This window comes from Micromonospora musae (assembly GCF_003626545.1).
Classification (GTDB): Bacteria; Actinomycetota; Actinomycetes; order Mycobacteriales; family Micromonosporaceae; genus Micromonospora; species Micromonospora musae.
Map to the genome: position 1 here is coordinate 1 of NZ_RAZS01000009.1, position 57,671 is coordinate 57,671.

Annotated in this window: 45 protein-coding genes and 1 pseudogene; 19 read left to right on the forward strand and 27 right to left on the reverse strand. The window is 71.8% G+C overall.

Annotation, left to right across the window (positions count from 1 at the left end):
• Positions 1-327 precede the first annotated feature (327 nt).
• Positions 328-2,484 carry a 1,4-alpha-glucan branching protein GlgB gene (glgB, locus tag D7147_RS23220; RefSeq protein WP_120681161.1) on the reverse strand — a complete coding sequence of 719 codons (2,157 nt, stop codon included), beginning with the start codon at positions 2,482-2,484 and terminating at the stop codon, positions 328-330.
• On the reverse strand, positions 2,472-4,568 hold the full coding sequence (locus D7147_RS23225) for an alpha-1,4-glucan--maltose-1-phosphate maltosyltransferase (protein WP_120681163.1): 2,097 nt from the start codon (positions 4,566-4,568) through the stop codon (positions 2,472-2,474). Before D7147_RS23225 ends, glgB begins: the two co-directional genes overlap by 13 nt.
• Positions 4,569-4,672: 104 nt before the next feature.
• On the opposite strand from D7147_RS23225, the gene D7147_RS23230 reads away from it, so the two are divergent.
• A complete protein-coding gene (locus D7147_RS23230) occupies positions 4,673-5,617 on the forward strand; it encodes an inositol-3-phosphate synthase (RefSeq protein ID WP_120681165.1) in 945 nt (314 codons plus the stop codon).
• Between the two features lie 5 nt (positions 5,618-5,622).
• On the opposite strand, the gene glgA is transcribed toward D7147_RS23230, so the two are convergent.
• Positions 5,623-6,843, reverse strand: a complete 1,221-nt coding sequence (glgA, locus tag D7147_RS23235) for a glycogen synthase (RefSeq protein ID WP_120681167.1) — start codon at positions 6,841-6,843, stop codon at positions 5,623-5,625.
• 70 nt (positions 6,844-6,913) lie between these two features.
• On the opposite strand from glgA, the gene glgC reads away from it, so the two are divergent.
• Both glgC and pgm read left to right on the forward strand, forming a co-directional pair.
• A complete protein-coding gene (gene glgC / locus D7147_RS23240) occupies positions 6,914-8,146 on the forward strand; it encodes a glucose-1-phosphate adenylyltransferase (RefSeq protein ID WP_120681169.1) in 1,233 nt (410 codons plus the stop codon).
• A 77-nt stretch (positions 8,147-8,223) separates the two neighbouring features.
• On the forward strand, positions 8,224-9,867 hold the full coding sequence (gene pgm, locus D7147_RS23245) for a phosphoglucomutase (alpha-D-glucose-1,6-bisphosphate-dependent) (protein ID WP_120681171.1): 1,644 nt from the start codon (positions 8,224-8,226) through the stop codon (positions 9,865-9,867).
• A 43-nt stretch (positions 9,868-9,910) separates the two neighbouring features.
• Here the strand turns inward: pgm and D7147_RS23250 are convergent, their stop codons facing one another.
• A complete protein-coding gene (locus tag D7147_RS23250) occupies positions 9,911-10,834 on the reverse strand; it encodes an NAD(+)/NADH kinase (RefSeq protein ID WP_120681174.1) in 924 nt (307 codons plus the stop codon).
• A gap of 145 nt (positions 10,835-10,979) precedes the next feature.
• On the opposite strand from D7147_RS23250, the gene D7147_RS23255 reads away from it, so the two are divergent.
• Complete coding sequence (locus tag D7147_RS23255; protein ID WP_120681176.1) at positions 10,980-12,290, forward strand: phenylacetate--CoA ligase family protein; 1,311 nt, start codon at positions 10,980-10,982, stop codon at positions 12,288-12,290.
• 148 nt (positions 12,291-12,438) lie between these two features.
• Here D7147_RS23255 and D7147_RS23260 read toward each other — a convergent pair whose 3' ends face one another.
• Together D7147_RS23260 and D7147_RS23265 are read right to left on the reverse strand one after the other, a co-directional pair.
• Positions 12,439-13,773, reverse strand: a complete 1,335-nt coding sequence (locus tag D7147_RS23260) for a hypothetical protein (RefSeq protein WP_147437435.1) — start codon at positions 13,771-13,773, stop codon at positions 12,439-12,441.
• A gap of 58 nt (positions 13,774-13,831) precedes the next feature.
• Complete coding sequence (locus D7147_RS23265) at positions 13,832-15,109, reverse strand: glycosyltransferase family 4 protein (RefSeq protein WP_147434574.1); 1,278 nt, start codon at positions 15,107-15,109, stop codon at positions 13,832-13,834.
• 261 nt (positions 15,110-15,370) lie between these two features.
• Between D7147_RS23265 and D7147_RS23270 the strand changes: the two genes are divergently transcribed.
• Positions 15,371-16,714 carry a hypothetical protein gene (locus D7147_RS23270; protein ID WP_147434573.1) on the forward strand — a complete coding sequence of 448 codons (1,344 nt, stop codon included), beginning with the start codon at positions 15,371-15,373 and terminating at the stop codon, positions 16,712-16,714.
• Here the strand turns inward: D7147_RS23270 and D7147_RS23275 are convergent.
• The gene (locus D7147_RS23275; protein ID WP_120681184.1) at positions 16,614-18,185 is read right to left on the reverse strand and encodes an O-antigen ligase family protein; all 1,572 of its coding nucleotides are present in this window, start codon (positions 18,183-18,185) and stop codon (positions 16,614-16,616) included. The two genes, D7147_RS23270 and D7147_RS23275, sit on opposite strands and share 101 nt — an antisense overlap.
• A 326-nt stretch (positions 18,186-18,511) precedes the next feature.
• On the opposite strand from D7147_RS23275, the gene D7147_RS23280 reads away from it, so the two are divergent.
• Genes D7147_RS23280 through wecB form a run of 4 tightly spaced genes read left to right on the forward strand, consistent with a single transcriptional unit; the run spans position 18,512 to position 23,029 of the window.
• Positions 18,512-19,552, forward strand: a complete 1,041-nt coding sequence (locus D7147_RS23280; RefSeq protein WP_120681186.1) for a polysaccharide biosynthesis protein — start codon at positions 18,512-18,514, stop codon at positions 19,550-19,552.
• Complete coding sequence (locus tag D7147_RS23285) at positions 19,546-20,673, forward strand: polysaccharide biosynthesis C-terminal domain-containing protein (RefSeq protein WP_120681188.1); 1,128 nt, start codon at positions 19,546-19,548, stop codon at positions 20,671-20,673. The genes D7147_RS23280 and D7147_RS23285 overlap by 7 nt, the downstream gene beginning before the upstream one ends.
• Complete coding sequence (locus tag D7147_RS23290) at positions 20,670-21,908, forward strand: glycosyltransferase family 4 protein (RefSeq protein ID WP_120681190.1); 1,239 nt, start codon at positions 20,670-20,672, stop codon at positions 21,906-21,908. Before D7147_RS23285 ends, D7147_RS23290 begins: the two co-directional genes overlap by 4 nt.
• Complete coding sequence (wecB, locus tag D7147_RS23295; protein ID WP_120681192.1) at positions 21,905-23,029, forward strand: non-hydrolyzing UDP-N-acetylglucosamine 2-epimerase; 1,125 nt, start codon at positions 21,905-21,907, stop codon at positions 23,027-23,029. The genes D7147_RS23290 and wecB overlap by 4 nt, the downstream gene beginning before the upstream one ends.
• 74 nt (positions 23,030-23,103) lie before the next feature.
• Here the strand turns inward: wecB and D7147_RS23300 are convergent, their stop codons facing one another.
• The 7 genes from D7147_RS23300 to D7147_RS33190 form a co-directional block, all read right to left on the reverse strand.
• Positions 23,104-24,780 (reverse strand): hypothetical protein, encoded by a 1,677-nt coding sequence (locus D7147_RS23300; RefSeq protein ID WP_120681194.1) that lies wholly within the window; start codon positions 24,778-24,780, stop codon positions 23,104-23,106.
• Complete coding sequence (locus D7147_RS23305; protein ID WP_120681196.1) at positions 24,765-25,529, reverse strand: ABC transporter ATP-binding protein; 765 nt, start codon at positions 25,527-25,529, stop codon at positions 24,765-24,767. The genes D7147_RS23300 and D7147_RS23305 overlap by 16 nt, the downstream gene beginning before the upstream one ends.
• 98 nt (positions 25,530-25,627) lie before the next feature.
• Positions 25,628-27,502 carry a polysaccharide biosynthesis protein gene (locus D7147_RS23310; RefSeq protein WP_120681198.1) on the reverse strand — a complete coding sequence of 625 codons (1,875 nt, stop codon included), beginning with the start codon at positions 27,500-27,502 and terminating at the stop codon, positions 25,628-25,630.
• Positions 27,503-27,644: 142 nt separating this feature from the next.
• Positions 27,645-28,289, reverse strand: a complete 645-nt coding sequence (locus D7147_RS23315) for an acetyltransferase (RefSeq protein WP_120681200.1) — start codon at positions 28,287-28,289, stop codon at positions 27,645-27,647.
• Positions 28,286-29,437, reverse strand: coding sequence for a DegT/DnrJ/EryC1/StrS family aminotransferase (locus D7147_RS23320; RefSeq protein WP_120681202.1), 1,152 nt, complete (start codon positions 29,435-29,437; stop codon positions 28,286-28,288). Before D7147_RS23320 ends, D7147_RS23315 begins: the two co-directional genes overlap by 4 nt.
• Positions 29,434-30,123 (reverse strand): sugar transferase, encoded by a 690-nt coding sequence (locus D7147_RS23325; protein WP_325050684.1) that lies wholly within the window; start codon positions 30,121-30,123, stop codon positions 29,434-29,436. The genes D7147_RS23320 and D7147_RS23325 overlap by 4 nt, the downstream gene beginning before the upstream one ends.
• 166 nt (positions 30,124-30,289) lie before the next feature.
• Positions 30,290-30,733 (reverse strand): hypothetical protein, encoded by a 444-nt coding sequence (locus D7147_RS33190; protein WP_233563357.1) that lies wholly within the window; start codon positions 30,731-30,733, stop codon positions 30,290-30,292.
• Positions 30,734-30,743: 10 nt separating this feature from the next.
• Here D7147_RS33190 and D7147_RS33195 point away from each other — a divergent pair, with 10 nt between their 5' ends.
• A complete protein-coding gene (locus D7147_RS33195) occupies positions 30,744-31,313 on the forward strand; it encodes a DUF389 domain-containing protein (protein WP_233563359.1) in 570 nt (189 codons plus the stop codon).
• Here the strand turns inward: D7147_RS33195 and D7147_RS23335 are convergent.
• Both D7147_RS23335 and D7147_RS23340 read right to left on the reverse strand, forming a co-directional pair.
• Positions 31,243-31,710, reverse strand: coding sequence for a hypothetical protein (locus D7147_RS23335; RefSeq protein WP_120681204.1), 468 nt, complete (start codon positions 31,708-31,710; stop codon positions 31,243-31,245). The two genes, D7147_RS33195 and D7147_RS23335, sit on opposite strands and share 71 nt — an antisense overlap.
• 729 nt (positions 31,711-32,439) lie before the next feature.
• Positions 32,440-34,959, reverse strand: a complete 2,520-nt coding sequence (locus D7147_RS23340) for a Tex family protein (RefSeq protein ID WP_120681603.1) — start codon at positions 34,957-34,959, stop codon at positions 32,440-32,442.
• Between the two features lie 62 nt (positions 34,960-35,021).
• Here D7147_RS23340 and D7147_RS23345 point away from each other — a divergent pair, with 62 nt between their 5' ends.
• Positions 35,022-36,533: a deoxyguanosinetriphosphate triphosphohydrolase family protein gene (locus D7147_RS23345; RefSeq protein ID WP_120681601.1), complete on the forward strand. Its 1,512-nt coding sequence runs from the start codon at positions 35,022-35,024 to the stop codon at positions 36,531-36,533.
• On the opposite strand, the gene D7147_RS23350 is transcribed toward D7147_RS23345, so the two are convergent.
• The 3 genes from D7147_RS23350 to D7147_RS23360 form a co-directional block, all read right to left on the reverse strand.
• Entirely contained in the window at positions 36,530-37,678 is a 1,149-nt protein-coding gene (locus tag D7147_RS23350) for an MBL fold metallo-hydrolase (RefSeq protein WP_120681206.1), read from the reverse strand. The two genes, D7147_RS23345 and D7147_RS23350, sit on opposite strands and share 4 nt — an antisense overlap.
• Positions 37,679-37,803: 125 nt before the next feature.
• Positions 37,804-38,832 (reverse strand): serine hydrolase, encoded by a 1,029-nt coding sequence (locus D7147_RS23355; protein ID WP_199716465.1) that lies wholly within the window; start codon positions 38,830-38,832, stop codon positions 37,804-37,806.
• Positions 38,833-38,918: 86 nt separating this feature from the next.
• Positions 38,919-39,863: an SDR family NAD(P)-dependent oxidoreductase gene (locus D7147_RS23360; RefSeq protein ID WP_120681210.1), complete on the reverse strand. Its 945-nt coding sequence runs from the start codon at positions 39,861-39,863 to the stop codon at positions 38,919-38,921.
• 250 nt (positions 39,864-40,113) lie between these two features.
• On the opposite strand from D7147_RS23360, the gene D7147_RS23370 reads away from it, so the two are divergent.
• Both D7147_RS23370 and D7147_RS23375 read left to right on the forward strand, forming a co-directional pair.
• Positions 40,114-40,683, forward strand: coding sequence for an RNA polymerase sigma factor (locus tag D7147_RS23370; RefSeq protein WP_120681214.1), 570 nt, complete (start codon positions 40,114-40,116; stop codon positions 40,681-40,683).
• 14 nt (positions 40,684-40,697) lie between these two features.
• Entirely contained in the window at positions 40,698-41,663 is a 966-nt protein-coding gene (locus D7147_RS23375; protein WP_120681216.1) for a CU044_5270 family protein, read from the forward strand.
• A 100-nt stretch (positions 41,664-41,763) separates the two neighbouring features.
• Here the strand turns inward: D7147_RS23375 and D7147_RS23380 are convergent, their stop codons facing one another.
• Genes D7147_RS23380 through D7147_RS23390 form a run of 3 tightly spaced genes read right to left on the reverse strand, consistent with a single transcriptional unit; the run spans position 41,764 to position 45,198 of the window.
• On the reverse strand, positions 41,764-42,525 hold the full coding sequence (locus D7147_RS23380) for a succinate dehydrogenase/fumarate reductase iron-sulfur subunit (RefSeq protein WP_120681218.1): 762 nt from the start codon (positions 42,523-42,525) through the stop codon (positions 41,764-41,766).
• Positions 42,522-44,459: a fumarate reductase/succinate dehydrogenase flavoprotein subunit gene (locus D7147_RS23385; protein ID WP_120681220.1), complete on the reverse strand. Its 1,938-nt coding sequence runs from the start codon at positions 44,457-44,459 to the stop codon at positions 42,522-42,524. Before D7147_RS23385 ends, D7147_RS23380 begins: the two co-directional genes overlap by 4 nt.
• Position 44,460: 1 nt before the next feature.
• Positions 44,461-45,198 carry a succinate dehydrogenase cytochrome b subunit gene (locus tag D7147_RS23390; RefSeq protein ID WP_120681222.1) on the reverse strand — a complete coding sequence of 246 codons (738 nt, stop codon included), beginning with the start codon at positions 45,196-45,198 and terminating at the stop codon, positions 44,461-44,463.
• Between the two features lie 29 nt (positions 45,199-45,227).
• Between D7147_RS23390 and D7147_RS23395 the strand changes: the two genes are divergently transcribed.
• Positions 45,228-46,163 (forward strand): LysR family transcriptional regulator, encoded by a 936-nt coding sequence (locus tag D7147_RS23395; RefSeq protein ID WP_120681224.1) that lies wholly within the window; start codon positions 45,228-45,230, stop codon positions 46,161-46,163.
• Between the two features lie 44 nt (positions 46,164-46,207).
• Here the strand turns inward: D7147_RS23395 and D7147_RS33200 are convergent.
• Together D7147_RS33200 and hrpA are read right to left on the reverse strand one after the other, a co-directional pair.
• Positions 46,208-46,843 (reverse strand): annotated as a pseudogene (locus D7147_RS33200) (DUF998 domain-containing protein); the annotation flags it as partial.
• 97 nt (positions 46,844-46,940) lie between these two features.
• Entirely contained in the window at positions 46,941-50,978 is a 4,038-nt protein-coding gene (hrpA, locus tag D7147_RS23405; RefSeq protein WP_120681228.1) for an ATP-dependent RNA helicase HrpA, read from the reverse strand.
• A gap of 208 nt (positions 50,979-51,186) precedes the next feature.
• On the opposite strand from hrpA, the gene D7147_RS23410 reads away from it, so the two are divergent.
• Positions 51,187-51,627, forward strand: coding sequence for a cytidine deaminase family protein (locus D7147_RS23410; RefSeq protein ID WP_120681230.1), 441 nt, complete (start codon positions 51,187-51,189; stop codon positions 51,625-51,627).
• 37 nt (positions 51,628-51,664) lie between these two features.
• On the opposite strand, the gene D7147_RS23415 is transcribed toward D7147_RS23410, so the two are convergent.
• Complete coding sequence (locus D7147_RS23415; protein ID WP_120681232.1) at positions 51,665-51,982, reverse strand: hypothetical protein; 318 nt, start codon at positions 51,980-51,982, stop codon at positions 51,665-51,667.
• 32 nt (positions 51,983-52,014) lie between these two features.
• The gene (locus tag D7147_RS23420) at positions 52,015-52,374 is read right to left on the reverse strand and encodes a YciI family protein (RefSeq protein WP_120681234.1); all 360 of its coding nucleotides are present in this window, start codon (positions 52,372-52,374) and stop codon (positions 52,015-52,017) included.
• Between the two features lie 141 nt (positions 52,375-52,515).
• Here D7147_RS23420 and D7147_RS23425 point away from each other — a divergent pair, with 141 nt between their 5' ends.
• The 4 genes from D7147_RS23425 to D7147_RS23440 are packed head-to-tail and all read left to right on the forward strand — an operon-like array spanning position 52,516 to position 56,591.
• Positions 52,516-53,562, forward strand: coding sequence for a FecCD family ABC transporter permease (locus D7147_RS23425; RefSeq protein WP_120681236.1), 1,047 nt, complete (start codon positions 52,516-52,518; stop codon positions 53,560-53,562).
• On the forward strand, positions 53,559-54,665 hold the full coding sequence (locus D7147_RS23430) for a FecCD family ABC transporter permease (protein WP_233563364.1): 1,107 nt from the start codon (positions 53,559-53,561) through the stop codon (positions 54,663-54,665). The genes D7147_RS23425 and D7147_RS23430 overlap by 4 nt, the downstream gene beginning before the upstream one ends.
• Positions 54,666-54,711: 46 nt before the next feature.
• Entirely contained in the window at positions 54,712-55,641 is a 930-nt protein-coding gene (locus D7147_RS23435) for an ABC transporter ATP-binding protein (protein ID WP_120681238.1), read from the forward strand.
• Positions 55,641-56,591, forward strand: a complete 951-nt coding sequence (locus tag D7147_RS23440; protein WP_120681240.1) for an ABC transporter substrate-binding protein — start codon at positions 55,641-55,643, stop codon at positions 56,589-56,591. The genes D7147_RS23435 and D7147_RS23440 overlap by 1 nt, the downstream gene beginning before the upstream one ends.
• 176 nt (positions 56,592-56,767) lie before the next feature.
• Here the strand turns inward: D7147_RS23440 and D7147_RS32490 are convergent, their stop codons facing one another.
• Positions 56,768-57,304, reverse strand: a complete 537-nt coding sequence (locus D7147_RS32490) for an endonuclease domain-containing protein (RefSeq protein WP_158609389.1) — start codon at positions 57,302-57,304, stop codon at positions 56,768-56,770.
• Positions 57,305-57,671 lie beyond the last annotated feature (367 nt).

Below are 57,671 nucleotides of genomic sequence, written 5' to 3' on the forward strand. Positions count from 1 at the left end.
CATTAGCGTGGGTCACGAGGACCTCCTGGGTGGTGCGGAACCTTCGACAAGCTCCACCTCACCCGGAGGTCCTCACCCATTTCAAGATCTAAGTCCTGTCACCAACGTCCGTGGACAGAACACCTAGACGGCAGAGCGGCCGGGCTGGAGGCGGGCCATGACCTGGGGGACGTCAACAGTCCCTCCGGCGTCCCCTCGGAGACCGTCCCACGCCGCCGACGTATCGCCGCGCACAGTGCGTTAAGGCCGAGCAGGGCGGCACCATCCGCATGGAAACACTGCACACGCTTGCCGCGCGCTAAGGGTGACCACGCCACGCTAATGGCCTCAGATGTACCGGAGCCCGTCGGACAGCCGGCGAGGAGCCGATTGCCGGGAACTGTCACCAGGGCAGAGCCAGAGGACGCCGAGCGGCGGTACCTGGAGCGCCGCGGAGGCCGGTAGGCCGTGCCACGGCACGTCCTCGGCGTGCACCTCGCCCAGGTTCCCCACCCCGGAGCCGCCGTACGGCTGGGCGTCGGTGTTGAGCACCTCCCGCCAGGTGCCGGCGGCGGGCAGGCCGATCCGGTAGTCGGGCAGCGGCTGTGCGGAGAAGTTGGCCACGCAGACCAGCGTCTGCCCGTCCGGGGCGATCCGGATGAACGAGACGGTGTTGTTGGCGACGTCGTCCCCGGCGATCCAGCGGAACCCGGCCGGGTCGGTGTCCTGCGCCCAGAGTGCCGGGGTCTCCCGGTAGCGGCGGTTCAGGTCGGCGACGAGGCGCTGCACGCCGGCCCGTGCCGGGTCGTGCAGCAGGTACCAGTCGAGGCCGCGCTCCTCACTCCACTCCCGGTCGTCGCCCAGCTCGCAGCCCATGAAGAGCAACTGCTTGCCCGGGTGCGCCCACATGTACGCCAGCAGGGCCCGCACGTTCGCCAGCTTCTGCCAGGTGTCGCCGGGCATCTTGCCGACCAGCGAGCCCTTGCCGTGCACCACCTCGTCGTGGCTGATCGGCAGCACGTAGTTCTCGCTCCAGGCGTATGCCAGGGAGAAGGTCAGCTGGTGGTGGTGGTGCTGGCGGTAGATCGGGTCCTTCGAGGTGTAGAGCAGGGTGTCGTGCATCCAGCCCATGTTCCACTTGAACCCGAAGCCGAGCCCGCCGTCGGAGGTGGGTCGGGTCACCCCCGGCCAGGCCGTCGACTCCTCGGCGACCATCAGCGCACCCGGGTGGTGCTTGTAGACGGTCGCGTTGACCTCCTGGAGGAAGACGATCGCCTCCAGGTGCTCCCGGCCGCCGTACTGGTTGGGGGCCCACTGCCCCTCGGGGCGGGAGTAGTCCAGGTAGAGCATCGAGGCGACCGCGTCGACCCGCAGCCCGTCGACGTGGAACTCGTCGAGCCAGTAGAGCGCGTTGGCCACCAGGAAGTTGCGCACCTCGCGGCGGCCGAAGTCGAAGACGTACGTGCCCCAGTCGGGGTGCTCGCCGCGGCGCGGGTCGGGGTGCTCGTAGAGCGGGGTGCCGTCGAAACGCGCGAGGGCCCACTCGTCGCGGGGGAAGTGCGCCGGCACCCAGTCGAGGATCACGCCGATCCCGGCGGCGTGCAGCCGGTCCACGAGGTGGCGGAACTCGTCGGGGTCGCCGAAGCGGGACGTCGGGGCGTAGTAGCCGGTGACCTGGTAACCCCAGGAGCCGCCGAACGGGTGCTCCATCACCGGCAGGAACTCCACGTGGGTGAAGCCCAGCCCGGTGACGTACTCGGTCAGCTCGTCGGCCAGCTCCCGGTAGCCGAGGCCGGGCCGCCACGAACCGAGGTGCACCTCGTAGACGCTCATCGGCTCCTGGTGCGGCTGCGCCTTCGCGCGCCGGTCGAGCCAGGCCGCGTCGCCCCACTCGTACCTCGAGCGGTGCACCACCGACGCGGTGGCCGGCGGCACCTCCGCGTACGCCGCGAGCGGATCGGCCTTGTCCCGCCAGTGCCCGTCGGCGCCCAGCACCCGGTACTTGTAGCGGGCCCCGACCCGCACCCCCGGCACGAAGATCTCCCAGACGCCGCTGGAGCCGAGCGAGCGCATCGGCCAGCCGTCGTCGGGCGCCCAGCCGGTGAACTCGCCGACCACCCGCACGCCGCGCGCGTTCGGCGCCCACACGGCGAAGGCGACCCCCTCGTCGAAGACTCGCGCGCCGAGCGCCTCCCAGAGCCGCTCGTGCCGCCCCTCGCCGATCAGGTGCAGGTCCAGCTCGCCGAGGGTCGGCGGATAGCGGTACGGGTCGTCGTGCGGCGCCCCGTCGGCCTCGATGCGGTAGTCGAGCGTGGTGCCCGGCACGACGGCCTCGAAGACCCCGGCGTCGTGGACCCGCTTCATCGGGTGGCGCTCGCCGTCGACCAGCACGGCGACGTCGGTCGCCCCCCGGCGCAGGGTACGGATCGTGGTGTGGCCGTCGGCCGGATGCGCGCCGAGCACCGAGTGCGGGTCGTGGAAGTGGCCGGCGATCAGCTGGTCCATCGGAGCTCGTCCTTCTGGGCAGGGGTGGTCGGGGCGGTGCCGCCGGAGAGGTCCTCGGGAACGGACTCGGTGGTGAGCTGCGCCGGGGCGGTGGAGACGTCGGCCGGCGTCTCGGGCGGGGCCGGGCGGCGCACGGTGAGCACGTGCGCGGGCTGCAGGTACGGGTCGAGGCGCACCGCGTTGCGCTGCCCCCACTCGTAGCTGGCGCCGGTCAGCTCGTCGTGCACGGTGAACCGTTCGTGCCAGTCCAGACCGAGCGCCGGCATGTCGAGCGTGGTGTTGCCCCACTGCACCCCGGTGGAGTCGAACGAGCAGACCACGATCACCGTGTCGCCGGTGTCGGCGTCCCGTTTGGACCAGCAGAGCAGCGCCGGATTGTCGATGTCGTGGAAGCGCAGGTTGCGGAGCCGGCGCAGCGCCGGGTGCTCCCGCCGGACCCGGTTGAGGGTGGCGACGAACGGGGCCAGCGAGCGGCCCTGCTCCTGCGCGCCGGCCCAGTCGCGGGGGCGCAGCTCGTACTTCTCGTTGTCCAGGTACTCCTCGGCGCCGGGGCGGGCCACGTGCTCGAAGAGCTCGAAGCCCGCGTACATGCCCCAGGAGGGGGAGAGCAGCGCGGCCAGCACCGCCCGGATCTTGAACATCGGCGGGCCGCCGTGCTGCAACGACTCGTGCAGGATGTCCGGGGTGTTCGGCCAGAAGTTCGGCCGCATGTAGTCGGCCGCCGCGACCAGCTCCTCGCAGTACTCCCGCATCTCGGCGGCCGTCGTGCGCCAGGTGAAGTAGGTGTACGACTGCGTGAAGCCGATCCTCCCGAGGCCGTGCATGATCGCCGGTCGGGTGAACGCCTCGGCGAGGAAGAGCACGTCCGGCTCGACAGTCTTGACCTCGGCGATCAGCCAGTGCCAGAAGTCGAACGGCTTCGTGTGCGGATTGTCCACGCGGAAGATCCGGATGCCCTCGCCGACCCAGTGCAGCACCACCCGCAGGATCTCCGCCCGGATCCCCTCCGAGTCGTTGTCGAAGTTCAGCGGGTAGATGTCCTGGTACTTCTTCGGCGGGTTCTCCGCGTACGCGATCGTGCCGTCGGCCCGCGCGGTGAACCACTCCGGGTGCTCGGTGACCCACGGGTGGTCCGGCGCGCACTGCAACGCCAGGTCCATCGCCACCTCCAGGCCCTGCTCGGCGGCGGCCGCCACGAACTCCCGGAAGTCCTCCGCCGTACCCAGGTCGGGGTGGATCGCTTCGTGGCCGCCCTCCGCGGCGCCGATGGCCCACGGCGAGCCGACGTCGTCCGGCCCGGCGGTGAGCGAGTTGTTGGGGCCCTTGCGGTTGACCCGCCCGATCGGGTGGATCGGCGGCAGGTAGAGCACGTCGAAGCCCATCGCCGCCACCCCGGGCAGCCGCCCGACCGCCGTGGCGAAGGTGCCGGAGCGGGCCGGCGCGTCGACGGTGGCCGCGACGGCGCCCTCCGAGCGGGGGAAGAACTCGTACCAGGCGGAGAAGAGCGCCCGCTCCCGATCCACCCAGATCCGGTGCTCGTCGCCGACGGTGACCAGTTCCCGCACCGGGTGGGCCCAGAGCAGGTCGGCCAGCTCCAGCGCCGGCGCGACCCGCTGCGACAGCTCCCGGTCAACCTCGCGCAGCGCGGCGGCGGCCCGGGTGACCCGCTGCCGCTGCGCCGCCGGCACCCCCGACGTGGCGGCGTCCAGCAGCTGCGCGCCCTCGGCCAGGTCGTTGGCGAGCTCCGCCGGCCCCTGCCCGGCGGCGAGCTTCTTCGTCACCGCGTTCTGCCAGGTGAGGTACGGGTCGGCGAACGCCTCGACGTGGAACGTCCAGTCGCCGACCGCGTCGGGCCGGATGGTGGCGTGCCACCGATCCTGCCCCGGCTCGCCGGGGCGCATCCGGGTGAACGGCCGGGTCGCGCCGTCCGGGCCGCGCCACACCACGTTGCAGCCGAGCGCGTCGTGCCCCTCGCGGTAGGCCCGGGCCGTCACCGGCACCAGCTCGTCGACGACGGCCTTCGCCGGGTAGCGACCGCACGAGACGACGGGGGAGACGTCTTCGATCGGGAACCGTCCAGTCACCCCGCCAACCTACTGTGCGAGTTCCGCTCGTGCGCGGCAAGCACGTCGGTCCGGCCACCACCGAGCATGGATCTTCCCGGCCCGAGTTCAGTAGCCTCGCCTTCATGATCGAACGGGTGAGGCTCGCGGTTGTGGGTGTCGGAAACAACACGTCGGCGTTGGTGCAGGGGATCGCTCTGCACCGCCAGACCGGCAGCCTGGTGGGTGTTCGCAGGCCGGTGATCGACGGGCTCGGCGTGGATGACATCGACTTCGTCGCGGCCTTCGCCACCTCCGAGGAGAAGATCGGCAGGGACCTGACCGAGGCGATCTTCATGCCGCCGAACAATTTCCCTTCGCTCGACTGCGACCTCCCCAGGGCGGGCGTTCCCGTCACCAAGGGTCTTGTCGACGCGACCGAGATCGATCGGGTGGCGGCGCAGCTGGCCGGGGCAGAGGTGCTGCTCTACTCGGCGCCGAGTGGCCGGCCGGAGACGGCCCGGGCGTACGCCGAAGCCGCGTACCGAGCGGGTGTCGCCTTCATCAACACCACCGCCGACCCGATCGCCCGCGACACAGAGTGGCTGAACAGGTTCGCGGCGGCCGGTCTGCCGCTGCTCGGCGACGACCTGGCCAGCCAGTTCGGCACGTCGGTGGTGCACAACACCCTGCTACGCCTGCTGGCGGAGCGGGGCCTCACGCTGGTCAGCTCGTATCAGGTCAACCTCGGGGGCACCGAGGACTTTCGTAACCTGGTCGAGAACCCCGATTCCAAGAAGCAGTCCAAGCTCAACGCGTTGTCGGCGTCCGGCAAGGTCGAGATGGCCCCGCTGGGGTACCTGCCGCACCTGAAATCGCAGAAGGTGGCGCACCTCAACCTCGAGGCGCAGGGTTGGGGCGGAACAGCGGTCAGCCTCGACGTGAAACTCACGGTGCATGATCCGAGCGGCGCCGCCGGAGTCAACATCGACCTCGTCCGGATCGCGGCCAGCGCGCTCCGAAACGGGCACGGCGGCAATCCCGCCGAGGCGACGCCGCTGCTCAAGTCCCCGCCCGGAACGGCGAGCTGAGCGGATCAGCCCGCCGCGCCCACCGACCGGTAGACCTCCAGCGTCCGCGCCGCGATGGCGTCCCAGGAGAAGTGCTCGACGGCCCGGCGCCGACCGGCCAGCCCGAACGCCGCCACCCGCTGCGGGTCGCCCAGCAGCTCGTTCATCCGCGCGGCGAAGTCGGCGACGAAGCGCTGCGGATCCAGCGGTCGCCCGGAGCCGTCGGCGGCCTGCTCGATGGGGACCAGCAGACCCGTCTCCCCGGCGGCCACCACCTCCGGGATGCCACCGGTCGCGGTAGCCACCACCGCCGTCTCGCACGCCATCGCCTCCAGGTTCACGATGCCCATCGGCTCGTAGATCGACGGGCAGGCGAAGAGCGTGGCGTGCGTGAGGACCTGGATAACCTCGTGCTTCGGCAGCATCTCGGCCACCCAGATCACCCCGGACCGGTTCGCCCGCAGCTCCGCGACGAGCCCCTCCACCTCGGCCGCGATCTCCGCCGTGTCCGGCGCGCCGGCCAGCAGCACCAGCTGGGTGTCGGCCGGCAACTCCCGGGCGGCGCGCAGCAGGTACGGCAGTCCCTTCTGCCGGGTGATCCGGCCGACGTAGACCACGCTGGGCAGCGCCGGGTCGATGCCGAGCCGGTCCAGCACGTCCGTGCCCGGATCCGGCGCGTACTGCGCGGTGTCGATGCCGTTGTAGACCACCCGCACCCGGTCCGGGTCGACCTCCGGGTAGGCGGTGAGCACGTCCCGCCGCATCCCCTCGCTGACCGCGATGACCGCGTCGGCGGCGAGCACCGCCGTGCGCTCGCACCACGAGGAGAGCGCGTAGCCGCCGCCGAGCTGCTCGGCCTTCCACGGGCGCAGCGGCTCCAGGCTGTGCGCGGTGACCACGTGCGGCACCCCGTGCAGCAGCTTGGCGGTGTGACCCGCCAGGTTCGCGTACCAGGTGTGGCTGTGCACCACGTCGGTGCCGGCGCAGCCCGCGGCCATCTCCAGGTCCACGCCCATCGTGCGCAGCGCGGCGTTCGCCCCGGTCAGCCCCGGCGGCTCGGCGTACGCGGTGACGCCCGGCTCGGTGCGCGGCAGGCCGAAGCAGTGCACCCGTACGTCGGCGAGGTGGCGCAGCTCGCGGGCCAGGTACTCGACGTGCACGCCCGCGCCGCCGTACACCTCCGGCGGGTACTCGCGGGTGAGCAGATCGACGCGCAGCTCGCCGGCTGCGGGGGTGGAGTCGGGCATTCCCGCACCCTAGTGCAGAAGTCCGACCGTACGAGTGGTGAGATCGCACGCGGCTGGTTAGCGTCTGACCATGGCTGCCAAGGTGCTCGCGATCGTCCTGGCCGGCGGAGAGGGCAAGCGCCTCATGCCGTTGACCGCGGACCGGGCCAAGCCGGGCGTCCCGTTCGGCGGGATGTACCGCATGGTCGACTTCGTCCTCTCCAACCTCGCCAACGCCGGCTACCTCAAGATCGTGGTGCTGACCCAGTACAAGTCGCACTCCCTGGACCGGCACATCACCAAGACCTGGCGCATGTCGACGCTGCTCGGCAACTACGTCACCCCCGTACCGGCCCAGCAGCGCCGCGGCCCGTGGTGGTTCGCCGGCTCGGCGGACGCCATCTACCAGAGCTTCAACCTGATCAACGACGAGCAGCCCGACTACGTGATCGTCTTCGGCGCCGACCACATCTACCGGATGGACCCCCGGCAGATGGTGGAGGACCACATCGCCTCCGGCGCGGCCGTCACGGTCGCCGGGATCCGGCAACCGCTCTCGACGGCCGACCAGTTCGGCGTCATCGAGGTCGGCGAGGACGGCCGGCGCATCCGCGCGTTCCGCGAGAAGCCCACCGACGCGGTCGGCCTGCCCGACGCCCCCGACCAGATCTACGCCTCGATGGGCAACTACGTCTTCACCACCAAGGCGCTCTGCGAGGCGGTGGAGCGCGACGCGGAGGACAACACCAGCAAGCACGACATGGGCGGCAACATCATCCCGATGCTGGTCGAGCGGGGCGAGGCGAACGTCTACGACTTCAAGGACAACGAGGTGCCGGGGAGCACCGACCGCGACCGCGGCTACTGGCGGGACGTCGGAACGCTCGACTCGTTCTACGACGCGCACATGGATCTGATCAACGTGCACCCGGTCTTCAACCTCTACAACTTCGACTGGCCGATCTACACCGAGCAGCCCCCGTACCCGCCGGCCAAGTTCGTCCACCAGTGGGGAGAGCGGGTCGGCCGGGCGGTCGGGTCGCTCGTCTCGCCCGGCGCGGTGATCTCCGGCTCGCTCGTCGAGAACTCCGTCGTCTCCCCGAAGGTGCGGGTCCACTCGTGGGCGCACGTCGACGGCGCGGTGCTCATGGAGGGCGTGGAGATCGGCCGACACGCCGTGGTCCGCCGCGCCATCCTCGACAAGAACGTCTTCGTGCCCGAGGGCGCCGAGATCGGCGTCGACCTGGAGAAGGACCGGCAACGCTATGTTGTCTCCGACAACGGGATCGTGGTGATCGGCAAGGGCCAGCGCGTCGAGCCGTGACGGCGGTCGCCGTACGCATGAAAAAGGGCGCCGCCGGGAAGAGAACGGCGTCCGCCCCGTCCGAGGAGGTTGCCGCAATGGCCCACCCCCGTGCCGGTCAACCGGCCCAGCCCGCCGACCTGGTCGACGTGCCCCGGCTGGTGACCGCCTACTACGCCGAGCACCCGGACCCGGGTGACCCGGCGCAGCGGGTCTCCTTCGGCACCTCCGGCCACCGGGGGTCGAGCCTGCGCCGCGCCTTCAACTCCGACCACATCGTCGCCGTCACCCAGGCGCTCTGCGACTACCGGCGGCAGCAGGGCGTCGACGGCCCGCTCTTCCTGGGCCGGGACACCCACGCCCTCTCCACCCCCGCCGCCGTCGACGCGCTGGAGGTGCTCGCCGCCAACGACGTCACCGTGCTGCTCGACAGCCGGGACGGCTACACGCCGACCCCGGCGGTGTCGCACGCCATCCTCACCCACAACCGGGGGCGCACCGGCGGGCTCGCCGACGGCATCGTGATCACTCCGTCGCACAACCCGCCCGACGACGGCGGCTTCAAGTACAACCCGACCAACGGCGGGCCGGCCGACACCGACGTCACGAAGTGGATCCAGGACCGGGCCAACGACCTCCTCGCCGACGGGCTCGCCAGGGTCCGGCGGATCCCGTACGCCCGGGCCCGCGCCGCCGACACCACCGGGACGTACGACTTCCTCGGCCGGTACGTCGACGACCTGCCGGCGGCGATCGACGTCGACGCGATCCGCGCCGCCGGGGTGCGGATCGGTGCCGACCCGCTGGGCGGGGCGAGCGTCGCCTACTGGGGTGAGATCGCGCAGCGGCACGGCCTCGACCTCACCGTCATCAACCCGTCGGTCGACCCGACCTGGCGGTTCATGACCCTCGACGGCGACGGGAAGATCCGGATGGACTGCTCGTCGCCGAACGCGATGGCGTCGCTGATCGCCGCCCGCGCCGACTACCAGGTCTCCACCGGCAACGACGCGGACGCCGACCGGCACGGCATCGTCACCCCCGACGGCGGCCTGATGAACCCCAACCACTACCTGGCCGTGGCGATCGGCCACCTCTTCCGGACCCGGTCGCAGTGGGGTCCGGCCGCAGCCGTCGGCAAGACCCTGGTCTCCTCGTCGATGATCGACCGGGTCGCCGCCGACCTCGGCCGGCCGCTGCTGGAGGTGCCGGTCGGGTTCAAATGGTTCGTGCCCGGCCTGCTCGACGGGGCGGTCGGCTTCGGCGGCGAGGAGAGCGCGGGCGCCTCGTTCTTGCGCCGCGACGGCGGCACCTGGACCACCGACAAGGACGGCATCCTGCTCTGCCTGCTCGCCGCGGAGATCATCGCGACGACCGGCCGGACCCCCAGCGAGCACTGGACGGAGCTCGCCGAGCGCTTCGGCGCCCCGGCGTACGCCCGGATCGACGCCCCGGCCGGCCGGGAGGAGAAGGCCGTGCTGAGCAAGCTCTCCCCGGAGCAGGTGACCGCCACCGAGCTGGCCGGCGAGCCGATCACCGCGACCCTCACCACGGCGCCCGGCAACGGCGCTCCGATCGGCGGGCTGAAGGTCACCACCGACTCGGGCTGGTTCGCCGCCCGGCCCTCCGGCACCGAGGACGTCTACAAGATCTACGCCGAGTCGTTCCAGGGGGCGGAGCACCTGACCCGGATCCAGCAGGAGGCGAAGGACCTGGTCACCGAGGTGCTCAAGCAGGCCTGAGCCGTACGAGGACTTCTCACCTCGCTGGCCGCGGTTCCTGCGGTCAGCGGGGTATCTCGCGGCGGTCGAGCTGCTCGCGGAAGGTCTGCGGCAGCAGCTCGCGGAGCTGGTCGGGCAGCAGCGGTAGATCCATCAGGCTGAGTTTGAGCTGGTTGCGTTCCTGGTAGCGGCGAGGGTCGAGGCGGACCACCATGCCGGCCTCCCGGCGGTAGGTGATGTCGATCGCCCCCTCGGAGGTCGCCTCCCGGAAGACCCGGCCGTCCACCTCCACCGCCACCGGCCCGGAGTCGGGGGTGAGTTCGAGCCGCACCTTCTCCTCCGGGCTGAGCACGACGGAGCGGCTGATGCCGGCCATCGGGGCGGACGGGGTGACCACCACCGCCTGGGTCGCCGGGGAGACCAGCGGACCACCCGCCGCGTAGCTGTACGCGGTCGAGCCGGTCGGCGTACTCACCACGAGCGCGTCGCAGCGGTAGTAGCCGTAGCGCTGGCCGTCCACGGCGAGGGTGGCGATGACGAGCCCGGTGCCGGGCCGGCGGATCAGCGCGATGTCGTTGAACGCCACCACGTCGTCACCGCAGACGTCGCAGGCGAGGCAGCTGTGCGCCTCCACGGTGAAGTTCTTGTGGGTGAGCCGGTCCAGCGCCTCGGGCAGCTCGGGCGGCTCCACCTCCACCAGGAAGCCCAGCCGCCCCAGGTGCACGCCGAGCACCGGTTTCGGGTTGTCGACCGTCGACCGGAGCGCGCCGAGCATCGTGCCGTCCCCGCCGATGCTGATGAGCGCGCTGACCCGGTTGACCAGCTCGTCCTGGGGGAGCGCCTCCACGCTCGCGGGCACGCGGTCCCGGTCCTCCTCGCGAACGGCGAGACCCTTTCCGTGCCGGGCCGCCCAGTCGGCGACGATCGCGATGATCTCGGAGGCGTCCCGCGTCGGGTGCAGCACCAGCCCGAGCAGGGAGCGGTCCATGAGTTCCTCCCGCGGGCTGGACTAACTTCCTCGTAACCGACATTTTGTCGCATCGTTGAGGAGGTTGCTTATGAACGAGCGTGCTGGTCGAGATCATGCCAGTTCGTCAGGGTGATCGACGGCAGATCCAGGAGGGCGATCGAACGTGCATGCGCCGGTTGGGCGTGGGATTCTGTTCGCGGAGCGCTGCCGGCGCCTTGAGCGGAAAATCGCCCTTTACAACGAGCCGAGGTCCCGGGCCGAGATCGAGCGGATCCAGGTCGAACGGTTCAACCGGATCTGGGCGTACTGCCTGACCCGGGTGCCGTTCTATCGGTCCTGGCGCAGCGAGCACGGCCTGCCCACGAGCATCGGCCGACCGTCGGACCTCCGCCACTTCCCGACCCTCGACAAGGAAGTGCTCATAAGCCGATCCGCCGAGGTCTTCGCGTCCGGCTCGACGAAGCGGGCCTACAGTACCGGCGGGAGCACGGGGCAGCCCACGCGGTTCCCCCGAGGGCAGGCCGAGACGACCGACCGCTGGGTGAACAACTACCTCGGCCGGGCCTGGTGGGGGATCCGCCCTCTCGAGCCGCAGGTGCTGCTCTGGGGGCACGCCCACCTTTTCGGCAGCGGCCTGAAGGGTCGGATCGCCCAAGCCAAACGTGCGACCGCCGATGGGATCCTGAACATCAGGCGATTGAACGCATACGATCTCAGCGAACCGGCGCTCCAAGCGCACTATCGGGTGATTCGAGACCAGAACCCTGTCTCGCTGGTCGGCTACACGTCGGCCGTATTCAAGCTTGCCCGCTACATCGAACGCGAGGGCCTGGACCTGGGTGACAAGAGCCAGCTGCGCGGGGTGATCCTCAGCGCGGAGACGGCCAGTGACGCAGACCTCGCCACGATCGAGCGGGTTTTCGGAGCCACCGCACTGATCGAGTACGGAGCCGCAGAGACCGGCTTGATGGCGATGTCCCAGGGAGAGCCCCGTGCTATCCGCGTCCTGTGGGACAGCTTCGTATGCCTCGTCTCCGACGACGGTTCGCTCACCGTCACCACCCTCGACGATCGGCTGTTTCCGCTGATCAACTACGCCATCGGCGACTGCGTCGAGCCGACCGATGCCGTCGACGGCAACGCGTTCCAGTTCCGCTCGATCCTCGGTCGGCGGCAGGAGGTCGTCCAGGTGGCGTCCGCGCAGGGGATCCTCGACCTCTCTCCGATCCTGCCGGTGCACATTCTCAAGAGCTACCCGGGAATCGTCGGCGTGCAGTTCCGTCAGGAGCGACCTGACGCGCTACACATCTACGTGGAGGCCGACCACGAGCTGGATCTGGACGGCGTCAGCTCGTTCTTCGCGCGCGAGCTGCGACAGGACCATCCCGACCTTCGTGCCGACTCGTTCACGTTCCATCAGGTTGCGGACCAGGCCCGTACCCGCGCCGGCAAACACGCGCTGTTCCTGTCCTGACCCAGGCCCACCGCGTCGCTGGGCCTGGGTCAGCTAACAGCTGCCGGATCCGTCTCCGATATTGGTCCTGCTGCGGCGGGTAGTGTCGGAGACCGCCCGGTGCTCAGGCCCGCCAGCAGGCGATTCAGCCGGTGAGCGCGCGACCGCCTCACCGGCCTACGACACCCGCCGGCGGGGCCGGTCGGCGCTCCGGGTCCGGCACCGCACTGTGCCGCCTCCGATGCCGGCCGCGCCCGAGTCGACGGGACAGTGCGGTGAGTACGAGGACTCCCGCGACGAGCACCTCCGCGACGGTCGCCGCCGCCGCGGCGCCTGTCGGGCCGAGCGCCGTCGTCTGGATGAGGAGCCCGCCGCAGAGGAGCAGAGCTATCGCCAGAGCGATTCGGGTTGCGGCGCCGTAGTTGCCGTCGCCGATTCTGTTCAGCGCGATGGCACGGCTCAGGGTGGCGAAGGGCAGGGCCAGCGCCAACAGTTGCAACCAGAGCGCGGCCTCCGGAATCGGCAGGGCGAGCAGGCTGGTGGCGAGCCATGGTGCCGTCACGATGACGCCGGCGGCGATGACGACCGCGCCGGCGACGGCGATCATCTCGCTGTCCCGGTTGACCGCAACAGAGGGGCCGAGCCTGTGGCGGCGTCGGGTGCGGACCGCCATCGGCACCCGGAGCCCGCTGAACGTGACGGCGACCAGAGCCTGGTAGATGCTGGTCAGCGCCCCGAAGCAGCCCACGACCTGCGGGCTGGCGACCAGTGAGAGAGCGATCGTGCCGGCGCGCCCAGTGAACGCCTCGGCCAGGCTGTACGTGAACAGTTGCCGGCTCAACCGGAAGGCGCGGATGGCGGCCCGCAGTGACAAGCCGCTCCACATCGGACGGGCGGCGGACGGCCCTCGGCACGCGAGGACCTCCGTGCTGACCAGGTAGCTGAGGGCGCCGGCCAGCAGTGCGGTCGTCAGCGGAGCGCCGGCGATCAGCAGCAACATGGCTAGGAGGCGGGTACCCGTCACCGCGGCCGACGCCGCGACGAACCGCATCTGCCGGGCGAGGTCGCCAAAGCGCAGATCGGCGAGACTGTTCAGGACCATGACGCTGCCGGCGCTGATCAGAGCGGTCATGCCGTACCCGCGATCGACGTAGAGGGCGGCTATCACCAGCATGGCGGTGATCATGGAAGGCACCGCGAAGAGCAGCCGCTGACTGTGTGCCGCCCGACGTTCGTCGTCGTTGCCGGACACGTACAGCAGCGAGGACCCACCCATGACAAGGTTCGCCACCCAGGTCAGCGCGGCCGTCATGACGCTGTAGGCCGCGATCTCGCCGGTCTGGCCCTGCCGCGCTGTGTACGCGAGCATCGCGGCATTCAGGAGGCCGCTCACCAGGCTGGCCACCGATGCCACGATGGTGTTGGACCGGACTCCCGCCGGGCGGCCCTGTTCGGCTTCCGTTCGCTCGGGGACCGCCTGCTCCGGCGTCAACCGATGCTTCAATCATGATCCTTTCACGCGGCACGGCACTGACAGCCGCCCGCCCGCCGACCGGTACCGGTCAATTTGGGTCGGCGGCCAACCTGATCCGGTCGAGGATGTTCGGCCCGGCGCTCTCCGCTCGCCAGGAGTGGTAGGCCCTACCCGCCGCACGTCGCGCCTCAAGCCGTTCCGCTGGGCTGAGACCCGCGAGCCGGTCAATCTGGTGCGACAGGGTGGCTGGTGTGACGTCCGCGAGGACGGCCCCGCCACCCGCCTGGAGGACGGGGGTCCACGGCGTCTGGTCCGAACAGATGACCGGGCAGGACGCGGAGAGGCTCTCCGCGATGACGTGACCGAAGTTCTCACCACGGGTCGGGAAGACGAAGGCGTCGTAGCGCGCAAAGGTGGGCCGGACCTCGTGGGGCGCGAGTTCGCCCCGGTAGGAGAGCGTCACGGACGCCGGTAACCGTCGGGCGAGCTGCTGGCATTCAACCCAGTAGGCCGTGTCCTCCAACGGGCCGTAGATGTCGAAGACCATCTCTCGAGTGGTGTGCGAAAGGGCCTCGATCACCGCCGATAGGTTCTTGATCGGGCTGATTCGACCGATGAAGACGAGGCGCGGCGGTCCGTCGATCTGGCTGGGGGTGATCGCCTCCGGCGGAAGCGAGGCCTCGTTACGCCGCGTCTCGATGCGAGATCCGGGAAATACTTTTCTGATCAGTTGCGCCTCGTGTGGGCTGGTGGCGTGCCAGAGAACGTCGGGCCGCCTCAGAAAGGGTTGCCAGACGCGCAGGAACAAGCGCTTTTTCCGGTTCTTCACGCCGAGTGCGCTCGTCGCGAGTTCGCCGCGCGGTGCGATGAGAGTCCGCTCGACTCGGATGAGGCGTGCCCGAGCCGCGATGATCGGCAGAATGGACGACCTTGCCCAGAGGCTGTTGACGTACAGAAGGTCGAATCTGGTTGATCGGAGTGCCTTCAGCAGCCCGAACCACTGGCCTGGACGACGCGGGTCGAGGTACCAGATGTGGGTCCGGCCGCGGCGTACCCAGCGGCCTGAAAGCCCAGGATAGGGTTCGGATGATCCGAGGTCGCGATCACGGGTCACCATCGTCACTTCGATCGCCGGCGACACGACGTCAAGCAGTTGGGCGACCGATCGGATCGGTCCGCCAGCCCGGAACCCGGGCTCGAAGAAGTCGCACGTCAACAGTACGCGAAAAGGTGGTGCCGAAGTACTTCTCGCCGGCTCGTTGGCGGATTGCGGTTCATGGACGGCCACCGTAGATGTTGGATTACGAATGCTGTTCGCGGCTGCGGTGATGCTGCCGTCGCGCCGTACGCCGAGGGTGTCCGCCACGCCTGGCTAACGAACAGCGGTCGGGATGGGTGACGTCTGCGGCGGGAGTCGGAGACGATGTGGCGAAAGCCGTCCCGAAATCTATCGAAAATGGGGCGGAATGATCTGCTCGATATATGCTCCGCTCTCATGAACTCATGCACCGGGGTGCGCGCTGTGGCAGGTGGAGATCGGGGCGCAGGCCCGCGCCACGCCCGTGACCCGTTCGACAGTGCGACCGCGCCCCCCGCAACCAGCGGCTTCTGGCGCTGGTTTGCGGGGATGGCGTGGCTGGTGCTGGGCGTCGCGTGCCTGCTCCTCGAACGGAATACCCCCACTGGTTGGGGCCGGGAGGGAAGCCTCGGGATGAGCCTGTTGGCGACACTCTTCGGCGCGTGGGTCTTCTGGCGCGACGGAGGTTGCCGGATCACGGCAGTGGGGGTCTACAACCTCGCCTTCGCGCTGTTCGTCGGCTTCAGCGGCCTCTACCAGGTGGTCAAGGCGTGGGATAACGATCCCGGGATTCCACTCTTCAGCGCCATTGCCCTCTGCTACTTCACGCAGGTGACGACGTGGCTGTTGTTCTGGGGCGGCACGGTGTCACGCCGGCTGCCGTCGTACGCCGGGCAGGCGGACGGTAGAACGGCCGGCTGGGCGGTGAAGTGCGGCGCTCTCCTGCTGCTGCTCGCGGTGGCCGCGTCGATGGCCACACCGGATTCGCTGACAATGGCCAACCCGGTCGGCTTCGTCGGCGTCGTGCTCCTCGCCGTGGGGCTGCTGCGGGGCCCGGCCGGACACCGCACGATCCTTTGCGCGTTGGTCCTCCTGGTCGCCTTCTCGCTCTACTTCACCTACCTGTTCAACGGGTTCGGTCGGATCGTCGTCGGCACGTTGGCCCTCGCGCTCCTGGTGATATCGGCCCATCGGGACGAGCGGCCGCGCACGAAGCTGCTCGTTCTCGCAGGTGCGGCGCCGGTGTTGCTGTTCCTCGCCGGGCTCCGCGCCACCGATGCCCAGGGTTCACCAGTGATCGCCGATGAGGACGGCTTCGGATCCGCGGTCAGTCCGCTCCACTCGTTCGCGCAGTTGCTGCACCTGAACGGAATGGGGTTGCTGCCCCGCGGATGGGGGGAGACGTTCGCCAATACGGCAGTCAGCCTCGTCCCCCGGGCGATCTGGGAGGACAAGCCCGTCGGCTTCGGCGCGGATCTCGTCACGTTCCTCACGCCCGAGCTCGTCGGCACCGGCCACTCGGCGGCGGCGCTCTCCCACGGAGAGTGGCTGTACAACTTCGGTCTGCTCGGGCTCGTTCTGATGATCCCGGTGACCGGCCTTGCCGTCCGATTCATCGACCGGCTGCTGGTCTGGGCGTCATCCAGCCCGCTGACCACTCCGTACGCCCTGGGCGTCTATGCCGGCGCGGTCATCGCCGCCGTCGGACTGTTCGATCTCGTCTGGGTCGGCAGCTTCACCTACGTGGTCCGTGGCGGCGGGCGCCTGCTCGCACTGGCTGCGGTGATCCTGCTCATCGGTTGGCGGGTCTCCCGCGCGATGCCGGACCACCTCGTCGGCCGGGGCGTGACGCAGGTCGCCCGGCGTGCCCGGCCCCTGACGCGTGCACGGTGACCGGGTTCCGCCCCGCCCCGCGACCGCTGTTCGGCGCTGTCGCGCTCCGGACGGCCCCGACCCGTGGACCGGTCGGACGCGGCACCTCGGCACACCGTCGCCATAGGTGACGGGGCCCAGCGGGACGGACGTGCCCGGTGTGGGCGAGGGCGGCCGCCACCGCGAGCCAGAACAGGTACGGATAAGGCTGGCCGGTGCCGAACATGGCGGATTCGGTGAGCTGTACCAGCAGACCCGTGACGACGAGCCAGACGAGGCCGGACCCGACACCGTGGAGGGCGCCCCGAAACACCACCACAAGGCATACCAGCCCTAGCAGGAGGAGCACTGCCGCGCCGGCAAGCCCTAGTTCCAGGACCCACTGGAGATAGCTGTTGTGCACGGAATTCCCCTGGAAGTCGAAGAAGTCCGACTGCCGGGTGCCCTCGAAGAGCGAGGGTCCGGCCGCGTACCCGTAGCCCACGCCGGGGCGAGCTTCCCAGAAGTCGAGCGTCAGTTGCCAGGCGAAGATGCGGCCGTTGGAGACGTCGCCGCCTTCCTGGGCGGTGAACCGATCGGCGAGGCCGTTCGCCCATTCGGCGCCCCGCAGCAGACCGAAGCCGCCGACAAGTTGGAGCGCGGTCGCCGCCAGCGCGACGGCGCAGACGCAGCGCACCACCGCACCGAGCCCACTGCGGGCGAGTACCCAGAATCCGCCAATCGCTACGGCGAGCAGCGCGGTACGGGACTCCGACAACACCAGCGCAACGACGGCCGGCACGATTCCGGCTAGGGCGAGAGGTCTCTGCGATCGACGATAGAGGCTCCACCCGACGGGGATGCTCATGGCGCATAGGACGCTGAGTGTGTTCGGGTTGGCGAAGATGCCTTGGAGTCGACCGCCGTAGGTCCTCGAGTTCTCGCCGCCGAGAACGTCGTACGCCAGGCTTGCGGTGAAGCAGAGGACCAGCAGAACGTACGCGATGCCGAGATCCTTGCCGATCACTCGTGGGTCGGCCCAGCGACGGGTGATCATCGCGTGCACCAGCGCGGCGAGGAGCCCGAGCGCGATGCTCTGCTGAAGGGTCTCCATCCTGTTCACCGACCAGGCGGTGCTGCAGACGGCGAGGGCTGCGGCCGCCCAGAGACCACCGATCAACCACCGGGCGGGCCGACCGAGCGAGCGGAGACTTCGCCGGCCCTGTGTGCCGGTGACGAAGGTCCAAACGACGAGCGCCGCGACGGCTACGTAGCGGGCATGGAAGCTGAACCGGGTGAGGACCTCGACGTTGGACGCGGCGCAGAGCATCAGCACGACGGCGACGGAGTAGATGCGCTGCCACCCGTCGAGCGACCGGGCGGAGAGGGCGATGAGCGCACCGAGCGCGATGACCGCCGCGAGTGCTGGTTTCGAGCCAGCGTAGCCGGCTGCGGTGCCGACGATCACAACACCGGCCGCGAAGAGGAACGGATTTGAACGGCTGGCCGGCATGCGGTCATCCTTGCCTCGGGAGGTCGCTGACGGCGGGGTGGCTCACCTGCTCCTTCGTCCGGGCAGGCATGCGTCGCCACTTTTCTAACAACGGACCGGGAGGCGGGCCGGAGATCTGGCGATCGGCCCACCGAACGGCTGACGCGTCGGCGGCGTCATCTCGTCGCATGTTGCCTCGACCCGACCGTTCCGGGATCCGTCGGCCGTGCTGTTAATCCCGTTCTGTGCGTTTCTCCCGCTGCCTCCCGCTCGTTGCGGCAATTGTGCTCTGACCGTGGCCGTGACCAGCACGGCTACGCGAGCCGCCATCAACGAACGGAGCGTCAGTGAGCTACTCGACCACCGGACGCCGCGTGCTCATCACCGGCGGCACCGGTTCCTTCGGCCAGACCATGGTGCGTCGTCTCCTCGAACGGGGAGTCGGCGAGGTCCGGGTGTTCAGCCGGGACGAGGCCAAGCAGGACGCCATGCGCCGCGTGCTCGGCGACGACCGGGTTCGGTACCACGTCGGCGACGTGCGCGACTACGACTCGGTGCTCAAAGCCAGCCGGGGCATCGACTACGTCTTCCACGCGGCCGCCCTCAAGCAGGTGCCGTCGTGTGAGTTCTTCCCGCTGGAGGCGGTCCGGACCAACGTGCTGGGCAGCGCCAACGTCATTGAGGCGGCCGAGCGCACCGGCGTCGGCTCGGTCGTGGTGCTCAGCACCGACAAGGCCGTCCACCCGGTGAACGCGATGGGCATGAGCAAGGCGATGATGGAGAAGGTCGCCCAGGCACACGCGCGGAACAACCCGAACAGCGCCACCACCGTCTCCTGCGTCCGGTACGGCAACGTCATGTACTCGCGTGGATCCGTGATCCCGCTCTTCATCGAGCAGATCAAGGCGGGCCGGGCGCTGACGGTGACCGACCCGGGAATGACTCGCTTCCTGATGTCGCTGGCCGACTCGGTGGAGCTGGTCGAGCACGCCTTCGCGCACGCCCGGCCCGGCGACATCTTCATCCGCAAGGCCGTCGCCTGCACGATCGGCGACCTCGGCGAGGCGATCTGCCAGCTCTTCGACGTGCCAGCCAAGTTCGACACGATCGGCGTGCGGCACGGGGAGAAGTTGGACGAGACGCTGGCCAGCCGGGAGGAGCTGCTGCATGCCGAGGACTTCGACGAGTTCCTCCGGGTGCCGCTGGACGCGCGGAACCTGAACTACGCGCTCTACGTCTCGGAGGGGGAGCTCGGCGACGGGCCGACCGAGGAGTTCAACTCGTCGAACGCGCCGCAGCTCGCCGTACCCGAGATCGTCGAGCTGCTGAAGACCCTGCCCGAGGTGCGGGCTGAGCTGGCGCTGCGGGATCCGGTGCTGGCGTGCTGAGGCTGGCCGTCACCGGGGCCGGTGGTTTTCTGGGCTGGCACGTACGAGTGCTGCTGCACGCGCTGGGCTGGCCCGCGCCGACCGTGATCAGCCGGACGGACCTCGTGGACCCGGCGACGGTGGCGGCCAAGGTCGCCGGGGTCGACCGGGTGCTGCACCTGGCTGGGGTCAACCGGGGCGAGCCCGCCGACGTGGCGGCCGGCAACGTGCAGCTCGCCGCTCAGCTCGCCGAAGGACTGCGCCGCGCGGCCGTGCCGCCGGGATCGGTGGTCTTCGCCAACTCGGTGCAGGCCGGCAACGGCACCCCGTACGGCGACTCGAAGGCCACTGCGGCCGGCATCCTCGCCGACACCGGCCTCCCCCTCGACGACCTCCTCCTGCCGAACCTCTACGGCGAGCACGGCCGCCCCTACTACAACTCGGCGGTGGCGACGTTCTGCCGAGTGCTGGCCGAGGGCGGGCGGCCCGAGGTGCACGCCGATCGCGAGCTGGAGCTCGTGCACGTCACCGACGCGGCGGCCCGGCTGGCCGGAGTGCCGGCCGGCGGATCGTGGGACCCGGACCTGCCGCCGCTGCGGACCGGCGTCCGGGGCCTGGCCGACCGGCTCGAGGCGATGGCGACCACCTACCGCACCGGTGAGGTCCCGAGTCTGTCGGACCGGCACGACGTGCGGTTGTTCAACACCTACCGGTCGCACTGCTTCCCGACGCACTACCCGATTCCGCTGCCCCGACGCGCCGACGCCCGCGGCGCCCTGGTGGAGACCGTGAAGGTGCACGGCGGCGCGGGGCAGACGTTCTGCTCCACCACCCGCCCCGGTGTCACCCGCGGGGAGCACTTCCACCTCGCGAAGGTGGAGCGGTTCGTGGTGCTGCGGGGCTCGGCCGAGATCAGCCTGCGGCGCGTGGGCGACACCGAGGTGCTGCGGTTCCCGGTCAGTGGTGACGAACCGGTGCTGATCGACATGCCGACCATGTGGGTGCACAAGCTGGTGAACACCGGCCCCGACGAGCTGCTCACCCAGTTCTGGACCAACGAACTCTTCGACCCGGATCGACCGGACACCTGGCCCGAGCCGGTCGAGGAGGCACACACCGCGCCGGTGGTGGTCGGCGCGTGAGGATCGGCCTGATCAGCCAGTGGTATCCGCCCGAGGGGGTCTTCATCCCCGGCAACCTGGCTCAGCGGCTGGCCGAGCGCGGACACGAGGTGCGGGTGCTCACCACCTTCCCGAGCTACCCGTACGGGCGGGTCTTCCCCGGTTGGCGGCAACGCTGGCGGCACCGCGAGACCGACGGGGCGGTGGCGGTACGCAGGGTGCCCGCCTATCCGAGTCACGACACGTCGGCCCTGCGCAGGGGGTTGAGTCACCTCTCCTTCGGCGTCACCAGCGCGGCCGCCGGGGTGCGGTGGCTCTCCGGCGTCGACGTCACGTACGTCTATCACCCGCCGCCGACCTCGATCGCGGCGGCGGCCCTGGCGCGCGTCGTGCGCCGGACGCCGGTCGTGCTGCACGTGCAGGACCTCTGGCCCGAGTCGGTGGTGCAGTCGGGCATGACGCCCACCGGCCGGGGCGGGCGCGCGTTGGAGCGGATTCTCGGTGGGTTGATGCGCCGGACGTACCGCTCGGCGGACAGCATCGTGGCGATCTCGCCGACGATGGCCGAACGGGTGGTGGCGCGCGGTGCCGACCCGGCCAAGGTCCGGGTGGTCTGGAACTGGACCGACGACGTGCTCTTCCGCCCGGTCCCGGCCACCGACGAGGCCCGCGCGGTGCTCGGCCACCGAGGCCGCTGCACGGTGATGTTCGCCGGGAATCTCGGCCTGCTCCAAGGCCTCGAGACGGCCATCAGGGCGGCGGCCGCCGTACGGGACCGGATGGACCTGGTGCTGGTCGGCTCCGGGGCGGACGAGGACCGCGCCCGTCGGCTCGCGGCCGAGCTCGGCGCCGAGAACGTCCGCTTCGTCGGCCGGCGACCGGCCGACGAGATGGCCGACCTCTACGCGGCCGCGCAGTGGCAGCTGCTCTGCCTGCGCGACGTGCCCGCCCTGCGCGCCGCCGTCCCGTCGAAGCTGCAGGCCGCGCTCGCCTGCGGCGCCCCGGTTATCGCCTCGGTGGCCGGCGACACCGCCGCGCTGGTCCGGTCGACCGACGTCGGCCTCACCTGCCCCCCAGAGGACTGGCGGGCGCTCGCCGAACGTTTCACCGAGGCAGCCGCCCTGCCCGCGGCCGTACGCCAGGAGATGGGACGACGGGCCCGGCAGGTCTATCAGGAGCGGATGTCGCTGCGGGTGGGCGTCGACCAGTTCGAGGACATTTTGACCAAGGCGGCAGCACAGAGGGGACGGGCATGACCCGGATCATGACGGTGGTCGGCACCCGACCGGAGATCATCAGACTGTCGCGGGTGATCTCCCGGCTCGACGACACGGTCGACCACCTTTTGGTGCACACCGGACAGAACTGGGACACCACCCTCTCCGACGTCTTCTTCACCGAACTGCGGCTGCGCACGCCGGACCGGTTCCTGCGCGTCGACACGTCGTCGCTCGGCCGGGTGCTGGGCGGTGTGCTCGTCGGGGTGGAGGCCGCCATCGCCGAGTACCGGCCGGACGCGCTGCTGGTGCTCGGTGACACGAACAGCTGCATCGCCGCGCTGATGGCCCGGCGGATGCGGGTGCCGGTCTACCACATGGAGGCCGGCAACCGCTGCTTCGACCTGAACGTGCCGGAGGAGACCAATCGCCGGCTGGTCGACCACGTCGCCGACTTCAACCTTGTCTACACCGAGCACGCCCGGCGCAACCTGCTCGCCGAAGGGCTTCACCCGCGGCGAGTCCTGCACACCGGCTCACCCATGCGCGAGGTGCTGGAGCACTACCGGGCGGAGATCGCCGCCTCGACCATCCTGCGGCAGCTCGAACTCGAACCGGGCCGCTACTTCATGGTCAGCGCGCACCGCGAGGAGAACGTGGACTCGCCGGCCCGGCTGCAGCTGCTGCTGGACTGTCTCCGGGCCGTCCACGACCGCTGGGGCCACCCGGTGCTGGTCTCCACACATCCGCGTACGCGCAAGCGGCTGGAGGCGCTGGCGCCCGACGCCGACGCGCTGGAGGACATCGCCTTCCACGAGCCGTTCGGTCTGATCGACTACGTGCACCTGCAGACCCGGGCCTTCTGCACGCTCTCAGACAGCGGAACGATCAGCGAGGAGGCGGCGATCCTCGGCTTCCCCGCGGTCACCCTGCGGGAGTCGATCGAACGGCCCGAGGCGCTCGACGCCGGCGGCATCATCATGACCGGGCTCGACCCGGAAGGCGTCGTGGAGGCGGTGCAGGTCACCGTGGACCAGGTCGCCGCGCAGGGAGTGCCCTGCCCGGCCGACTACCGGATCCCCGACACGTCCCGCCGCGTCGTCGACTTCATCCTCTCCACCGTCCGCCGGCACCACGACTGGGCGGGCATCCGCCGCTGACTGCCGGTACTGCAGAGGTCGGGCAGTCGCCGTTCCCTCTGAACGGCGACTGCCCGGAAGTCTCCGGTGGACACTCAGCGGCCCGACTTGGCCTTCGCCGCGGCGGCCTTCACCGCCTCGGTCTCGGCCTGACCGGCGAACCAGTCGAGCCAGCCGGCACCGGTCCGTGGCCGGGCCAGACCCGGGTAGCGGAGCCGGGCGAAGGTCTCCGGCAGGCGGTTGGTGAGCTGGCGGACGGCGAGCGCGCCGAGCCCCCAGAACGCGACGACGGCGTTCAGCACGGCGATGGCCACCGTCGCGGCGGGGAACCAGCCGGGCAGCCACCCCGGTTCGGTCGCCAGGAAGACGGCCGCGACCACGGTGGGCGCCGCCAGCGTGCCCGCCAACCACATGGCGACCTGGATGACGAACGGGTTCTCCCCGGCGTCGGTGGCGTTGACCCGGCGATGCGGGTCGACGCCGGGGGTGACCCCCAGCACCGACATCAGGACCGCGACCCCGCTGCCGGCGCCGATCAGCGCCACCAGGCCGGCGAAGACGGGCAGCGTCAGGTGGTGACCGCCGGTCAGGACGATCATGACGCCGGAGAGCAGCAGCGCGGGCAGCCCGAAGTACGCGATCAGCCCGAGCTGGCGTCCGCGCACGTCGGCCCGGATCGCCCGGGGATGCTGTGCCACGACGAGCTGCCACAGCGCCGTACCGTCCTGGCCGTAGAGGTTGGCGCCGCTGAGCGCGACCATCAGCGCGACGCCGGCCCCGGCGAGGACGGCGATCTGCGGGACACCGGCGATAAAGCCGTAGCCCGCGAGGAACAGCCCGAACCAGATCGACGTGCGGATCTCCAGGCTCCGCCACGGGTCCCGCCACCAGGAACGCAGCTCCTTGCCGACGACGGCGCCGAGCTCGCTGCCCGGTAGCAGCCCCGGCCGGGCGAGCACCCGTGTGCCGAGCGGGGCCCGGCGTCGCCGCCTCGTGCGGTTGCCCACGTAGGGGGTGAGCAGCGCCACCGCCGCGCCGACCGCGAGTGCGGTGGCGCCGGCGAGCAACCCGAGCCAGGCCGCCGCGCCGGCGAGGTCACCGGCGCCCGCCGCCTCGACCGCGCGTACCGGCCAGCCGGCCGGGGTCCAGGAGAGCACGGTGCTCATCGCCGTGCCGGGCAGACCCTCGTCGAGCAGGCGCGGGACCGCGTTGAGGACCGGTGAGACGATCAGCCAGCCGACCATCAGGGTGGCGATGAGCAGGCCGTACTGCACGGCCGCGATCTCCACCCCGACGTGCGTGCGCATCGCCGCACCGAGCAGGGCGTAGACCGTGCGGGAGACCGCCACGCAGAGGACCAGGAAGAGCAGCGCGCCGGGGAGGGCCACCAGGGCGGCGAGCGCCGAGCCCGAACGGACCCCGTGACCGATCAGCGCGGGGGTGGCGAGTGCGGTCACCGCGCCGCCGACCCCGACGAACGCGGAGGCGAACAGGCCCACCGCCAGCCGACGCCGCGGCAACGGCAGCAGGGTGAAGTACTCGGGACGCAGCACGGCCGCCCCCGAGGCGAGCACCGGCCCCACCAGCCAGCCCACGAACCAGCCGATCAACACCAGGGTCAGTACGTCGCTGCGGGCGCCCGGCCTGGCGAGGAGCAGCGCCGCCCAGGTCGCGGCGACGGCGGCGCTCCCGAGGACGATCCCCCAGGTGCGCCGGAGGCTCGGGCTGTGCCGGCGGATCGTGAAGGTCAGGCGGATCAGCTGCCCAACCACGCCAGCTCCCCCTCCGCCGCCGCGCGCTCGCCGACCAGCTCGACGAAGACGTCCTCGAGGCGCGCGCCGGCGCGTACCTCGTCGAGGGTGCCGTCGACCAGCACCCGCCCCCCGGCGATGATCGCGACTCGGTCGCAGAGCTCCTCGACCAGACCCATCACGTGCGAGGAGATCACCACCGCCCCGCCGGCGGCGACGAAGCGGCGCAGGATGCGCCGCAGCACCCGGGCCGAGACCGGGTCGACCGCCTCGAACGGCTCGTCGAGCACCAGCGCCTTCGGGTTGTGCAGCAGCGCGGTCGCCAGGCCGATCTTCTTGCGCATGCCGGTGGAGTACTCGACGACCAGGACGCCCCGCTCCTCGGCCTCGTCCAGCTCCAGCACGCTGAGCAGCTCACGAGCCCGGTCCCGGACGGCGGCCGGCGGCATCCCGCGGAGCAGACCCCAGTAGTGCAGCAACTCGCCGCCGGTCAGCCGCTCGGGCAGGGCGAGACCGTCCGGCAGCACGCCAAGCATCGCCTTGGCGCGTACCGGTTCGGCCCAGACGTCGACGCCGTGCACGTACGCGGTGCCGAAATCGGGGCGCAGCAGCCCCACCGCCATCGCCAGCGACGTGGTCTTGCCGGCGCCGTTGGGCCCGACGAGCCCGGTGAGGGAGCCGGCCGGCACCCGCAACGTCACGGCGTCTGCGGCGAGCCGGCCGGAGAAGTCCTTGGTCAGACCGTCCAGGTGAAATGCGACTGATCCCACCGCCGCATTTTAGAGTTTCGATTCAAACGCCACGCTCGCCGAAGCGCCGCACCGGGCCGGCGTGTCGACGGTCGCCCGGGAGGCGGCGGGACCGGCTCTCAGCGCGACGACAGCCGTACGTCGACCGGGTTGTCCACGATCGGCCCGACCGGCTGGGCGGAGAGGAGCGTGAGCTGCTCGATCACCTTCGCCGGCTCGGCGTACGGGTCGAGCCCGCTGACCTCCATCGGGTCCAGGGCGGGCACGGCGACGTGCGACACCAGGGGGTGGAACGGCCGGGTGTCGACCTCACCGGTGCCGAAGAGGTCCTCGTGCAGCTTCTCACCGGGGCGCAGCCCGGTGTAGACGATCGGCACGGCGCTGGCCGCCTGCTCGGCCATCTGGCGGGCCAGATCGGCGATCCGGACCGGCTCACCCATGTCCAGCACCAGGGCCTCGCCGTCACGCCCGATCTCGGCGGCCTGTAGCACCAGGTGCACGGCCTCCTGCACGGTCATCAGGTAGCGGGTCACCTCCGCGTGGGTGACGGTCAGCGGCTTCCCGGCCTCGATCTGCCGCTGGAAGGCGGTCACCACGGAGCCTCGGCTGCTCAGCACGTTGCCGAACCGGACGCTGAGGAAGGTTCCCGGGAACCGGGAGGCGGCGTGCGCGGTCAACCGCTCGGTGATCCGCTTCGAGTAGCCGAGCACGCTGATCGGGTCGGCCGCCTTGTCCGTGGAGATGTTCACGAACTTCGCCACGTCCTGACAGGCGTCCAGCACCGACAGGGTGCCCCAGACGTTCGTCATGACCGCCTCACCGGGGTGGCGCTGGAGGAGCGTGAGGTGCTTGAGCGCCGCCGCGTGGAAGATGATCTCGGGCCGGCGTTCCCGGATGATCCGGCGGATGCGCTCGTCGTCGCGAAGGTCGGCGAGGATCAGCTCCGGCCCGTCCAGCATGGCCTTGCCGGAGAGCGACATCTGCAGGCCGTGCAGGGCGGACTCGTCCCGGTCCAGCATCATCAGCTCGCCCGGGTCGGCCTTCATCACCTGGCGGCAGAGTTCGGAGCCGATCGACCCGCCCGCGCCGGTGACCAGGATCCGCCGACCGGTCAGGCCGTTCGTGCTCAGGGAGAGGTCGCCGACCACCTGCCGGCGGCCGAGCAGGTCGCTGATCTGCACGTCACGTACGTCGGTGACGGTGATCCGGTGGTCGACCAGGTCCCGTACCGGGGGCAGCACCTTGAACGCGGCCCCGGTCGGGAGGGTCGCCTCGCGGATCTCGCGGATCAGCGCGGCATCGGCGTTGGCCACCGAGAAGATGACGGAGTTCGCGCCGGTACGCCGGACCGCCGCCGCGACGTCCTGTCGCCCGCCGAGCACGCGCACCCCGCCGACGCGCAGGTCGCGCTTGTCCGGGTCGTCGTCGAGCGCGCCGACCGGCAGGTACCGGCCGCGCGGATCGCTGAGCATCGCGCGGAGCAGACCCTGCCCGGCATCGCCCATGCCGAACAGCAGCACCGGCGTCGACGACCGGACGTCCGGCCGCATGGCCAGGTCACGCCGGTGGCGGTACGCGAAGCGCGCGCCGAGCATGAAGAGCAGGGCCAACGCGCCACCCACCAGCGGCGTGCTCGCCGGCACCGGCCGGTCGGCGGAGGGGAGGAGGCCGAGCAGCACGATCCCGGCGGTCGTGATGGTGGTGCCCGCGACGCCCTGTACCTCCTGAAGGCTGCCGAGAGGGTGCCGTCCGCTGTAGAGGCGACGCAGCGCCGCCACCGCCACGTACATGACGGCGGCGCCCACCCCGATGATCGCGGCCCGGCTGAGCTGCGACGGGGGGAGTTGGAACTCGTACCGGGTCCAGACGGCCGTGATGAAGCCGCCCACCCACGCCGTGGTGTCGGTGGCGAGGAACCCCGCGGTGCGACGCCGAGCCATGCTCCGGCGGGTCCGCTGGTCCGTGCGTTCGATGCTCGCTGTGTCCTGCGGCATGTAATGGCTCCTGTTCGTCTTCCGACCGCTCCCACCGCACGGCAGAAGGAATCCCTACCCTTGTCCTTGTTGCATACCATCCGTACCGGTTTGGGCGTTTTCATCTTCGCCGGACTGATCGTCGAGCCGATCCGGCCGTCGGTCAGCGGGCCGGTACGCCCTTGACCACCGCCCGGTCGGGCACGTCCCGCACCACGCAGGCGCCGGCCCCGACGGTGCTGTCCCGGCCGATACGCAACCCCTGGAGCACCGCGGCCGTGGTGCCGACCAGTACGCCCTCCGCCAGGTGGCATTCACCGGAGACGGCGGCGAGCGGGTTCACCGAGACGTAGTCGGCGAAGGTGCAGTCGTGGCCCACCGTGGCGTTCTGGTTGAGGTGGACGTGCCGGCCGACGGTGACGTTCGTGGTGACCCGCGCCCCCGGGAAGGCCAGGAGACCGGGCCCGCATCGCGCGTCCGCGCCGATCGTCGCGTCCGGATGCACGAGGCTCGCGGCGGGCGTGCCGTAGCCGTCGATCCGCCTGCCGACCGTGCGCCGGACCTGCGGGTCGCCGATGCCGATCACGTGGTGCAGCTCGCCCGGCGCGTCCCGCAGCCGGTCGATCCCGCCGAGGTACGGCACGTCGAGCCGCTGCAGCCGCTTCAGGTTCACCTCGCTGGGCTGGTCGTCGACGACGCCGAGTAGCCGCCAAAGTGGCCGCTCGGCGGCCTCGTTGACGGCCCGGACGATGGTGACCACCTCGCGACCGTGCCCACCGCAACCCACCACCACCAGGTCGAGCGTCACGCCGCCGGCCCTCCCGCGCTCATGGCGAGGAACTCGTCGATCGCGGCGAACACCCGGGCGACCTGCGGCTCGCTCAGGGCACTGCCGCTGGGCAGGGTGAGCCCGTGCGCGAAGAGTTGCTCCGCCGCGCCGCTCAGCAGGCTCTCCGCGCCGACGTGGACCGGTTGCAGGTGCATCGGCTTCCACACCGGCCGGGTCTCGATGTCGTGGCGGGCCAGGTGGGCGGCCAGGTCGGCGGCCCGCCAGCCGGAGCGCTCCGGGTCGACAGTGATGACGGTGAGCCAGCAGTTCGAGTCGGAGTCCTCGGTGCCGAGTAGCCGTACGCCCGGCAGCGGAGCGAAGAGCTTGGCGTACCGGTCGCGCAGCTGCCGCCGTCGGCCGATCATCCCGTCCAGGCGGACCAGTTGGGCGCGGCCGAGCGCGGCGAGCAGGTTGCTCAGCCGGTAGTTGTAGCCGAGTTCCCGGTGCTCGTAGTACGGCGTGGGCTCCCGGGCCTGGGTCGAGAGGTGCCGGGCCCGGGCGAGCAGGGCGGCGTCGTCGGAGACCAGCATCCCGCCGCCGGAGGTGGTCATGATCTTGTTGCCGTTGAAGGAGATCGCACCGACCTGCCCGAAGGAGCCGGCCGACCTGCCCCGGTAGCTCGCGCCGAGCGCCTCGGCGGCGTCCTCGACCAGCGGCACGCCGGCCTCCGCGCAGAGCGGCTCCAACCCCGCGTAGTCGGCGCAGCTGCCGAACATGTCCACCGGGATCACCGCGCCCACGCGCTCGCCCCGCGAGCGCAGCTGGCGCAGCAGGTCGGCGACGAGTCCCACGTCCACGTTGCCGGTCTGCGCGTCGCAGTCCACGAAGACCGGACGCGCGCCGATGTACCGCACCGCGTTGGCGGTGGCGATGAAGGTCAGCGTGGGTACGACGACCACGTCGCCGGGGCCGACGCCGACTCCGAGCAGGGCCAGGTGCAGGGCGGCCGTGCCCGAGCTGACGGCGACCGCGCCGGCCGTGCCGACCCGCGCGGCGACCTCGCCCTCGAACGCCTGGAGGGCGGGGCCGGCGGGTGCCACCCAGCCCGAGCGCAGCGCCTCGATCAGGTACGACTCCTCCAGCGGCCCGACGTCGGGCGGTGAGAGGTGGACCGTCTGGCTCGTCATACCGCTGTCCGGTCCCGCTGCGCCGGCGTCGGCCGGCCGTGCGCGCCGAGGAACTCGTGGGCGGTCGCGCTCCCCGCGGCGTTGATGCCGTCCCGGCGGAGCACGGTGAGCACGGTCGCGGTGAGGATCGACAGGTCGACTCGGAGGCTGCGGCTGTCCACGTACCGCACGTCGAGGTCGAGCTTCTCGTCCCAGTCCAGGCCGTTGCGGCCGCGGACCTGCGCGAGGCCGGTGACGCCCGGCCGTACCTCGTGCCGGCGGGCCTGCCGGGCGGAGTAGCGCTCCAGGTACTCGGGGAGCAGCGGCCGGGGGCCGACGAGGCTCATCTCCCCGCGCAGCACGTTCCAGAGGGTGGGTAGTTCGTCCAGACTGGTCGCGCGCAGCCAGCGGCCAAGTGGGGTCAACCGGTCGCCGTCGCCCAACGGGCCACGATTCGCGGCGGGCGGGTGCATGGTTCGGAACTTCGCCAGCACGAAGGGGGCGCCGTCGCGGCCCGGGCGGCACTGCCGGAAGAGCACCGGCCGCCCGAGGGAGGTGGCGACCAGCAGCGTCACCAGCACCATCAGTGGCGCGCTGAGCACGAGCAGGATCGCCGCGCCGAGCACGTCCAGCAGTCGCTTGGCCCGATCGTAGGGCCGGCTCCGAGCTGGGCGCGGCGGAGCGATAACGGTCTGGGGTACGGGCACCGCTCGGCCTCCAAGGGACAATTCGGGACAAAGCGTCTAAGCAGTTCTATCAGGCTCAGACTTCGCAGTGGGGTCGAATAGCGACAGTCAGTCTGCTACGCCCCATCAACCTTGAAACGGCTCAGCTGGACACGGCCAACTCCGCCACCGATGCGCCTTCGTAGGATCACCGGGCTGAGCGGCAGAGAAGGGACGGCCGGACGGGCGGAGCAGGCTGGCCGGTCGGGCGAGGGGGGGGAACGTGCTGCATCTGAGAGTGATCGCTGCGCCGGACCAGTCGGCCGCGGTTGCCGATCTGCTCTCCGCCGAGCCGGGGGTGACCCATCTGGCGGTGATACCGGGCGCCGCCCGTCAGCCCGCCGGTGACTTGATCCTCTGCGATGTCGTCCGGGAGAGCGCCGACCACGTCCTTCAGGGTCTGTAACTGCTCGGCGTTGAGGCGACCGGCGGGATCGCCGCCGACGACGTCGAGCTGAGCATCTCGGCGGCTGCCGATCAGGCCGCGAAGAAGGCGCCCGGTAGCGGCGCCGACGCGGTGGTCTGGGACGAGATCGCGGCGAAGACCGGTGAGCAGACCGAGCTCTCGGGAACCTTCCCTGGTCCTGATCATCGTGGCTACCATGATCGCCGGGATCGGCGTGTTGCTTGATCAGCCGATCCTTGTGGTCGGCGCGATGGTGGTCGGTCCGGAGTTCGGCCCGCTCGCGGCGCTCTGCGTCGGGCTGCTGCGCCGCCGGCCGGGCACCATCGGCAGGTCGCTGCTGGCCCTGCTGGTGGGTTTCCTCGCTGCCGTGGTGGCGACGGCGGTCAGCACCTGGGCGCTGACCGCCGCTGGCCTGGTCGATCGGCAGATGTTGCTGGTGGAGCGCCCGTTGACCGACTTCATCTGGCGACCCGACGCGCTCTCCTGGGTGGTGGGCCTGCTCGCCGGCGTGGCCGGCATGCTCTCGCTCACCTCGAAGAAGTCGGGCAGCCTGGTCGGGCTGCTGATCTCCGTGACGACCGTGCCGGCCGCCGCCAACGTCGCGGTCGCCGCTGCCTATGGGGTGTGGGACGAGGCCTCCGGCTCCGCGCTCCAGCTAGTGATCAATCTCTGCGCGATCGTGTTGGCGGGGCTGCTCACGCTCGCCGTGCAGCAGCTCTGGTGGTGGAACCTGGCTCGTCGTTCCCGGCGTCCAACCGCCGGCTGAGCAAGGTCCGCAGCGGGATCGACTCCCCGTCGCGCCCGCCCTCGCCGACGATCAGCGGTGGCGTGCCGGGTTCGGGCTCGGCGCCGAGCAGCCGAGCTCGCAGCCCACCCGGCACGGTCAGCAGGTGCCACCGCCCGTCGACGTCGACCGCCCGGGTCCGCGCCCGGTCCACGTACCAGCCGGTGAGCCGTGTCCGGTACCTGCCCCGGCCAGCGTAGGAGCGGGCGGTCAGCGGGGTCGGTCGCAGGCCCCGCCGCTCCGCCTCGGTCACGAACCAGGCCACGATCTCCGCGGCTTCCGCGTGCTCAGCCGCGCGCCGCCGGGCGTCGGCCTCCGCGTGGACCCGGGCCGCCCGCCGTTGCCGCTGCGCAAAGTCCAGGCCGTCGTCGCCGCTCACGCCCCGACGGTACGCCCACCCGCCGCCCGGGCGCCCCCGGCAGGTCCCCGCTCCGGCCCACCGCCAGCGCGGTGCCCGCGCGGCTGTGCCCGCAGGCCCTCCACGGTCGGTGCGGTGCGGTGCCGTGTCGCCGCGTGGGCGCGGTGCGGTGCGGAGCCGTGCGATGCCGAGGACGGTGCGGCCCCGTCGGGCGTGGGCGGAGCCGCCAGGAATGTGCAGCATCGCCTGGTGCCTGGTGCCTGGTGCCTGGTGCCTGGTGCCTGGTGACGGAGCTGGTCGGTCAACGGCGGTGTCAGGTATCAGGTATCAGGTCGCTATGGAGCTGAGTCGTCTGCGTCATCGCCTGATGCGAGAACGACATCAGTTCCAAAGGACGCCCGAAGCACAACCTTCCGCCGCCTCCGCGGGTCGGCGGAAGCGCCGCGGGGACGCGGCCGCCGAGCGGGGCGCTGTCGTGCAAGCCCCCCTCGACGGCCGAGCCCAGCCGGGCGCCCGGTGGATGGTCGGGTCGCCCATCCACCGGACGCCCGGCCCGCGTGAGTCTGCGCCCGGCGGCCGCCTGGGTCCGCTCAACTCCACGCTGGGTCTGCGCTGTGCCCGCCTGACCCCGCGCCGGGCACGACTGACTCCGCGCTGGGCCCGACTGGGTCCGCGCTGGGCCCGACTGGGTCCGCGCTGGGCCCGACTGGGTCCGCGCCGGGCCCGCCCGACTCCGCCTCGGTCCCCGGCTCAGGCCAGCCCGGCGCGGCGCAGCGCCTCCGCCATCTCGCTGTTGGCCGGCGCCGGGGCGCCGCGACCCTGCCGCGCACCACCCCGCTCGCCCTGGCCACCGCGCGCGCCGCCCTGACCACCGCGTGCGCCGCCCCGCTCGCCCTGGCCACCGCGGGCGTCACCCTGGCCACCGCGGGCGTCACCCTGGCCACCGCGTGCGCCGCCCCGCTCGCCCTGACCGCCGCCGCGAGGGGCACCGCCGCGAGGGGCACCGCCGCGAGGGGCGCCGCCACGGGGGGCGCCGCCCTGGCCGCCGCGACCGCCGCCGTCACCCCGGCCCGCACCGGCGCCGGGCTCGTCGTCGAGCCGCAGGGTCAGCGAGATCCGCTTGCGCGGTACGTCGACGTCGAGCACCTTCACCTTGACCACGTCGCCGGACTTGACCACCTCGCGCGGGTCCTTCACGAACGTGCGGGACATCGCCGACACGTGGACGAGGCCGTCCTGGTGCACGCCGACGTCGACGAAGGCCCCGAAGGCGGCCACGTTGGTGACGACACCTTCGAGGATCATGCCGGGCTGCAGGTCGCCGATCTTCTCCACGCCCTCGGCGAAGGCGGCGGTACGGAACTCGGGCCGGGGATCCCGTCCCGGCTTCTCCAGCTCGGCGAGGATGTCGGTGACGGTCGGCAGGCCGAACGTGTCGTCGACGAAGTCCGTGGCCGTGAGCCCACGCAGGATCGTCGACTTCCCGATCAGCGACCGCACGTCCTGGCCCGTGCTGGCCAGGATCCGGCGCACCACCGGGTACGCCTCCGGGTGCACGCTGGAGGTGTCCAGCGGGTCGTCCCCGTCGGGGATCCGCAGGAAGCCCGCGCACTGCTCGAACGCCTTCGGGCCGAGCCGCGGCACCTTCTTCAGGTCGGTTCGGGTGCGGAACGGGCCGTTGGCGTCCCGGTGCAGCACGATGTTCTCGGCCAACCCCGCGCCGATGCCCGACACGCGGGTGAGCAGGGGCGCCGACGCCGTGTTGACGTCCACCCCGACGCCGTTCACGCAGTCCTCCACCACCGCGTCCAGCGACCGGGAGAGCTTCACCTCGGAGAGGTCGTGCTGGTACTGGCCGACCCCGATCGAGCGTGGGTCGATCTTCACCAGTTCGGCGAGCGGGTCCTGGAGACGCCGGGCGATCGAGACCGCGCCGCGCAGCGAGACGTCCATTCCGGGCAGCTCCTGGGCCGCGTACGCGGACGCGGAGTACACCGACGCGCCAGCCTCGGAGACCATCACCTTGGTGAGCTTGAGCTGCGGGAACCGCTTGATCAGATCACCGGCCAGCTTGTCGGTCTCCCGTGAGGCGGTGCCGTTGCCGATCGCCACCAGTTCCACCCCGTGTGCCCCGGCCAGCCGGGCGAGGGTCTCGATGGAGGCGTCCCACTGCCGGCGCGGCTCGTGCGGGTAGATCGTGTCGGTGGCGACCACCTTGCCGGTGGCGTCGACCACGGCGACCTTCACCCCGGTACGCAGACCCGGGTCGAGGCCCATCGTCGGACGGGCGCCGGCGGGGGCGGCGAGCAGCAGGTCACGCAGGTTGGTGGCGAAGACCCGTACGGCCTCCTCCTCGGCGGCCTGCCACAGCCGCGTCCGCAGGTCCGCCCCGAGGTGGATGAGGATCCGGGTACGCCAGGCCCAGCGGACCGTGTCGGTGAGCCACCTGTCGGCCGGCCGGCCCTGGTCGCTCACGCCGAACCGGCCGGCGATCGCCGCCTCGTACCGGCTGGGGCCGGTCGGCACGGCGTCGGCCTCGCCGACCTCCTCCGGCTCCATCGTCAGGTCGAGCGCGCCCTCCTTCTCGCCGCGGAACATCGCGAGGATCCGGTGCGACGGGAGCGTCGGGTACCCCTCGGCGAAGTCGAAGTAGTCGGCGAACTTCGCCCCGGCCGACTCCTGTCCGTCGCGTACCCGGGACACGAGTCGGCCCCGCGACCACATCTGCTCGCGCAGCGTGCCGATCAGGTCGGCGTCCTCGGCGAACCGCTCGATGAGGATGGCCCGCGCGCCGTCCAGCGCGGCGGCGGCGTCGGCGACGCCCTTCTCCGCGTCGACATAGCCGGCCGCCGCGGCCCCGGGGTCCTGCGTCGGGTCGGTGAGCAGCGCCTCGGCGAGCGGCTCCAGGCCGGCCTCGCGGGCGATCTGCGCGCGGGTGCGCCGCTTCGGCTTGTACGGTAGGTAGATGTCCTCCAGGCGGGACTTCGAGTCGGCCGCCATGATCTGCGCTTCCAGCGCCTCGTCCAGTTTGCCCTGGCCGCGGATCGACTCCAGCACCGCCGCCCGGCGCTCGTCCAGTTCGCGCAGGTACCGCAGCCGCTCCTCGAGCGTGCGCAGCTGGGTGTCGTCGAGCAGGCCGGTGGCCTCTTTCCGGTAGCGGGCGATGAACGGAACGGTGGCGCCGCCGTCGAGCAGCTCCACGGCCGCCCGTACCTGCCGCTCGGCCACGCCGAGCTCCTCGGCGATCCGCTGATGAACAGTGAGGGTCACGATGTCGATCCGCCTTCGGGTGTGGTTTCCGCCCAGCATTCTGCCGCGCTAGCGTGGCGATCATGGAACCACCTGCGGACGCCCGGGCGCGGCGGCTCTTCGGGGGCAGCGCCCGCGCCCTCGGCGACCTCGCGGCCAGCCCGTTCCGGGCCGACCGCGACCGGATCGTGGCCTCGCCGTTCTTCGCCCGCCTCGGCGGGGTCACCCAGGTGATCAGTCCGGTCGGCTCCGGTCTGCTGGTGCACAACCGGCTCACGCACAGCTTGAAGGTCGCCCAGGTGGCTCGGGCGATCGCCGAACGGCTCACCGCCGAGGCGGGCCGGCGTGAGCTGCTGGACCGGCTGGGCGGCTGCGACCCGGACGTGGTGGAGGCGGCCGCGCTCGCCCACGACCTGGGCCACCCGCCCTTCGGGCACCTCGGGGAGCGGGTCCTGGACCGGCTGGCCCGGGAGCGGCTCGGGCTCACCGACGGTTTCGAGGGCAACGCGCAGTCGTACCGGATCGTCACCAGCACCGAGATCCGCGGCGCGGCCACCACCGGCCTCGACCTCACCGCGGCGGTGCGGGCCGCCATGCTGAAGTATCCGTGGACCCGGCTCGACCACCCGGACCCGCACCCACGGCTGATGCACCCGCCGCCGCGCGGGGCGACCCCACCGCCGGGCGACGCGGAGAGCGGGTCGGCGAAGTTCGGCGCGTACCGGACCGAGATCGACGACCTTCGGCAGGCCCGGGAGCCCTTCGCGGGCCGGATTCCGGACTGGCAGCAGACCGTCGAGGCGTCCGTGATGGACACCGCCGACGACATCGCGTACGCCATCCACGACGTCGAGGACTTCTACCGGGTCGGCGTGCTCCAGCAGGGCGCGGTCTCCGCCGAGCTGATGGCCTGGCAGCGGGAGGCCGGGCACTTCCGGGCGATCACCGACGCGGCACTGGCCACGGCGGCCCGCCGACCCGGCGCGGCGATCGAGCGGCTCCGCCGGCAACTGCACCGCAAGGACGCCTGGGTGGCCGACGACGACGCCTTCGCGGCGGCGGTCGAGCATGTCCGGGAGGAGCTGGTGGACGGGCTGCTCGCGCTGCCCTTCGACGGCTCGATCGAGGCCGAGCAGTACGTGGCCCGCTTCTCCGCCCGGTGGTCCACCCGGTTCGTCGAGGCGGTCACCGTGACCGGGAGCCCGGCGGTTCGCTCCGGTCACGTGCTGCTCGCCCCGGCGCAGTGGCACGAGGTGCAGGTGCTCAAGTTCGTGCACCACCGGTTCGTGCTGGCCCGCCCCGACCTGGCGCTGCACCAGCGCGGGCAGGCCCGGCTGCTGGGCACCCTGGTGGAGGCGCTGTGGGAGTGGCTGCTCGACCCGGAGGAGGAGTCCCGCCTGCCGCGGCGGCTGCACGATCTCGTGGAGCTGGCCGAGGCGGAGCTGCACCCGCGGACCCCGGATCGGATCGGCCGGGCCCGGGGCCGAGCGATCATCGACTTCGTCGCACAACTGACCGACGGTCAGGCGGTGGCGATGCTGGACGTGCTCTCCGGTCGCTCCGGGGCGCTCTGGACCGACGCGTTCGTGCTCTAGGCCACCGCCTGCCACCAGCCGTCGACAGGTGGCGGGTCGTCCACCAGCACCCGCTCACCTGGGCGGGGCACCGCCAGCCGGACGTCCCGGGCCTTGGCCTCCGCCCAGAGCCGGTCCACCGGCTCGGCCCAGTCGTGCAGGGCGAGGTTGAAGGTCGCCCAGTGCACCGGGATGAAGAGGCCGCCACGCAGGTCGAGGTGGGCGGCGACCGCCTCCTCCGGGTACATGTGGATGCTCGGCCAGGCCCGGTCGTACGCGCCGATCTGCATCAGCGTCACGTCGAAGGGGCCGTGCTCGGCGCCGATGGCGGCGTAGCCGGCGAAGTAGCCGGAGTCGCCGGTGTAGAAGACCCGGCGCTGCTCGCCCGCGATCACCCAGGAGCTCCAGAGCGTCCCGTCCCGGCGCAGCCCTCGGCCGGAGAAGTGCTGAGCGGCGGTGGCGGTGAGCGTCAGGTCGCCCACCCGGTGGCTCTCCGACCAGTCCAACTCGATGATCCGCTCGGCCGGCACCCCCCAGCGGTCGAGGTGCGCGCCGACCCCGAGCGGTACCACGAACGGCGCGTCCTGGCGGGCCAGCAGCGCGCGCACGGTGGGCAGGTCGAGGTGGTCGTAGTGGTCGTGGGAGATCAGGATCGCGTCCAGGGCGGGCAGTTCGTCGAGCCGGACGGGGGGCTCGTGCAGCCGGCGGGGGCCGACCACCGCCGACGGCGAGCAGCGTTCGCTCCAGACCGGGTCGAGCAGCACCCGCCGGCCCTCGATCTCGACCAGTGCCGAGGCGTGGCCGTACCAGATCACGTTGAGTTCCCGGCCGGGCTCGGCGTCCGTGGGCGCGGCGGGCGGACGCAGCAGCGGCACGGGCGCGCTCGGCCGGCGCTTCTGCTTGCCGAAGAAGAGCTCCCAGAGCAGGTTGCGCCCCGGCTCGGCCGTCGCCGAGCGGGCGTCCGGTGGGTTGTGGAAGGTGCCGTCGCGGAACTGCGGTGACCGCGCCGCCCGTTCGGCCCGGGGGCCGGTGAGCCGGCCGCCCAGCGCCAACGGCACGTCGCGGGCGGCCCAGGCGAGCCCGGTCAGCGCCGCCAGGCCGGCCATCCCACCCAGCCGCCGCCCGGACGAGCGTTCCAGTTCCCGTCGTTCCGCCGCGTCGCGCATGCCCGTCCCCTCCGGCTCTCCCGCATTACACGGTAACTACCCCGCCCGGCGCTGCTCACCGGAAACAGCCACCGAACGCCGCCGCGCTCCCCGATCTCGGGGAGCGCGGCGTGTCGTCGGGGTGTTCAGCCGCCGTTGCTCGGCAGCCGGGGGCCGGGTTGGTGCGGTCGGCCGCTGCCGGTGAGCCGCGCGGTGGCGTTCATCATGAACCGGCCGAGTCGGGCGCGGGCCTGCACGGCGGGGTGGGTGGCGCCGAAGTCGTCGGCGCCGGCCTGGCCGTCGGCGAAGAGCGCGTAGGTCAGGACCGCGGCGCCGGCCGAGTCGAAGATGATGCCCGCCTCGTGGCGTGCCGTGCCGAACCAGCCCGCCTTGGTGGCGACCCGGGCCCGCTCCTGCGACGACATGGTGCGCCGGATGCCGTCGGTGAACGCGATGGGGGAGCGCAGCAGGCCGAGCAGGAATTCCGTGGACGACGGCGAGAGCACCGTGCCGGCCACCAGTGCGCGCAGCAGCTCGTGGGTCTCCCGCGGGGTGCTGGTGCCGAGGAAGAAGCGGTTCGGGTTGGCCACCGGCTCGACCTGGGTGTTCGGGAAGCCCTTGGCGACCAGGATGTCGTTCAGCTCGGCGGCGGGGCAGACCAGGCCGCTGAGTCGGACCGCGGTGTCGTCGGAGACGGTCAGCAGGGCCGCGAGGGCATGCCCGAGCGTGACCGAGCTGGGGTAGGCGTTGTCGAGGCTGAAGATGCCGTCACCGCCCGGCACCACGATCGCGGCGGTCACCTCCAGCCGCTGGTCGAGGGTGAGCAGGCCGCGGTCGACCTTGTCGAGCACGGCGGTGGCCACCGCGATCTTGTTGACGCTGTACGCCTCGAGTCGCTGGTCGGGGTCGTCCGCCACGGCCACCACCGGGGCGCCGCCGGAATCCGTCACGCTGACGTAGGACTGCCAGTTCCCGCCGGCCCGCGTCGTCTCCCGCTCGTACGCCTGCGCGATCCGGGCGGCGACCCGCTCCGGCGTGGTGGCGGCCTCGGCGTCGAGCTCCGACCCGGTCCCGCCGCTCGCGGCGGCGGCCGGGGCGGCCGTGCCGAGCACGGTGCCGGCGGTGGCCATCGTGCCGAGCCCCAGCGCCGTCCTGCGGTCAACCCTGATAGTCAATCGTCTCTCCCGTCGTGGCGCACCCGAATGATCTCCGGCCCACCACACTAGGCGAATCGATCGACGAACGTGATCCCGCCGGCTGCTCACCGTGCCCGTCTCAGGAGCCGGGCGCCCACGGCTGCGGGCAGCGCGGCGGCGGTGCGGACGAGGTGACCGAGGTCCGGCAGCCAGTCGCCGCGTACCGTCGCGCTGCTCGGATCGGGTGCGAAGACCACCCCGTCGTTGGGGGCCACCGGCTCGTCGGTCAGCCCGAGCCGCCGCATGAGCGGTCCGACGAGTACGTCGTACAGGCCGGGCAGGCAGGTGAAGCCGACCCGCATCAGCGGGTTGAGCCGGCCGATCGACACCTCCCGGCGCGGCCGTTCGGCACACTCCACCACCGCCCGGGCGACGCGCTCCGGGGTGGCGATCGGCGGGGGTGGCCGGCCGACCAGGCCGAGGTGGTTCGCCGCCCGCTGGTAGATGCGGGTGTCCACACTGCCGGGGCTGACCAGGCAGATGTGGATCTCCGGTGCGTCGCGCAGCTCCTGCTGGAGCGCGCGGACCAGCCCGGTCAGCCCCCACTTCGCGGCCACGTAACTGCTCATGTAGGGCGCCGTGATGTGCCCGAGCACCGATCCGGTGAGCACGAGGGTGCCCTTGCCGGTGGAGCGGAAGTGGCGCAGCGCCACCCGGGCCGCCTCCGCGGCGGCCAGCAGGTCGGTCCGAACCACCTGGTCGAAGATCCGCCCGGGCAGCTGGTCGAAGCGCCCGTACGCGGTGACCGCCGCGGTGTGCGCCCAGACGTCGATGCGGCCGAACCGGTCGAGAGCGGCGGCGGCGAGCGCCTCCAGCGCCCCGGGCACGGTGATGTCCGTCGGCACGACGAGCACCTCCGCGCCCTCGGCCGCGCACTTCGCGCGTACCTCTTCGAGGGCCTGCGCGGTGCGGGCGGCGAGCACCAGGCGGTCGCCGCGCCGGGCGAACTCCCGGGCGACCAGCCGGCCGATCCCGCTGCTGGACCCGACGGCCACCACCACCCGGTTCACGGCTCGGGGACGACCTTCACGCCGCCGTCCCGCTCGGGCTGGAACATCTCGTACGCCTCCGCCGCCCGTACGTCCCGTTTACCGTGCCAGGTCAGTGCCTTCATGTCCGCTTCCCTCCGGGAGACCTCCCCGAACTGCTACCCGGGTGTGCGGAGTTGAACCGGAGCGGGCCGAGCCGGAACCGGATCCGGTAACAGCCGGGCTCGGCCGAACGAAGAAGAGGTGTAACGGCTATCAGAGAGGACGGCCCGTGCCTGATCCGGACCCAGCGGAGGGCGACATCTCCCGCATCGGCGTCGATCCAGTGGCCTTCGAGGCCTTCTACCGGCGGCACGTGACGGCGGTGGGGCGGTTCGTGGCGCGGCGGGTCGACGATCCGCACCTCGCCGCCGACCTGACCGCCGACGTCTTCCTGGCGGTGATCGAGTCGGCGGCCGGTTACCGGCCGGACCGGGGCAGCGAGGTCGGCTGGCTCTTCGGGGTGGCCCGCAACGTCGTCGCCGACGAGCGGCGTCGGGCGGCCCGGCGGCTGCGGGTGGCCGGTCGGATCGCCGGACGGCGGGACCTCGACGCCGACGACCTGGCCCGCATCGAGGAGCGGATCGACGCCGAGTCGGCGGCCCGCCGTACCCACCGGGCGTTGAGCGAGCTGCCCGAGGAGACCCGGGCGTTGGTCGAACTCGTCGCCGTGGACGGTCTCACCGTGGCGGAGGCTGCGGCCGCGCTCGGATTGTCCCCGGTCGCCGCCCGGGTGCGGCTGCATCGGGCCCGTCGCCTCGTCCGGGCCGTGCTCGCCCGTCCGGCCACCACGCTCGCATGAACGGAGATGACCAGATGACCAGGAGAGAAGAGTCGCCGCACGGTTTCGAGGAGCAGCTCCTCACCGACCTGAAGGCGCACGTCGTCCGGCGGGGCGAGACGGTTCCGGCGGCTCGTCCGGTCGGACACCGCACGCGGTTCCTACGCGGTTGGCGCCTCGCGGGCGTGTTCGGGCTGGTGGTCGTACTGACCGTCGGGGGGCTGGCGGTCCAGACGTCGGGGGTGGGTGACCGGCCGCCGCCCACGGCCAGCGCGGCGGAGATCTTCCGGCTGGCCGCCGATGCCGCCCGGCAACAGCCCGAACTCACCGCCCGCCCCGAGCAGTACGTCTTCATCGAGGAGCTGGCGACGATCCGGGACCTGCCGGACAGTGGCCCGTATCGCACCAATCGGGTGCAGCGTTGGGAGTCGGCCGGGGGACTCGCGCACGTGCAGGCCCGGTACCGGCCGGAGAACGAGCCGAACGGGTGGGGCGAATTGAAGGTGTTGCGCCCGGGTGATCCCGCGGATCCCACCAAGGAGCTCGACGAGCTTCCGTCGCCCGCGTACCACGGCGATCTGCCGACCGACCCCGACGAGCTGCTCCGGTACCTGCGGGAACACCCGGTCGACCTGCACCTGCCGGAGGCGGCCGACGAGGAGGCTGTGTACGGCAGCGAGAGCATGGCGTACACGACGGCGCGGTCGGTACTCGACGGCTACGCGCCGCCCCGAGCGCTGGCGGCGCTCTTCGAACTGCTGGCGCGGCAGCCCGGAGCGGTCGTCATCTCGGGCGACGTGGTGGACGCCGCGGGCCGGCACGGGGTGGCGATCCGGATGCCCGGGGTTATCGGCGGTAACCACGATTTCATCTTCGACCGGGACACCCACGTCTACCTGGGGCAACGGGGGTCCGTGGTGCGCGGCGGCAAGGAGTCGCTGCACGCGGCCACCGCGCGGCTCCGGGTCGCGATCGTCGACCGGCCGGGCCAACTGCCCTGACCGGTGGTGACCGCCCCGGCGGTCGGCTCCGACGGGGGCCGGGGAACCGATCGGGCCGCCGCACCCGCGAGGGTGCGGCGGCCCGTCGTACGGGTGACCGTCAGGAGCCGGGCTTGCCGGCCGCCTTCGCGTTGGCGGTCAGGAAGTCCCGGTTGAGCCGGCCGATGGTGTTCAGCGGGATGCCCTTCGGGCAGGCCACGGTGCACTCACCGGCGTTGGTGCAGCCGCCGAAGCCGGCCTCGTCGTGCGCGTCGACCATGCCGATCACCCGGGTGTAGCGCTCCGGCTGGCCCTGCGGCATCAGCGAGAGCTGGGTGATCTTGGCGGCGGTGAAGAGCATGCCGGAGCCGTTCGGGCAGGCCGCCACGCAGGCGCCGCAGCCGATGCAGGCCGCCGCCTCGAAGGCCGCGTCCGCGTCGGCCTTGGCGACCGGCGTCGCGTGCGCCTCGGGGGCGCTGCCGGTCGGCGCGGTGATGTACCCGCCGGCCGCGATGATCTTGTCGAACGCGCCGCGGTTGACGACCAGGTCCTTGATCACCGGGAAGGCCTGGGCCCGCCACGGCTCGATGTCGATCGTGTCCCCGTCCTTGAACTGCCGCATGTGCAGCTGGCAGGCGGTGGTGCCGCGCTGCGGCCCGTGCGCCATGCCGTTGATCATCATGCCGCACATGCCGCAGATGCCCTCGCGGCAGTCGTGGTCGAAGGCGACCGGGTCCTCGCCGGCGAGGATCAGGCGTTCGTTGAGCACGTCGAGCATCTCCAGGAACGACATGTCCGGGGAGACGTCGTCGACCTGGTAGCTCACCATCCGACCCTTGTCCTCGGGGCCGGTCTGGCGCCAGATGCGCAGGGTCAGGTTCACTTGTAGCTCCGCTGCGTGGGGTGGACGTATTCGAACTGCAGGTCTTCCTTGTGCAGCACCGACGGCTCGCCGGTGGCGGTGAACTCCCAGGCCGCCACGTACGAGAAGCGCTCGTCGTCGCGCTGCGCCTCGCCGTCCTCGGTCTGGTGCTCGGCCCGGAAGTGGCCGCCGCAGGACTCCTCGCGGTGCAGGGCGTCGATGCACATGAGCTCGGCCAGCTCGAAGAAGTCGGCCACCCGGCCGGCCTTCTCCAGCGACTGGTTCAGCCCCTCGCCGTCGCCGAGCACCCGGACGCGCTGCCAGAACTGCTCGCGCAGCGCGCGGATCTCGTCGATCGCCTTGCGCAGCCCGGCGTCGGTGCGCTCCATGCCGCAGTGTTCCCACATGATCTGGCCAAGCTCGCGGTGGAACGAGTCGACGGTCCGGTCGCCGTTGATCGAGAGCAGCCGCTGGAGGCGGTCCTCCACGTCCTGCCGGGCCTCGACCGCCGCCGGGTGGCTGCTGTCGACCTTCTCGAACGGGCCGGCGGACAGGTAGTTGGCGACGGTGTTCGGCAGTACGAAGTAGCCGTCGGCGAGGCCCTGCATGAGGGCGGACGCGCCGAGCCGGTTGGCGCCGTGGTCGGAGAAGTTCGCCTCACCGATCACGAAGAGGCCGGGGATGGTCGACTGGAGGTCGTAGTCGACCCAGAGCCCGCCCATCGTGTAGTGCACCGCGGGGTAGATCCGCATCGGCACCTCGTACGGGTCCTCGCCGGTGATGCGCTCGTACATCTCGAAGAGGTTGCCGTACTTGGCCTCGACGGCCTTGCGGCCGAGGCGACCGATCGCGTCGGCGAAGTCCAGGTAGACGCCGAGCCCACCCGGTCCGACGCCGCGGCCCTGGTCGCAGACCGCCTTCGCGGCCCGGGAGGCGATGTCCCGGGGGACCAGGTTGCCGAAGGCCGGGTAGATCCGCTCCAGGTAGTAGTCCCGCTCGTCCTCGGGGATGTCCTTCGGGTTGCGGTCGTCGCCCTTGGCCTTCGGCACCCAGACCCGGCCGTCGTTACGCAGCGACTCGCTCATCAGGGTCAGCTTCGACTGGTGGTCGCCGGAGACCGGGATGCAGGTCGGGTGGATCTGCGTGTAGCAGGGGTTGGCGAAGTACGCGCCCTTGCGGTGGGCCCGCCAGGTGGCGGTGACGTTGCAGCCCTTGGCGTTGGTGGAGAGGTAGAAGACGTTGCCGTAGCCGCCGGAGGCGAGCACGACCGCGTCGGCGAACTCGGTGGTGATCTCACCGGTGACCATGTCCCGGACCACGATGCCCCGGGCCCGGCCGTCGACGAGGATCAGCTCCAGCATCTCGTGCCGGGCGTTCATCTCCACGTTGCCCAGGCCGATCTGCCGCTCGAGGGCCTGGTACGCGCCGAGCAGCAGCTGCTGACCCGTCTGGCCCCGGGCGTAGAAGGTGCGCTGCACCTGGGCGCCGCCGAAGGAGCGGGTGTCCAGCAGGCCGCCGTACTCGCGGGCGAACGGCACGCCCTGGGCGACGCACTGGTCGATGATGTTGACCGAGACCTCGGCGAGGCGGTGCACGTTCGACTCGCGGGAGCGGAAGTCGCCGCCCTTGACCGTGTCGTAGAAGAGCCGGTGCACCGAGTCGCCGTCGTTGCGGTAGTTCTTGGCGGCGTTGATGCCGCCCTGCGCGGCGATCGAGTGGGCCCGGCGCGGGCTGTCCTGGTAGCAGTAGGACTTGACCTGGTAGCCCTGCTCGGCGAGCGTGGCGGCGGCCGAGCCGCCGGCCAGGCCGGTGCCCACCACGATCACGCTCATCTTCCGGCGGTTCGCCGGGTTGACGAGCTTGGACTCGAAGCGGTGGCGGTCCCAGCGGGTCTCGATCGGGCCGTCGGGAGCCTTGGTGTCGGCGATCGGGTCGCCCTCGGTGAACAGTTCCATGTCAGGACACCAATCCGGTGAGTACGGCGAACGGGATCACCAGGAAGCCGCCGCTGATCAGGATGGCGACGGCCAGCGCGGCGGCTCGTGCCCGGCGCTCGCCCGTGGGCGTCTGCTGTCCCAGGCTGCGCAGCGCGCTGAACACACCGTGCCGGAGGTGGAAGCCCAGCGTGACGATCGCCAGGGTGTAGAAGAGGGTGACGTACCAGCGCTCGGGCGCGAAGTCGGCGACCACGTTGCTGTACGGCTTGCTGCCGTCGCCGACCGGGTTCAGCGTGCCGACGCTCAGGTCCAGCAGGTGGTAGATCACGAAGAGCAGGATGATCACGCCACCCCAGCGCATCGTGCGGGCCGCGTAGCTGCCCTGGACCTTCGGGCGGTGCGCGTACCGGACCGGGCGGGCGGCGCGGGCGCGCAGCGCCAGCACGGTCGCGGACCAGATGTGGGCGACGACGGAGACCGTCAGCGCGAAGCGCAGGATCCAGAGGAACCAGACGCCGGGCAGCAGCGGCTTGCCGATGTCGCGCAGCCAGTGCGCGTAGTGGTCGAATGCCGTCTCGCCCGCGAAGGCCTTCAGGTTTCCGACCATGTGTGCGATCAGGTACAGCACAAAGAAGATGCCTGACACCGCCATGACGGCCTTGAGGCCGACGTTCGAGCGGATCGGCGAGCGGGTTCTCGTCGTCGTGGCTACCACAGGGCCGACGCTAGGAGCAGTTCGATCAGTCGTCCAATGCATCGACAGCGCAGTCTTGATAGCCGTAGGCTATGAGGGTGCAGCTGCATCAGCTCAGGTACTTCGTAGCGGTGGCCGAAGTACGACATTTCACCCAAGCCGCCGACATCGTCGGCATAACTCAGCCGTCGTTGAGTAAGCAAATTCACGCCCTGGAGGGCGACCTGGGGGCGCCGCTCTTCGAACGAGTAAGAGGCAACATCGCCCTCACCGCGGCGGGGGAGGTGCTCCTGCCGTTGGCCCGACGCATCCTCGCCGACGTCGACACCGCCACCCGCGAGGTGCAGGAGCTGGTCGGCCTGCGGCGCGGTCGGGTCCGGCTCGGCGCCACCCCGAGCCTGGCCACCTCGCTCGCCCCGCCGGTGCTGCGCCGGTTCCGCGACGCGCACCCCGCGGTGGACCTGCGCGTGGAGGAGGGCGGTTCGCAGGACCTCGTCCGCGACCTGCTCCGCGGCGACCTGGACCTCGCGCTCATCATCATGCCGGCCCAGGGAGCGGACCCCGGACTGCGCGTCGACCCGATCCTGCGGGAGAGCCTCGTGGTCGCCTCCGCGGCCGACCCGGAGACCGGTCCGACCGGCGGTGAGCTGCGCATCACCGACCTGCGCGACCGGCCGATGGTGATGTTCCGGGAGGGCTACGACCTGCGCGACGCCACCATTCAGGCGTGCCGCGCCGCCGGCTTCGAGCCCACCTTCGCCGTCGACGGCGGGGAGATGGACGCGGTGCTCAGCTTCGTCGAGGCCGGGCTCGGCATCGCGCTGGTGCCCGGCATCGTCGTCTCCCGACGCCCCGGCGTACGCATCACCCGGCTCGCCCCGCCGGGCGTGACCCGGACCATCGCGGTGGCCCGACGCCGCGACGTGGTGCCCACCAACGCCGGCCGGGAGCTGCGCCGCATCCTGCTGGAGTACGTCCGCGACGCGACCGCCGACGGTGACCTCCCGCCCGGTGTCGAACCGCTGTAGGCGGTCGTGACCCGGCCACCGTGGTCCAGGTGGGCGACGAGGATCAGCAGGCAGACCTCGGCGAGGCAGACGAGACGTTCGAGTAGACCGACGTACGGGCGCAGCGGCGAGCCCACCAGGTAGGCGGCCACGAAGGGGACCAGGGCGACCGCGCACCCGACCGCGCCCACCACCACCGCTCGGGCGAGACGCCCCGGACGCCGTACGGCGACGAGCAGCGCCCCGGCGGGCAGGCCGGAGAGGGCGGCCACGGCTGCCCAGCGGTGGATCTCCCCGGTGACCGACACCGGCACCCCCGGCGCGTCGCGAGGAAAGACGACCAGCACCACCAGCCCGACGCACCAGGCGGCCAACCCGACCGGCCCGACGACCGCCGGCAGCCGTCCCCGCCCGAACGACGAGCGCGCCGACCGGCGCAGCGCCGGGGCCAGGAGCAGGACCGATCCCGTGGCCAGCGCCAGCACGGCCAGGTTGAACAGCCAGCCGTGCCGCGACAGCGCGTAGTCGCTGACCGTGTCGCGTACCGGATGGACCGGTTGCCCGGGCAGGTGCAGGACGCCGAAGAGGAGCATCGCCGTCCCGGCTCCGACCAGTCCGCCGAGGCGGGTGACGGCCCGGGCGCGGGCCGGCCGGGAGCCGGATCCGGTGGCCGGTACGAGGGAGGCAGGGGCAGTGGGCACGACCGGTTCTCCTCACCCGGCGGCGCGCCCGGACGGCACGCGAGGGCGAGCGTGTTCCCGCTACGCCCCGCCCCACACCCGCCGGATCAGGGCCGGCTCAGCGCCCCTCGGCCTCGTCCATGGCCCGGTAGATGCGCTGCTCCGACACCGGGTACGGGGTGCCGAGCGCCTGAGCGAAGACGTTCACCCGCAACTCCTCGATCATCCAGCGGACCTGCCGGGCCGCCGCCGACTGCCGCCGCGCCGGTGGCAGCGCCGCCAGCATCTCCTGATACTCCTTCTGCACCACGGCGATCCGGTCCTGCTGCTGCTTGTCCCGCTGCGGGTTACCCGGCAACCGCTCCAACCGGCGTTCGATCGCGGTGAGGTAGCGCAGCACGTCGGGCAGGCGGGCGTACCCGGTCTCGGTGAGGAACCCGGCGTGCACCAGCCCGGTGAGCTGGTTGCGGATGTCCGCCAGCGCCGCCACCACCGCCAGGTTCTTCGTCGCCCCGAGCCGCTGCTCCACCGCGTACCCGGTGGCGAGCACCCGGCGGGCCCGCTCCATCACCTCGACGACCGTGTCGATCAGGTCGGCGCGGACCCGGTCGCGCAGCGCCGCGAAGCCATCGGCGTCCCAGGCCGGGCCGCCCGCGTCGGCGACCAGCTTGTCGATCGCCGCGCCGGCCGCGTCCTCGATGAGCGCCTGCACCCCGCCGTGCGGGTTACGGCTGAGCGCCAGCTTCGCCTCGTTCGACAACCGCCCCTGGAGGAACTTCGCCGGTGACGGCACGGTCAACCGCAGCAGCCGGCGGGTGCCCGCCCAGTGCGCCGCCTCGGCCTCCGGCGCCGAGTCGAAGACCCGTACGCCGACCGTGCTGCCCTCGTCGACGAGCGCCGGGTACGCCGTCACCGCGTACCCGGCCCGGACCTGCTCGATGGTGCGGGGCAGGGTCCCGATGCTCCACTCGCGCAGCCCGGTGCGGGCCACGTCCGGCGCGGCGGCCGCCACCACCTGCCGTACCTCGGTCTTGAGCCGGCGTTGCAGCGCCGGCAGGTCCTTGCCCTCGGCGACCGGCTTGTCGTCCTCGCCGAGCACCCGGAAGGTGACCCTCAGGTGCGGCGGCAGCTTCGGCACGTCCCAGGCGTCCCGGGGGACGGTCACCCCGGTCATCCGGCGCAGCTGGCGGGTCAGGGCGTCCAGCAGCGGCTCCTCGCCGGCGGGCATCGCGGCGAGCGCCGCCCGCGCGTAGTCGGGCACCGGAACGAAGTTGCGGCGCAGCGCCTTCGGCAGGGACCGGATCAGCGCCACCACCAGCTCCTCGCGCAGCCCGGGCACCTGCCAGTCGAAGCTCTCGGCCGGCACCTGGTTCAGCAGCGGCAGCGGGATGTCCACCGTGACCCCGTCGGTCTCGGTGCCCGGCTCGAAGCTGTAGGTCAGCGGCAGCGTGACCCCTTCGGCCCGCCACTCGTCGGGGTAGTCGGTCTCCTCCACCCCGCCCCGGCCCGCGTTGACCAGCAGCTCACGGGTGAAGGTGAGCAGGTCGGGCTGCTCCCGCCGGACCTTCTTCCACCAGGTGTCGAAGTGCCGACCGGAGACCACGTCGGCGGGGATGCGCTCGTCGTAGAAGGCGAAGATGGTCTCGTCGTCGACGAGGATGTCCCGCCGTCGGGCCCGGTTCTCCAGCTCCTCGATCTCGCCCAGCAGCCGCTGGTTGTCGCGCCAGAACTGGTGGTGGGTCTGCCAGTCACCCTCGACCAACGCGTGCCGGACGAAGAGCTCACGGCTGAGCGCCGGATCGATCCGGCCGAAGTTGACCTTCCGGGAGGTGACCAGCGGAATGCCGTAGAGGGTCACCTTCTCGTACGCCATCACGGCCGCCTGCTTCTTCTCCCAGTGCGGCTCGCTGTAGCTGCGCTTCACCAGGTGCTGGGCGAGCGGCTCCACCCACTCCGGCTCGACCCGGCCGGCGATGCGGCCCCAGAGTCGGGACGTCTCCACCAGCTCGGCCGCCATCACCCAGCGCGGTGGCTTGCGGAACAGCGCCGAACCGGGGAAGAGCCCGAACTTCGCGCCCCGGGCGCCCAGGTACTCGTTCTTCTGCGCGTCCTTCAGGCCGACGTGCGAGAGCAGCCCGGCCAGCAGCGACTGGTGCACCTTCGGGGTGTCGATCTCCTCCGGCAGGTCCGCGCCGCCACGCCGGCCGCCGTCGTTCGCGCCTGTCTCCCGCGCCGGTCGCCCGCCGCGCCCACCGCCGCCCTGCTCGGGGGTACGCAACACCTGGCGCAGCTGGCTGACGATGTCCTGCCACTCGCGTACCCGCAGGTAGTTGAGGTACTCGGCCCGGCACATCCGGCGGAAGGCGCTGGAGGAGAGCGCCCGCTGCTGCTCGCGCAGGTAGCGCCAGAGGTTCAGCAGCGCCACGAAGTCCGACTCCCGGTCGGTGAAGCGGGCGTGCGCCTGGTCGGCCTGGGCCTGCTTCTCCGCCGGCCGTTCCCGAGGGTCCTGGATCGACAGCGCCGCGGCGATCACCATGACCTCGGTGGCGCAGCCGTTGCGCTCCCCCTCGACGACCATGCGGGCCAACCGGGGGTCGACCGGCAGCTGCGCCAGCCGCCGCCCGAGCGGGGTGAGCCGCTTCGCCGGGTCGGTCTCGGCCGGATCCAACCCGCCCAGCTCGTGCAGCAGGTTCACGCCGTCGGTGATGTTGCGCCGGTCCGGCGGCTCGATGAACGGGAACGCGCCGATGTCGCCGAGCCCGATCGCGGTCATCTGGAGGATGACGGAGGCGAGGTTGGTCCGCAGGATCTCCGGGTCGGTGAACTCCGGCCGGGAGAGGAAGTCCTGCTCGTCGTAGAGGCGGATGCAGATGCCGTCCGAGGTGCGGCCGCAGCGGCCCTTGCGCTGGTTCGCCGACGCCTGGGAGACCGGCTCGATCGGCAGCCGCTGCACCTTGAGCCGGTTGCTGTAGCGGGAGATGCGGGCCGTGCCGGGGTCGACGACGTACTTGATGCCGGGGACGGTCAGCGACGTCTCCGCCACGTTGGTGGCGAGCACCACGCGCCGCCCGCCGTGCGGGGCGAAGACCCGGTGCTGCTCGGCGGCGGAGAGCCGCGCGTACAGCGGCAGGATCTCGGTGCCGCGCAGCAGGGGCTTCTTCTCCACCAGCCGGCCCAGCGCGTCGGCGGTGTCCCGGATCTCCCGCTCCCCGCTGAGGAAGACCAGGATGTCGCCGGGGCCCTCGGCGGCCAGCTCCTCGACGGCGTCGCCGATCGCCTGGATCTGGTCGCGGACGTTCTCCTCGTCCCCGTCCTGCTCGTCCGCCTCGGTGACCTCGACCAGCGGCCGGTAACGAACCTCCACCGGGTACGTCCGCCCGGAGACCTCGATGACCGGCGCGGGCTTGCCCTCCGCGTCGGCGAAGTGCCGGGCGAACCGGTCCGTCTCGATGGTCGCCGACGTGATGACCAGCTTGAGGTCGGGCCGGCGGGGCAGCAGCTGCTTCAGGTAGCCGAGGATGAAGTCGATGTTGAGGCTGCGCTCGTGCGCCTCGTCGATGATCAGCGTGTCGTACTGCCGGAGCATCCGGTCGGTCTGCAGCTCGGCGAGGAGGATGCCGTCGGTCATCAGCTTCACCAGGCTGCGGTCGCTCACCTGGTCGGTGAAGCGGACCTTGTAGCCGACCACGTCACCCAGCTCGGTGCCGAGCTCCTCGGCGATCCGGTCGGCGACCGTACGCGCGGCCAGCCGCCGGGGCTGGGTGTGCCCGATCAGCCCGCTGATCCCCCGCCCCAGCTCCAGGCAGATCTTGGGCAGCTGGGTGGTCTTGCCGGAGCCGGTCTCGCCGGCCACGATCACCACCTGATGCTCCCGGATCGCGGCGGCGAGGTCGTCCTTGCGCTCGCTCACCGGCAGGCCGGCCGGATAGGTGATCGTCGGGACCGCGGCGCGCCGACCGGCGAGCCGCTGCTCGGCCCGCTCGACCTCGACGGTGATCTCGGTCAGCGCCGCCTCCCGCCGCTGCGGGTCACGGAGCTTGCGGGCACCGTCCAGCCGTCGCTGGAGCCGGCGCTGGTCGCGAAACATCAGGGGGGAGAGGCGGCGGTGCAGCTCCCGGACGGTGTCGGGCGCGGCGGGTACGGCTGGATTCTGCATGTCGTGGCCAAGAATAGGCCGCGACCCGGAAGTCGCCTCCTGGTTTACCGTCCCGCCCCGGGAAGATCGACTCCGGTTCGCCGTCGGCGGGGTGACCGCGCTCCCGCGACACGCCCCCGCCCCGCAGCCCGAGTCGATCGACCAGGGTGCGGGGCGGCGCGGTCGGCCCCGTTAGAGTGACCGCCGGACGACGACGGGGGAGCGGGGCATGGAGTTGCGGGACACCGACCGGGCACTCGTGCAGGCCGCGACAGCCGTCGCGAAGCTGCGTTGCCGCAGTGAGAACCACACCGTGGCCGCCGCCGCCCGCACCGCCGACGGCCGGGTCTTCACCGGCGTGAACGTCTACCACTTCACCGGCGGGCCCTGCGCCGAGGTGGTCGCGATCGGCGCCGCCGCCACCCAGGGCGCGACCGAGCTGGAGACCATCGTCGCCGTGGGCGACCGGGGGCGTGGGGTGATCCCGCCGTGCGGGCGCTGCCGGCAGGTGCTCCTCGACTACTTCCCGTCGATCCGGGTGATCGTCGGGCCGGCCGACGCGCTGCGCGTCGTGTCGATCGGCGACCTGCTCCCCGACACGTACATCTGGGCGGACCACCAGCTCGACGCGACCGCCGATCCGGTGCCGGCGCCCCGACCCGGCGACTGACCCGGCTCCGGACGAGGCGTCCTCGACGCCCGGGTGGTCACTCCGCCGTTTCGGCGGGCGGCTGGTCGTCCGGCTCGGCGGCCCGTGGGCGTCGCCGCCGCAGCCCCACCCAGGCGGCGATCGTGAGCCCGACCACCAGAAGCGCGACCTTGAAGCCGGCCCTGCCGAACGCGAGGTGACCGAGGGCGCTCGCGGCGAAGCCGACCCACCACTCCGGGTCGAGGAACCGGTCCCGGTCCGCGCGGTACGCCCAGCCGCGAACCCACCAGCCGAGCACCACCAGCCCGATCGCGACCACGCCGGCGAGCAGGGCGGAGAGCGCGTACCTGCGACCGCTTCCGCGCCCACCCGCCATGCCCGCGAGGGTAGCGGAGCCACGCCGTCCAGTCAGTCTCCGGCGGCCGCCGCCAGCATCGAACGTGGCACCGGCACACCCTCGAAACGGAGGTTGCCCTCGGGGACCATCCACCTCATCACCCGCGCCTCCAGCAGTCCGGCGCGTACCGCCGGATCGTTGTGGAAGAGCTCGCGGGCCATGTCGGGGTGCACGGAGAGCACGACGAAGCCGCGCAGCCGCTCGTCGTCCGCGTCCACCAGCGGGCCGGCCGCGAGGACGAGATCCTGCTCCACGAGCCCCGCCTGGTGGGCCAGATGAGCGGCGCGCAACCGGTCGAACGCCTCGGGCGGCAGCTGCGGGGCGTCCGAGGGGTGCGCCAGCAGGACGACCGTGTGCTGGTCGTATCGCATTCCCTCACCCTATGCGGGCCGGCGCCACGTTCGCGGACGTCCGCGCAGGTCAACGAGGTTCGATGGAGGGCTGCCGCTTAGGTGCCCCTAACCGAGTCGGCTAAGGTAAGGCGAACCTAAGCGCGAATCCGCAGGAGCTTCGTGACCACCCTTCTCAGCCGGCCGGTCGACCCCGGCCGCCGCACCGGCGCCCACAGCGGGCGTCGGATCGCGGTCACCGCCGCGGCCGCGCTGGTGCTACTGCTCACCGTGCTGGCCAGCTTCGCCCTCGGCAGCCGGCCGATCCCCGTCGACCAGGTGTGGCACGCCCTCGTGTCGCCCGACGGCGGCGAGGCGAGCACCATCATCCGCGAGCTGCGCCTGCCGCGTACCGCCCTCGGCCTCGTCGTCGGCGTGGCGCTCGCGGTCGCCGGCGTGCTCCTGCAGGCCCTCACCCGCAACCCGCTCGCCGAGCCGCGCATCCTCGGTATCAGCGCCGGTGCGTCGTTCGGTGTGGTGCTGGCCATCTCCGTGTTCGGCGTCAGCACGCTCGCCGGGTACGTCTGGTTCGGCATCGGCGGCGCCTTCCTCGCCGGGCTGCTGGTCTTCGCCGTGGCCGCCCGCGCCCGCGAGGGCGCCAGCCCGGTCACCCTCGCACTGGTCGGCGCCGCGCTCGACGCGAGCCTCGGCTCCGTGGTGTTCGCGCTGCTCAGCATCGACGCCCGCACCTTCGAGGAGTACCGGTTCTGGGTGGTGGGCGGGCTCACCGGCCGGGACCTCTCCGTCGCCGTGCAGGTGCTGCCGATCGTGCTCGCGGGGCTCGTACTGGCCGCGCTGGTCGCCCGTGGCCTGGACGCGCTGGCCCTCGGCGACGATGTGGCCCGTGGCCTCGGCAACCGCGTCGGCCTGGTCCGGCTCGGCGGGGGCGTCGCCGCCGTCCTGCTCACCGGCGCCGCCGTCGCCGCCGCCGGGCCGGTCGCGTTCGTCGGCCTGGCCGTACCGCACCTGGCCCGCGCCCTGGTCGGCGCCGACCACCGCTGGACCCTGACCGTCTCCGCGCTGCTCGGACCGGCGCTGCTGCTCGCCGCCGACGTAGTGGGCCGGCTCATCGATCCGCCCAGCGAGGTACCGGCCGGCATCATCACCGCTCTGGTCGGCGCGCCCCTGCTCGCCCTCCTGGTCCGCCGCGCGAAGGTGGTGACCGCGTGACCGCCCCCAGTCGCGACCGCAGCGCCGGTGGTGTGACCACCATCGAACCCGCCGTCGCCACGGCCGGCACCGCGCGCCTGCCGGGCCGCTCACTCCTGCGGGTCGGCCCGCTGAGCGTGCAGATCCGCCGCCGCTCCGTGCTGGTCGCCGCCGTCCTGCTGGTGCTGCTGGCGGTCGCCGGGGTGCTCAGCCTCTCCCTCGGCACCCCGTACGTCGCCGCAGGCGACGTGCTGCGCGCGCTCTCCGGCGCCGGTACCCCGTACGACCTGGTCGTCCTCGACCTGCGGCTGCCTCGGGTGGTGCTGGCCGCGGTGGCCGGCGCGGCGTTCGGGGTGGCCGGCACGCTGATCCAGAGCGTGGCGCGCAACCCCCTCGCCAGCCCGGACGTCATCGGTGTCACCCAGGGCGCCGGCCTCGCCGCGACGGTCGCGCTGACCAGCGGCGCGGCGGCGGTGGTCGTCGGGCCGGCGGCCCTGGCCGGCGGGCTGGTCGCCGCCGCCCTGGTGCTCGCCCTCGGCGCCCGGCACGGCCTGGCCGCGCAGCGCTTCGTGCTGGCCGGCGTGGCGGTCGCGTTCGCCCTGAAGGCGCTCACCGAGATCGTCATGCTCACCGCCGAGGCGATCGACGGGCAGCGCGCCCAGATCTGGCTGATCGGCACGCTGGCCGGCAAGGGCTGGACCGAGGCCGCCTGGATCGGCGCCACCCTGCTCGTGCTCCTGCCGGTGCTGGCCTGGGCGGGCTGGGCGCTGAACAGCAGCGCGCTCGACGACGACACCGCCCGGGGCATCGGGCTGCGCCCGGTGTCCCGCCGGATCGCGCTCGCCGGCACCGGCGTGCTCGTCGCCGCGATGGTCACCGCCCAGGTCGGCGCCGTCGACTTCGTGGCGCTGGTCGCCCCGCAGGTGGCCCGCCGGTTGGTACGCGCCGAACGCCCGCCGCTGGTCTGCGCCGCGCTGATGGGCGCGCTGCTGCTCGTCCTGGCCGACCTCGCCGGACGACGGCTCTTCGCCCCGACGCAGCTGCCGGCCGGGGTGCTGACCGCCGCCATCGGTGGCCCGTACCTCATGTACCTGCTGCTCCGCGGCCGTAAGAGGTCGTCGTGACCGGCCGTTGCCAATCCCATTCGTCGACCACCCTTCGGGAGGCGTGATGCTCTCCACCCGCGACCTGGTCGCCGGCTACGACGAGCGGACCGTGCTGGACGGGCTGGACCTGGAGCTGCCCGCCGACGCGTTCACCGTGATCGTCGGGCCGAACGCCTGCGGCAAGTCGACCCTGCTGCGGACACTGGCCCGGCTGCTCGTCCCGCGCCGCGGCAGCGTGCTGCTGGACGGCAAGGCCATCCAGGAGCTCCCCACCCGGGAGGTCGCCCGGCGCCTCGCCGTGCTGCCGCAGAGCCCGCTGGTCCCCGAGGGGGTCACCGTCGCGGACCTGGTCGGTCGGGGCCGGCAGCCGTACCAGCGCTGGTGGCGGCAGTGGTCGGAGGAGGACAGCTCGGCCGTGGACCACGCGATGGCCCTCGCCGACGTCGCCGGCCTCGCCGACCGGCCGGTGGACACCCTCTCCGGCGGGCAGCGCCAGCGGGTGTGGATCGCCATGACGCTCGCCCAGGACACCGAGGCGCTGCTGCTCGACGAGCCGACCACCTTCCTCGACCTGGCCCACCAGGTGGAGGTGCTGGACCTGCTGCACCGGCTGCGCGTCGAGCGGGGCCGCACCGTGGTCGCCGTGCTGCACGACCTCAACCAGGCCGCCCGGTACGCCGACCACCTGGTCGCCATGCGCTCCGGCGCGGTGGTGGCCGCCGGACCGCCCCGCGAGATCCTCACCGCGGAGTTGGTCCGCGAGGTCTTCGGGCTCGACTGTGTGGTCGTGCCCTGCCCGGTGACCGGCGCGCCGCTGGTGGTGCCCGCGCTCACCAGCCCGACCCTGGCCGACCCGGCGGCGCGGTCGTCCGCGCCGACTCCGGCCGGCACCGCCTCGGGCACCGATGCCAGTTCACCCACCGGATCCACCGGTGCAACCCCAGCCGGCAGCGAGAACGCGCTCGCCGGCTCGTACCCTTCGGAAGGACACTGATGCGTCGTCGTCTCGTCGCCGCCCTCGCCGCGGCCGTCGCCCTCGGCGTCGGACTCACCGCGTGCGGTGAGAGCGACCCGGTCGCCGGCACCAACGCCGGCGGGGACACCCGGGAGATCACCCACGCCATGGGCACCACCAAGGTGCCGGCCCACCCGCAGCGCGTCGTCGTGCTCGACAGCGACAAGATCGACACGATGCTCTCGCTCGGCCTGACCCCGGTCGGGGCAACCAACACCGGTGAGGCCAAGGGCTGGCCGACCTACTTCGGCGAGGAGAAGCTCGCCAGCATCAAGGACGTCGGGCAGGTCAGCGAGCCCGACATCGAGGCGATCAACGCCCTGAAGCCGGACCTCATCCTGGGCAGCAAGTTCCGCCAGGAGAAGTTCTACGACGAGCTCTCCGCGGTCGCGCCGACCGTCTTCACCGAGAAGGTCGGCATCACCTGGAAGGAGAACTTCCTCCTCGACGGCAAGACCCTCGGCAAGGAGCAGGAGAGCAAGGACCTGCTCGCGCAGTACGAGACCCGGGCGAAGGAGTTCGGCGCCAAGCTGGGCGCCGCCGCCGCGCAGAAGATCTCCATCGTCCGCTTCCGCCCCGGCAGCATCCGGGTCTACGGTCCGGACTCCTTCTCCGGCATCGTGCTCGGTGACGCCGGGCTGCCCCGCCCCGAGCGGCAGATGCTGGCGAACAAGGACGACAAGCGCTTCGACGAGATCAGCCCGGAGCGGATCAGCGAGGTCGACGGTGACGTCATCTTCGTGACGGCGTTCGGCGAGAAGGCCGCCGCGGAGCAGGCCAAGGTCACCGGCGGCAGCCTCTGGAAGAACCTGTCGGCGGTCAAGGCCAACAAGGTGTACGTCGTGCCCGACGAGGTCTGGATGACCGGCATCGGTGTCGGCGCCGCCAACAAGATCCTCGACGACCTCCAAAAGCACCTGACCGCCTAACCCCCCCCGCCCGCCCCGCGCGGGGCCCCGCGCTCCGCGCCAGGCCCCGCGCCAGGCCCCAAGATCCGCGCACGTTGGCGCCAAGATCCGCGCAATTTCGCGGAAGTTGCTGTTTCGCCTAGCCGCGAGGCAGCAACTTCCCGGAAGTTGCGCGGATCTTGCCGTTTTGGCCGACGTCAGCGGGCTCGGGAGCGAAGGGCGTGACGGATCTCGGTCACGACGCCCTCGAAGTCGTCCTTGAGGCGCTTCGCGGTCACGTGCAACACCGTCCAACCCTGGCCGACGAGCCGGTTGAGGCGACGACGGTCGCGGTGCAGTTGCTCGGGATCGTGGTGCCAGACGCCGTCGTACTCGACCGCGACCCTGAACCGCGGCCAAGCGAGGTCGACCCGGGCGACGAACCTGCCGTCGTGCTCCACCACGAACTGGGTGACCGGTCTCGGCAGACCCGCCATCACGAGTCGAACCCGCAGCACGGACTCGGGACGCGACTCCGCCCCTGGATCCGCCAGATCCGCGACGCGCAGCAGGCGCTTCCATCCGCGCAGCCCCAACCGTGCGTGAGCGTGGCCCTGCAACGTCTCGACCCTAACCAGTCGCCGCCGGACGAGCCCGTCCACGACGGCCACCGCCTCCTCGACCGCCAGCCACTGCGCCAGATCCCAGCAGGTGCGCACCGGGGTGGTCACCCGGATCCCGGCGTGGAGACGCACCTCGGCTTCGCTTGACTCTGCCGTGTGTATCGCGAACCCGGCGACGGGCCCGAACCGGTGCCCCATCGGCACCAGGACGTCGAGCGGCTGCGTCGGGCCGACCGAACCGACCCCGTAGAGCGCGGCCGCGCTTCGCCCAGCGATCGCGGCTTGGTCGGGCAGGACCCACCGCGGAGCCGCCAGGCAGCGTGTGTGGTGCGACACCGCCAGCTGAGCGTCGGCGTAGACGTCCCGGAAGAGGGGTCGCCAAGCCCTACTGCGCAGTTCGGCCCGGGTCAGGAGACCCCGGGCGATGGCGTCGGATCCGCGGAAGACACGCCCCCGCAGCGGAAGTGGGCGACGAGGTGAGACGGGCATGGCGCCACTG

Excerpts from the sequence above, each read along its gene's own strand:
- glgB (WP_120681161.1), bottom strand. The coding sequence starts at position 2,484 with ATGGACCAGCTGATCGCCGGCCACTTCCACGACCCGCACTCGGTGCTC.
- D7147_RS23230 (WP_120681165.1), top strand. The coding sequence starts at position 4,673 with ATGATCGAACGGGTGAGGCTCGCGGTTGTGGGTGTCGGAAACAACACG.
- glgA (WP_120681167.1), bottom strand. The coding sequence starts at position 6,843 with ATGCCCGACTCCACCCCCGCAGCCGGCGAGCTGCGCGTCGATCTGCTC.
- glgC (WP_120681169.1), top strand. The coding sequence starts at position 6,914 with ATGGCTGCCAAGGTGCTCGCGATCGTCCTGGCCGGCGGAGAGGGCAAG.
- pgm (WP_120681171.1), top strand. The coding sequence starts at position 8,224 with ATGGCCCACCCCCGTGCCGGTCAACCGGCCCAGCCCGCCGACCTGGTC.
- D7147_RS23250 (WP_120681174.1), bottom strand. The coding sequence starts at position 10,834 with ATGGACCGCTCCCTGCTCGGGCTGGTGCTGCACCCGACGCGGGACGCC.
- D7147_RS23270 (WP_147434573.1), top strand. The coding sequence starts at position 15,371 with ATGGCGTGGCTGGTGCTGGGCGTCGCGTGCCTGCTCCTCGAACGGAAT.
- D7147_RS23275 (WP_120681184.1), bottom strand. The coding sequence starts at position 18,185 with ATGCCGGCCAGCCGTTCAAATCCGTTCCTCTTCGCGGCCGGTGTTGTG.
- wecB (WP_120681192.1), top strand. The coding sequence starts at position 21,905 with ATGACCCGGATCATGACGGTGGTCGGCACCCGACCGGAGATCATCAGA.
- D7147_RS23310 (WP_120681198.1), bottom strand. The coding sequence starts at position 27,502 with ATGCCGCAGGACACAGCGAGCATCGAACGCACGGACCAGCGGACCCGC.
- D7147_RS23320 (WP_120681202.1), bottom strand. The coding sequence starts at position 29,437 with ATGACGAGCCAGACGGTCCACCTCTCACCGCCCGACGTCGGGCCGCTG.
- D7147_RS33190 (WP_233563357.1), bottom strand. The coding sequence starts at position 30,733 with ATGATCAGGACCAGGGAAGGTTCCCGAGAGCTCGGTCTGCTCACCGGT.
- D7147_RS33195 (WP_233563359.1), top strand. The coding sequence starts at position 30,744 with ATGATCGCCGGGATCGGCGTGTTGCTTGATCAGCCGATCCTTGTGGTC.
- D7147_RS23345 (WP_120681601.1), top strand. The coding sequence starts at position 35,022 with ATGGAACCACCTGCGGACGCCCGGGCGCGGCGGCTCTTCGGGGGCAGC.
- D7147_RS23350 (WP_120681206.1), bottom strand. The coding sequence starts at position 37,678 with ATGCGCGACGCGGCGGAACGACGGGAACTGGAACGCTCGTCCGGGCGG.
- D7147_RS23375 (WP_120681216.1), top strand. The coding sequence starts at position 40,698 with ATGACCAGGAGAGAAGAGTCGCCGCACGGTTTCGAGGAGCAGCTCCTC.
- D7147_RS23385 (WP_120681220.1), bottom strand. The coding sequence starts at position 44,459 with ATGGAACTGTTCACCGAGGGCGACCCGATCGCCGACACCAAGGCTCCC.
- D7147_RS23390 (WP_120681222.1), bottom strand. The coding sequence starts at position 45,198 with ATGCATTGGACGACTGATCGAACTGCTCCTAGCGTCGGCCCTGTGGTA.
- D7147_RS23395 (WP_120681224.1), top strand. The coding sequence starts at position 45,228 with ATGAGGGTGCAGCTGCATCAGCTCAGGTACTTCGTAGCGGTGGCCGAA.
- hrpA (WP_120681228.1), bottom strand. The coding sequence starts at position 50,978 with ATGCAGAATCCAGCCGTACCCGCCGCGCCCGACACCGTCCGGGAGCTG.
- D7147_RS23410 (WP_120681230.1), top strand. The coding sequence starts at position 51,187 with ATGGAGTTGCGGGACACCGACCGGGCACTCGTGCAGGCCGCGACAGCC.
- D7147_RS23415 (WP_120681232.1), bottom strand. The coding sequence starts at position 51,982 with ATGGCGGGTGGGCGCGGAAGCGGTCGCAGGTACGCGCTCTCCGCCCTG.
- D7147_RS23420 (WP_120681234.1), bottom strand. The coding sequence starts at position 52,374 with ATGCGATACGACCAGCACACGGTCGTCCTGCTGGCGCACCCCTCGGAC.
- D7147_RS23435 (WP_120681238.1), top strand. The coding sequence starts at position 54,712 with ATGCTCTCCACCCGCGACCTGGTCGCCGGCTACGACGAGCGGACCGTG.
- D7147_RS23440 (WP_120681240.1), top strand. The coding sequence starts at position 55,641 with ATGCGTCGTCGTCTCGTCGCCGCCCTCGCCGCGGCCGTCGCCCTCGGC.